47 protein-coding genes and 1 other RNA gene (1 of these 48 running past the window's edge) are annotated in these 57671 nt (G+C 31.7%); 15 read left to right on the plus strand and 33 right to left on the minus strand.

Translation table 11 applies throughout. The features are described 5' to 3' along the window. The first annotated feature begins 209 nt into the window (after positions 1-209). Positions 210-611: a transfer-messenger RNA gene (gene ssrA / locus OEW74_RS10955) on the plus strand. Positions 612-787: 176 nt separating this feature from the next. Here the strand turns inward: ssrA and OEW74_RS10960 are convergent. Continuing rightward, a complete protein-coding gene (locus OEW74_RS10960; RefSeq protein WP_265428530.1) occupies positions 788-1318 on the minus strand; it encodes an antirestriction protein ArdA in 531 nt (176 codons plus the stop codon). Positions 1319-2224: 906 nt separating this feature from the next. Here OEW74_RS10960 and OEW74_RS10965 point away from each other — a divergent pair. After that, the gene (locus OEW74_RS10965) at positions 2225-4141 is read left to right on the plus strand and encodes a hypothetical protein (RefSeq protein ID WP_265428531.1); all 1917 of its coding nucleotides are present in this window, start codon (positions 2225-2227) and stop codon (positions 4139-4141) included. A 1-nt stretch (position 4142) separates the two neighbouring features. After that, positions 4143-4718, plus strand: a complete 576-nt coding sequence (locus OEW74_RS10970) for a hypothetical protein (protein WP_265428532.1) — start codon at positions 4143-4145, stop codon at positions 4716-4718. 274 nt (positions 4719-4992) lie between these two features. On the opposite strand, the gene OEW74_RS10975 is transcribed toward OEW74_RS10970, so the two are convergent. The 14 genes from OEW74_RS10975 to OEW74_RS11040 form a co-directional block, all read right to left on the minus strand. Then, positions 4993-5217 (minus strand): hypothetical protein, encoded by a 225-nt coding sequence (locus OEW74_RS10975; RefSeq protein ID WP_265428533.1) that lies wholly within the window; start codon positions 5215-5217, stop codon positions 4993-4995. 6 nt (positions 5218-5223) lie between these two features. Beyond that, positions 5224-5658, minus strand: a complete 435-nt coding sequence (locus OEW74_RS10980) for a hypothetical protein (RefSeq protein WP_265428534.1) — start codon at positions 5656-5658, stop codon at positions 5224-5226. Between the two features lie 7 nt (positions 5659-5665). After that, positions 5666-6022, minus strand: coding sequence for a hypothetical protein (locus OEW74_RS10985; protein ID WP_265428535.1), 357 nt, complete (start codon positions 6020-6022; stop codon positions 5666-5668). 279 nt (positions 6023-6301) lie between these two features. Next, complete coding sequence (locus OEW74_RS10990; RefSeq protein WP_265428536.1) at positions 6302-8251, minus strand: UvrD-helicase domain-containing protein; 1950 nt, start codon at positions 8249-8251, stop codon at positions 6302-6304. After that, complete coding sequence (locus OEW74_RS10995) at positions 8233-10389, minus strand: ATP-dependent nuclease (RefSeq protein WP_265428537.1); 2157 nt, start codon at positions 10387-10389, stop codon at positions 8233-8235. The genes OEW74_RS10990 and OEW74_RS10995 overlap by 19 nt, the downstream gene beginning before the upstream one ends. Positions 10390-10415: 26 nt before the next feature. After that, entirely contained in the window at positions 10416-10763 is a 348-nt protein-coding gene (locus tag OEW74_RS11000) for a hypothetical protein (RefSeq protein WP_265428538.1), read from the minus strand. A gap of 116 nt (positions 10764-10879) precedes the next feature. Further along, a complete protein-coding gene (locus OEW74_RS11005) occupies positions 10880-12298 on the minus strand; it encodes a caspase family protein (RefSeq protein ID WP_265428539.1) in 1419 nt (472 codons plus the stop codon). 21 nt (positions 12299-12319) lie between these two features. Further along, positions 12320-13573, minus strand: coding sequence for an AbiH family protein (locus OEW74_RS11010; RefSeq protein WP_265428540.1), 1254 nt, complete (start codon positions 13571-13573; stop codon positions 12320-12322). A 34-nt stretch (positions 13574-13607) separates the two neighbouring features. After that, on the minus strand, positions 13608-15023 hold the full coding sequence (locus OEW74_RS11015) for a hypothetical protein (RefSeq protein WP_265428541.1): 1416 nt from the start codon (positions 15021-15023) through the stop codon (positions 13608-13610). Between the two features lie 216 nt (positions 15024-15239). Then, positions 15240-16133 (minus strand): hypothetical protein, encoded by an 894-nt coding sequence (locus tag OEW74_RS11020; RefSeq protein WP_265428542.1) that lies wholly within the window; start codon positions 16131-16133, stop codon positions 15240-15242. A gap of 157 nt (positions 16134-16290) precedes the next feature. Continuing rightward, complete coding sequence (locus tag OEW74_RS11025) at positions 16291-16545, minus strand: helix-turn-helix domain-containing protein (RefSeq protein WP_265428543.1); 255 nt, start codon at positions 16543-16545, stop codon at positions 16291-16293. Between the two features lie 143 nt (positions 16546-16688). Further along, a complete protein-coding gene (locus tag OEW74_RS11030; protein WP_265428544.1) occupies positions 16689-18221 on the minus strand; it encodes a hypothetical protein in 1533 nt (510 codons plus the stop codon). Then, the gene (locus OEW74_RS11035; RefSeq protein WP_265428545.1) at positions 18172-19464 is read right to left on the minus strand and encodes a phage integrase SAM-like domain-containing protein; all 1293 of its coding nucleotides are present in this window, start codon (positions 19462-19464) and stop codon (positions 18172-18174) included. Before OEW74_RS11035 ends, OEW74_RS11030 begins: the two co-directional genes overlap by 50 nt. A 241-nt stretch (positions 19465-19705) precedes the next feature. Beyond that, positions 19706-20200, minus strand: a complete 495-nt coding sequence (locus tag OEW74_RS11040) for a hypothetical protein (RefSeq protein ID WP_265428546.1) — start codon at positions 20198-20200, stop codon at positions 19706-19708. Positions 20201-20507: 307 nt separating this feature from the next. Between OEW74_RS11040 and OEW74_RS11045 the strand changes: the two genes are divergently transcribed. The 5 genes from OEW74_RS11045 to pyk are packed head-to-tail and all read left to right on the plus strand — an operon-like array spanning position 20508 to position 24687. After that, positions 20508-20747, plus strand: coding sequence for an acyl carrier protein (locus OEW74_RS11045; protein ID WP_002976354.1), 240 nt, complete (start codon positions 20508-20510; stop codon positions 20745-20747). A 31-nt stretch (positions 20748-20778) separates the two neighbouring features. Beyond that, positions 20779-22023 carry a beta-ketoacyl-ACP synthase II gene (fabF, locus tag OEW74_RS11050; RefSeq protein ID WP_265428547.1) on the plus strand — a complete coding sequence of 415 codons (1245 nt, stop codon included), beginning with the start codon at positions 20779-20781 and terminating at the stop codon, positions 22021-22023. 10 nt (positions 22024-22033) lie between these two features. After that, complete coding sequence (gene rnc, locus OEW74_RS11055) at positions 22034-22798, plus strand: ribonuclease III (RefSeq protein WP_265428548.1); 765 nt, start codon at positions 22034-22036, stop codon at positions 22796-22798. Continuing rightward, a complete protein-coding gene (locus tag OEW74_RS11060) occupies positions 22776-23249 on the plus strand; it encodes an IPExxxVDY family protein (RefSeq protein ID WP_265428549.1) in 474 nt (157 codons plus the stop codon). Before rnc ends, OEW74_RS11060 begins: the two co-directional genes overlap by 23 nt. Next, entirely contained in the window at positions 23242-24687 is a 1446-nt protein-coding gene (pyk, locus tag OEW74_RS11065) for a pyruvate kinase (RefSeq protein ID WP_265428550.1), read from the plus strand. The genes OEW74_RS11060 and pyk overlap by 8 nt, the downstream gene beginning before the upstream one ends. A 51-nt stretch (positions 24688-24738) precedes the next feature. Here pyk and OEW74_RS11070 read toward each other — a convergent pair whose 3' ends face one another. The 6 genes from OEW74_RS11070 to OEW74_RS11095 form a co-directional block, all read right to left on the minus strand. Next, on the minus strand, positions 24739-25305 hold the full coding sequence (locus OEW74_RS11070) for a hypothetical protein (protein WP_265428551.1): 567 nt from the start codon (positions 25303-25305) through the stop codon (positions 24739-24741). A gap of 65 nt (positions 25306-25370) precedes the next feature. Further along, the gene (locus tag OEW74_RS11075; protein ID WP_265428552.1) at positions 25371-26663 is read right to left on the minus strand and encodes an aldehyde dehydrogenase family protein; all 1293 of its coding nucleotides are present in this window, start codon (positions 26661-26663) and stop codon (positions 25371-25373) included. Positions 26664-26868: 205 nt separating this feature from the next. Next, positions 26869-27783, minus strand: a complete 915-nt coding sequence (gene hutG, locus OEW74_RS11080) for a formimidoylglutamase (RefSeq protein ID WP_265428553.1) — start codon at positions 27781-27783, stop codon at positions 26869-26871. Between the two features lie 9 nt (positions 27784-27792). Further along, positions 27793-28899: a DUF695 domain-containing protein gene (locus OEW74_RS11085; RefSeq protein ID WP_265428554.1), complete on the minus strand. Its 1107-nt coding sequence runs from the start codon at positions 28897-28899 to the stop codon at positions 27793-27795. Position 28900: 1 nt separating this feature from the next. After that, positions 28901-30127: an imidazolonepropionase gene (gene hutI / locus OEW74_RS11090; protein WP_265428555.1), complete on the minus strand. Its 1227-nt coding sequence runs from the start codon at positions 30125-30127 to the stop codon at positions 28901-28903. A gap of 28 nt (positions 30128-30155) precedes the next feature. Then, the gene (locus OEW74_RS11095) at positions 30156-30521 is read right to left on the minus strand and encodes a four helix bundle protein (RefSeq protein WP_265428556.1); all 366 of its coding nucleotides are present in this window, start codon (positions 30519-30521) and stop codon (positions 30156-30158) included. A 164-nt stretch (positions 30522-30685) separates the two neighbouring features. Here OEW74_RS11095 and ruvB point away from each other — a divergent pair, with 164 nt between their 5' ends. The 4 genes from ruvB (at position 30686) to coaE (ending at position 34225) form a co-directional block, all read left to right on the plus strand. Further along, positions 30686-31708, plus strand: coding sequence for a Holliday junction branch migration DNA helicase RuvB (gene ruvB, locus OEW74_RS11100; protein WP_265428557.1), 1023 nt, complete (start codon positions 30686-30688; stop codon positions 31706-31708). A gap of 145 nt (positions 31709-31853) precedes the next feature. Further along, entirely contained in the window at positions 31854-32465 is a 612-nt protein-coding gene (locus OEW74_RS11105; protein WP_265428558.1) for an FMN-binding negative transcriptional regulator, read from the plus strand. A 249-nt stretch (positions 32466-32714) separates the two neighbouring features. Next, positions 32715-33581, plus strand: a complete 867-nt coding sequence (locus OEW74_RS11110; protein WP_265428559.1) for an MBL fold metallo-hydrolase — start codon at positions 32715-32717, stop codon at positions 33579-33581. An 8-nt stretch (positions 33582-33589) separates the two neighbouring features. Continuing rightward, a complete protein-coding gene (coaE, locus tag OEW74_RS11115) occupies positions 33590-34225 on the plus strand; it encodes a dephospho-CoA kinase (RefSeq protein ID WP_265428560.1) in 636 nt (211 codons plus the stop codon). Positions 34226-34611: 386 nt separating this feature from the next. Here coaE and OEW74_RS11120 read toward each other — a convergent pair whose 3' ends face one another. From OEW74_RS11120 to lpxB, 12 genes are all read right to left on the minus strand, one after another. After that, positions 34612-38361 (minus strand): fibronectin type III domain-containing protein, encoded by a 3750-nt coding sequence (locus OEW74_RS11120; RefSeq protein WP_265428561.1) that lies wholly within the window; start codon positions 38359-38361, stop codon positions 34612-34614. A 384-nt stretch (positions 38362-38745) separates the two neighbouring features. Next, positions 38746-40785: a T9SS type A sorting domain-containing protein gene (locus OEW74_RS11125; RefSeq protein ID WP_265428562.1), complete on the minus strand. Its 2040-nt coding sequence runs from the start codon at positions 40783-40785 to the stop codon at positions 38746-38748. Positions 40786-41063: 278 nt separating this feature from the next. Continuing rightward, positions 41064-41726, minus strand: coding sequence for a DUF6048 family protein (locus OEW74_RS11130; protein ID WP_265428563.1), 663 nt, complete (start codon positions 41724-41726; stop codon positions 41064-41066). Next, entirely contained in the window at positions 41692-42162 is a 471-nt protein-coding gene (locus OEW74_RS11135) for a DUF6452 family protein (protein WP_265428564.1), read from the minus strand. Before OEW74_RS11135 ends, OEW74_RS11130 begins: the two co-directional genes overlap by 35 nt. A gap of 10 nt (positions 42163-42172) precedes the next feature. Beyond that, complete coding sequence (locus tag OEW74_RS11140; protein ID WP_265428565.1) at positions 42173-44653, minus strand: zinc-dependent metalloprotease; 2481 nt, start codon at positions 44651-44653, stop codon at positions 42173-42175. A 35-nt stretch (positions 44654-44688) separates the two neighbouring features. Continuing rightward, entirely contained in the window at positions 44689-46095 is a 1407-nt protein-coding gene (rlmD, locus tag OEW74_RS11145; protein WP_265428566.1) for a 23S rRNA (uracil(1939)-C(5))-methyltransferase RlmD, read from the minus strand. Positions 46096-46259: 164 nt separating this feature from the next. After that, a complete protein-coding gene (locus tag OEW74_RS11150; RefSeq protein WP_265428567.1) occupies positions 46260-47792 on the minus strand; it encodes a TlpA family protein disulfide reductase in 1533 nt (510 codons plus the stop codon). Between the two features lie 140 nt (positions 47793-47932). After that, the gene (locus tag OEW74_RS11155; RefSeq protein ID WP_074232040.1) at positions 47933-48700 is read right to left on the minus strand and encodes a succinate dehydrogenase/fumarate reductase iron-sulfur subunit; all 768 of its coding nucleotides are present in this window, start codon (positions 48698-48700) and stop codon (positions 47933-47935) included. 24 nt (positions 48701-48724) lie between these two features. After that, positions 48725-50737 carry a fumarate reductase/succinate dehydrogenase flavoprotein subunit gene (locus OEW74_RS11160; protein ID WP_265428568.1) on the minus strand — a complete coding sequence of 671 codons (2013 nt, stop codon included), beginning with the start codon at positions 50735-50737 and terminating at the stop codon, positions 48725-48727. A 16-nt stretch (positions 50738-50753) separates the two neighbouring features. Beyond that, positions 50754-51416, minus strand: coding sequence for a succinate dehydrogenase cytochrome b subunit (locus OEW74_RS11165; RefSeq protein WP_265428569.1), 663 nt, complete (start codon positions 51414-51416; stop codon positions 50754-50756). Positions 51417-51561: 145 nt separating this feature from the next. Then, positions 51562-53337, minus strand: a complete 1776-nt coding sequence (locus tag OEW74_RS11170; protein ID WP_265428570.1) for a ComEC/Rec2 family competence protein — start codon at positions 53335-53337, stop codon at positions 51562-51564. 55 nt (positions 53338-53392) lie between these two features. Continuing rightward, positions 53393-54502, minus strand: coding sequence for a lipid-A-disaccharide synthase (gene lpxB, locus OEW74_RS11175; RefSeq protein WP_265428571.1), 1110 nt, complete (start codon positions 54500-54502; stop codon positions 53393-53395). Between the two features lie 105 nt (positions 54503-54607). Between lpxB and OEW74_RS11180 the strand changes: the two genes are divergently transcribed. The 3 genes from OEW74_RS11180 to OEW74_RS11190 form a co-directional block, all read left to right on the plus strand. Beyond that, complete coding sequence (locus OEW74_RS11180) at positions 54608-55117, plus strand: DUF2480 family protein (RefSeq protein ID WP_265428572.1); 510 nt, start codon at positions 54608-54610, stop codon at positions 55115-55117. Positions 55118-55226: 109 nt separating this feature from the next. Beyond that, positions 55227-55886, plus strand: coding sequence for a DUF937 domain-containing protein (locus OEW74_RS11185; protein ID WP_265428573.1), 660 nt, complete (start codon positions 55227-55229; stop codon positions 55884-55886). A gap of 231 nt (positions 55887-56117) precedes the next feature. Next, a protein-coding gene (locus OEW74_RS11190; protein WP_265428574.1) for a S41 family peptidase crosses the window boundary here: on the plus strand, positions 56118-57671 show its 5' portion. 627 nt of this gene lie beyond the right edge of the window; the window shows 1554 of its 2181 coding nt (coding positions 1-1554); it begins with the start codon at positions 56118-56120; its stop codon lies off the right edge, out of view.

The following is a 57671-nucleotide window of genomic DNA, read 5'->3' on the forward strand; positions in this document are numbered from 1 at the left end:
CTAATTTATAAATCTGTCTTTCTTAATACAAACTTACCATTGCAATGAAAATCCCGCAATGGAGTGGCGGAACGAAGTGGAGCCGCGTAATGAGGAATTGTAATGAAAAGCGGGATAAAGCTCCAAATAAAAAATATAATTGAAAAAAGCTTTCATCAATATTAACGGTATTTAAACAAAAACAGTATCTTTGCATTCACTTTAAACATGGGGTTGACTGGTTTCGACAGCAAGACCAATGGGTAAGTAAGCATGCAGAGAACCGTAGCGCGATCTCTTTAATCCCTTGCTACAAAATTTTAACTGGCAACGAAGAGTTCGCTCTTGCAGCTTAATATCGAAGTATAGTAGATCAAGCGTTTTCCCGAAGATTTCAGTAGGGAAGCAAGATATTCCACAAATGCTCTGTTCTGCGGCGTTTGATTCTGGGATATAGTAATGCGGAAATAAGGTTTTAGACGCTTCGGCTAAAACTCGAAAATTTTAGAAGATAAGCTGGAAGTTGGGCGTCTGCTCTCTGCCTCCAGTCGAAAACCAATAGCAGAATAAGCATGTAGAAATCTTATGTATTGCTTGTTTGGACGAGGGTTCGAATCCCTCCAACTCCACTTTTTAAGCTAAAGAGAATTTGTAAATTATTGAATTTTAAATAATTACATTTTCTCTTTTTTGTTTTTGTACCCAAAATTGTACCCGAGTTTTTGAAATTTACTTTTTTAAATCTGTTTGAATTCAATTAAACCTATTTGAACTTTAATATTTACAATCGGGTTATAATACAAATATACTAAGATTTAAAATAGTGTCCGTTACTTTCAAAATAATCAAACACCAGATTCCGTGCTGTACTTTCCCAATCAATATAAATATAATTTGGTAGGCTGTCAGGAATACTCTCTTCTAATATGTACTGAGCAAATGTTTCATCGTCCGAATATTCACCAATATAATAATTTATTATTCCATCATAAACACTTTGAAAATCCATTTTTCCAATACAATCAACATAAGCTTCAAAGATTTCAAGACTATAACCAGAATCATTTACTTGTTCGGCAATCTCGTAAATTTCGGGAGATAAAAAACTTTCTCCCACTAATCCTAATTTTTCAAAGAAAGAACAGTTTTCATAATCTTGCATCATAAATTCAGAATCATGTTCGTCTTTATGAAACTCTTTCATCGCCTCTAATAGTTCGTTATAATCTGAATAATCAGCTAAATTGAGCCTTTTTCCGTAAAGGCTTCCGTTGTTGTACTTTGCATACGTCCCTACATAGACACTGCAAGAATCAAGACAATTTTGTAAATTTGTCATGTTGATAAGTTTTAGATGCGTTAAAATTTATTGATGTTGCCTATCGTGTTCGTAGCACTTTAGGCATTTTTTATATATTATTGTGAGAATCTATATAGAAAAAAGAACTTGAAACAGTTCTTTGACATATTAATAAAGTCAATATTCATGCCAATTGACAGAGATTTTAACTTTAAAATTAAAGTTTTTAAAATATTTTTAAGCAGAGACCGCTACAGACAAAAACTGTCAAAAAAACATCAATAAAACATATCTTTTGAAGAGTATAGCCAGTAGAAAATGTAAGTGGAAAATAAAAACAGATCCACAAAAAACAAATAAAACAAAACCTACTTTTGAGAAAATGTTTGACAGTTGGTGGGGGGCAGCAAAGAAAACAACTCTCATACCCTCTAGCTTATCTATAGAGACTACTGTCCTTACACTCATTATATATTTTTTGGTGTTAAATTGTTGTAAATTCTACTATAAAGACTGTTTGAATTTTTGAGAGAGATTAGATGGGGGTACTTTTGTATGTGGAGATTTACTATTGTCTTTTTGCACAGAAAATTTCATAAAATATATTTTTAATAGTTCATTATTGGAAAATTTGGGTGGGGTAATTATAGTAAAATGGTATAAATGATAATTTTATAATAATATTTAATTCCTAAATTCTAAATTTATGAAATTTACTTACCCTACCTACTTGTTTTATATTTCTGAGATCTAAATAATAAATTAAAACACTGTTTAAATACTACAATACACAAAGTCATCAATCCCAACCATATAAAACTGTCAAATAAAACTTCATTAATAAAATCTAAAAAAATATAACACGTCAAGTTTTGTCGCTTCAGAGAGATAGTTTTGCTTCAGAAACGTTTTGAAAAAAAATTATTAATTATTAAAACAAAACTTATGGAAAATTTTGATGATGAATTTGGAGATTTATCACAATTCAAAATTATCTCCTTTGAAGAATTAAGCAGAGGGATATTAGGTAAAGGAAAAGATCCTTTTGAAGGCATAAGAACCAACAAAACATTTGACGAAATCTCGAATGAATACGCATTAAGCACTCCTTTTGGAAAGAAAAGTGCTTTTTACAAACCTACTACTGAAGATTATGATGCATTATCCGAAGATTTTTATACTGGTGGAATTAATTATGAACTTCTTGCAAAGGATTTAAAAGAAAAGCTAGGATTGATAGAAGCATTTTTATTTGATCCAGAAATTTACTTTTTAGGAGACAAAACTATTTATTCAGGTTCGTCTTCAATGGGTATTCCTGTATTTAGTACTATTAAAGATAACAGACCTTTTGCATATAAAAAAGGAGAGCAAGAAGTTCTGGCAACTTTTGATTTAGCTAAATTGAATACCCGAAAGAATTTATTAAGCAATTCTTATACGTTTGGGATTTATTTTGATAATGATAAGGTAACTTATAATCTTAATTTTATCTATAAAGACGGAGAAGATAAGAAATTTCAAGATGCAGAAACTAAGCAAACATCTAGTCCTACGGACTTTAAGCTAAACGATGAATATATAGCCATTAAACTCTTTACATCAAATGTCGACACATTTATAGAGTTTTTACGAATTGTTAAGGGAAATTCTGATGCGGAATACATGAAAAAATCGGTTATCCGTTATTATCAAGGTTTTTTTGCCACTGCCGAAGGCAATCCTAATATTGTTGATGGTTTATATGAAAATATTCCTGACTTTGTCTTGGAAATCCTTACAGATGAAATGCTTTGGAAAGATTTTGTTTCACTTTCTGAAAAAGCTATCAATGCATCTGGTACTAATGAAAACCTTTCGGTTATTAACTTATTGAAAGGAGTGAAAAATCCAAACTGGTGGTATAATCAAATCAATACAAATCCTGATTCTGTTCGTAAAATATTTGAAAAACTTAGCAATAAATATATTGAAGAATTAATTACATCTTTTTCAAGAATTGGGTTAAAGAACTGGACAAATAAGGAACTTGAACAGGCCTGGAAATTTGATATTGATTACGAAGACTATAAGCCTTCTGATGATATTAATGATCCTTATATAAGATATACTGGCTTTGCTTATTATTTGGAAAAGGACAAGAAATATAGAATAGGGACAGCATTATTTGCATATGATAACACTTCTATTGTAATGCCATATAATGAAAAGGAAATTGGAAATAAAATTAAATTGCCTTTTAGTCCTATGAAAATAGTAGTTGAAGAAGGTAAAGAATTATATATACCTTGTTTTGTTGCTGAATATTTTACTAATAAAAAAATAGATGAAGAATTTTGGATAATTCTTAATAATATTGCTTCGGGATTATTACCAGAAATTGAAGCAAAATTAATTGGAAACTTTCTTAAAAATTTAAAACAAGAAAGCGAACTTTTAAAGAAACTGCGTAAGTTTACAAAAATAAAAAACACAGTTCCAAATGAGGCTATGCCAATAGATGGTAAATTATATGGGATTGCAGAAGTGGAAGATGGATTACTTAAAATAGATGGACAAATAATTCCAAAGTATGGATCCGTTGATTTTGTAATTACAACCGAAGGAAAATTGCTTTTAGGAAAAAAACATCATTTTTTAGGCAATGCACAGGATGTCCTAGCAGCAGGAACTTTAAAAATAGTTAAAGGAAAAGTCTTAAACATAAGCAATTTTTCAGGACATTATGCACCATCAATTGATGAAGCTACACAGTTTCCTGAAATTTTTAAAACTTTAGGTATAGATTTAGAGAAAGCATACCTTGAAACAATGGAGTTAATAAATAATAAACCTGTATTTAAAACAACAAAAATAAAATAATATGCAAACAATAAATTATATAAAATCAATAATTGAAAATCCTAAAATTGACTATACCGAAACCCTGAAAGATTATTTTAAAAACGAAACCAAGAGTATTAAAATAGAAACTTTCATAAATGCAACAAAAGAAGGAATTATCACATCTATTTTTCAATCAAATCAAGAATTATGGATAGACTTTGACAAGTCAGATTGGATAGCAGTTTTAAAAAGTGTTGACAGAATAGACATGCCTGAAACTTTTGATATTAAATTAATAAATACTAATTGTTTTGATGATTTAAAACTACTTAACAAATATTTAAAAATCAATCCCTTTGAATTGTTATTTGAAGCAAAAGATACAATTGCAAAAGAACATATAATAGATTGCTTTAAATTTGGAATGCAATTTTCTGGTTTATTTTTTGAAGATGAAGCTTTTTTTAAGGAAACATATGATGATTTTTGGAATATTTCCTATAGCGAACTTAAAGAATATTCTCAAAATCTAATTACGGATGGGTGCAAAAAACGATTAGATACACCAGAGGAATTATCTTCTTGGTTAGAAGAGAAAATAAAAACAATCTAAATTTTTTCGATTTTTACTATAAGGAAAATTTCAAATGAGGAGTACTAAAATTGGTAAATGTAATATTTGGTGTATCAACCCCAAAACAATTACAAATAAATCTTTTTCTAATTTTACTACCCAAAAAATAAGGGATGAAATTTTAGAAGATTTAGAAAAAGTATAAAATTCAAATTTAGAAAACCGTCCAAAAATGAGCGGTTTTGTTTAATTTTGTAGGCAATATCCAATAAAGTGTGTAAGTTAAAGTCAGGTTTGAATTTTATAATCTATATCATTCTTCTAATAATTGTTTTTTCAATAGTTCCTCTAGAGGATTTTGGGGTTTGCTAGTAATGACTGTTTTTAAATCCCTTTCGGATAATTTGGCAAACTCAATAGTCTTTAATATGGAGTAAGCAACATCTTTTAAACCTAACTTTCGGAGTGATATTCTGATTTCTTTGTCGGTGGGAAACTGACTGTCATTTTGCTTTAAATAAATTTTGTGATTTTTCATATTGTTTTACTTTTTCTTATTCATTTTTTTGTAATCATAGAAAACATAACCTGTTCCGTGAATATCCAATAGTATTGCCCTATCTGGACACAGTTTTAGTAAATAATAATTTTCATCGTCTGCTATTTTGTAATCATAAAATTTTATTGGATATTTTGGAAATTTTATTTTTTGTGAATTATCAAACAAATCATCATCAATATTGATAAATGTTTTGCTATTGTTAAATAATTCGTTTGTACAAACTACTTTTGATTTATTACTTCTAGTATTAAAAGTACATACAGTAGTCATATTGATATATTTAACGTGTTTTCCGTACTCAATAATTTCAATTACATCATATCCGTAGGAAAATGTAATTTTATTTTTATCATGGTACACCTGTGCTGATAGGAAAAAGCTGTAAAATAGTCCTGTGAATAAAAATAACCGTTTCATGCTATCCTTATTTACCAGAATTGGCTGTATCAAAGGGATTTTCATTTGCTCCCATAAAAACTGTCCCCATTCGTTTATACTTCATTGGTTTTCCTGCAACACAAACCGAATACATTCCATTTCCTTTCTGTTCTGAAATTCTTAAAAAGATTACATCTTTCTCGGTACAGTCATTTTCAACAGCAATATGCTTTCTTAAATCTTCAATTGTAGCATCACCACGTTTTAACCATGATTGGATTTTTTTGTCAGGTTGAGGTTCTTGATAATTTTTAGGAAGATCACACTTATTGTCCTTTTCTGTCTGTTGGGCAAATGCAATTGCTGAAACTGTTATCAATAATGCTGATAAAAACTTTTTCATATAATTTAATTTTTGAATTTATGATTAGCTTCTCGGTAAACAGCTTTTCTGAAAAATAGAAAAGCAAGTGGTTCTCACTTGCTCTAGTTCTGAAGGCTCGGCAAAGCCTATGTTACATAGAAACAGGATAAGCCACTTGCCATATGACAAGTGTGCTGAACTGTTTGCATTTTGTAACATTTTAGAATTTTGCCGATTCACAGAACAAAAGCAAAAGTTTTTACACTTTTATTTTCCGATAAAATTTGAATTACAAATATATAAATTTTGATTCAATATTTAGAAGTCATCAATATTTATGGTATTTTCTTCACCAAACCAAGCTATTGCAGTGTTTATAACAGATGGTTGCGGATTATGATAGAAAACAGCTAATTTTTCTTTAGAACGAGTACAGCATACATAAAATATTTTTTCCGTTCTTTCTTTTATTTTAGGATAACTTGACAATTTAGATTTTGTTTTTGATTTTCCTTCAACTAAAGATTTATATACTGTACCATCATCAAAAACATATTCAAAATTATAATTATTCCAACCTCCTCTATCTAATATAACAAGGACTTTTTCAAATTCTCTTCCTTTTGTTTTATGTTGGGTTGAAAACGGAGTAAACCCTTCTAAATAATTATATAAATTAATAAATTCAGAATATTTAACCTTAGAAATTCTATTATAAACATATTGCTTATTTTGTATAAACTCATAGAGTTTATCGTCAATATAAACCAATTTATATTCATCTGCTTTTTCAATTACATCACCAATCGTTTTTTCATCAGTTTTTGAAAGAGCTTCTATATGATCTTGTAATATTTTTTTGTCTTCAATTGAATTAATCTTATAATCTGTAATTTTCAAAAATTCATTATATCTCTTTTCATTGTATAGCCTTATACAATTTTGGATTTTAAATAAATGTTTTAATAAATTATCTCTTTTTGTTCCTTTCTTGATTAAATCTTTTTCATTTTGTTTTTTATCGTCCGTAAGAATATCACTATTTAGGTAAATTTTTCTAAATGAATTAAATTTATATGATTTAGCTTCGTTAAAGAGATCAGTATTTGAATTTATAAAATCCGACATTTTACCACCATTAGGAACTTGCCCAGATTTTTCTATTGCATCTCCAAAAGTATCATTTTCATCTATTTGAATTTGTGGATTATTTTTTAAGAAAACATCAACAATATATTTATATTCTAATATTTGGTCATTGTTATAAATGTCCATTAAGGATCCAAATTGAGATTCTTTTGCGATGAGATTATGAGTTAGATTTAACTCTTTACACTTTAAATTCCCGTCTTTATCTTTCTCATTAAAATCCCATTCTAAATATTTTCTAACTTTATCCAAATTATTTTCCGCAGAATATAAAAATCTAATTTCCCCTTCCTTAATTGTACCATCTTCATTCATATTTGGGGGAATAGGGTTTGTTTTTTCCAATTGCGGTAATTGCTCTAGACCATCATTTCTTACTTTATTAGCTAAATTAATTACATTCAGTGGACTTCTTCTGTTTTCTAGCTTCTTAACTTCTTGAACCAAACCACCCGCATTTTCTTTATACTTATTTAAATCTCCGATACCATCTTCATAAATAGATTGCATTGCATCTCCGAAAAAACCTATTATATTCTTTTTTGAACCCTTTCTGAAATGATCTAGAAAAATCCTTATCACTAATTCACTAGTATCCTGATATTCATCAATCAATATAAAATTAAATTTATCTTTGATTATATCACATAATTTTTCATAGTTTTCAAATAAATATTCAGCAATTACTAATAATTCATCATGTGAAATTATCCCTTTAGATAAATTTAGATTTTCCATATATCTAATACCTTCGGAAAACATTTCTACACTAGGATTTTCTATATTTATTTTTTTCTGCAAAGGATTATTAGCTTGGGTAACTATTGCATATTTTAATTCGTTTTGAAAATTTTTTATACAATCCCATAAGAAGTCATGAATGGTTAAAACCTGTAGGTTTTCATGATCTATACGCTCTTCAATTTCTTTAACAGCAGAATTTGTATATGTAATACAGGCAATTTTATGATTTGGAAACTTATCAATTATTCCAATTATACACTGCACTAATGTATACGTTTTTCCACTTCCTGCTCCCCCGCTTAATAAAAAATTATCTCCTTTTTCTATATGATCAAAAATTTGATCTATTTCACTTTTTAATTCTCTTTCAACCATAACAGACCTTCTTTTATATATTCAGGAATTTCCCAATTAGAGTAATCATCATTACTATGATATAAGATATCTAAAGCAAAATGGGTTTTCTTATTAATACATTCATTTGCTAGATCATAAGAATCTTTATTTTCATCATCAAAATGTCTAGGATTTTTAACTCCTTTGAAACTATCTATTTTACTAATAACTAAATTCTTATTTTGTGGTATAACTAAAAAAGAGTCTTCAAAGCTTCTTGCGGTATATCCATCATAATCAGTTTGATAAGTAATACATAAAGTTCCATTTTCATTTTGAATCCATTTATCATCTGTTTTAATTAAACATTTATCTTTTAATGTGAGAGATTTTAATTCTTCGAGAGTTTTATTATTTAAGAAAAATCTAAGTGCTGGGTTTGAGTAATCTTCGCCTATTGCAACTCTACAAGCTTCATTAACTATTATTTCTTCATTCTTTTTATTTAGTTTTTTGACCTTATGTGTACTGTCTAAATCTGTAAGAATAAGAGTTTTTACACCTATAAAGTCTATAAAAAGTTCAAATATCTCAGAATAAGCTCCAACCTCGATAATTGAAATATTTTGAGATAGTAATGGGATTTTTTTCTCTTCTTTATCAGAGTGAGATAACTGAATATCTATTTTCTTCATTATTGTTGGTAGAAGTATACGCTCCGTATCTCCCTCTATTAAAATAGCCTTGTCAGCAAAAAAAATTTCTGCCCTACTTATAGTAAGATATTGTTTAAGAAATTGATATTGCTTTCCCGTTTCATCATATAGATTTTTTAAATCCTTTAAATTTTTAGAAGTTATAGTATCTGTCTTTTTTAAATATTTAATTTCATCAAAATCACTATCTGCAACAATATGAGAAGAATGTGTAGAAATTATTGTCTGTAAGCTACGGCAAATCTCAAATTCTGTATTATCAACATTTTTAATTGTTTTTGATATTTTATCTCCCACGATTGTTCTAATATTTTTTATAAAAACATATTGCATTTGTGGGTGAGTATGTGCTTCTGGTTCTTCTATAAACAATAAATTAATATCTGCGGGAGCTTCTAATAAAGACCTTTGAAACTCATATTTTTTTATTTCAATTTCAAAGATCATGCTTATAAGATTTAGGTATCCCAAACCATTATAGTGTTCTGGTAAATCCGACAGTTCATGTTTATAGTAAACAGTTGTATTACCTTTTAAAAGTTCTCTAGACTGTAATGTGGAAAGTACGCTTAATACTGATTCATTTTCACGTATTCCACCTAGACTTTTTATTTTTTCAATTATGTCTTCAAAAAAAACTTTGTAAATTTTTGATAATTCTTCATCAGTATTAATTATAGTATCATGAAAATCATCTATTTTCTTAGCTTCATTTTCATCATTTTCTTTTCTTTCGTATATCTTTGAAGTTTGTAATGATAATGTCTTATCTGTTTCTTTGTTCGTAACATCTCTTCTAGCTGAAATGTATTTAAAACTAATGAAATCAGATATTTTCAAGTCTTCAATTAATATATAGTTATCCTCAATTATTTTTTGTGAAGTCTTGTCATAGAAAATTGATTTTTTCCTAGTTTCAAAATATTTTTGATAATGTAATTTGAAAAATTCCGAAAATCCTTTTACATTATATTTTTTAGGTAGCTCACAGGCTTCTGCCTCAGCTTTTTTAACATTTTCACGATGTCTATATTGTGCTAAATCTTTCCTGATTCCTAAATAATTTTTATAACTTAAATAATAATCAAATCCTAATACAATATGGTTATTTTCGGGATCAAGATCTAACATTAATTTTTGAATATTGATGAAACTATCAGTATTATTATACAATACTAATATTCTTAATGAAATACCATTGTAGCATTTCAGATACTCTTCTTCAGAAAGCTCTGTAGGATCTTCAATAAGAATTTGCAATTGTTGTTTAAAGGACAAATTAAAGTCTTCAATTGAAAAATTATTCTTATCACTTTGATTTAAAAATTTATCCAGAACTGTAAGAATAGAAGTTTTACCTGAGTTATTTTTTCCTATAACCAACGAAATTTCATCTTCTAAGTCAATTTGAAAATCAGAAAGTATTCTAAAGTTTTTAATAAAAAGTTTTTTTATGTTCATGGTTACTGTTTTTTGTTTATTAATGATTATAAATTAATAGAATAAAAAACAATTTGTTCAAATTCAAAACTTTCAGATTCTCTATCAAACCCTCGACTTACAGCATATGTTTTTCCTTGAATCTTACGAAAATCTTCGTAATACTTTATCATGTAATCAAAAAAAACTTTAACTTGATTTTCTGAAACATTTATTTTTGCTTTTCCATACAATTCAACCCATTCTTGTATAGATAGATTATTGGCATACTGCTTCATTGCATTTGGATATATATTATCCTTACAGTGCAATATTAATTTATTAAATAAATCAATTCCAATTTCTTCCTCTAATACTTTTTTAAAATCTCCAATTTGTTCTTTAATGTGTTCCATAATTATTTATCTAGTAACACAAATTTATAAAATGACATTTAATATTTTTTTTAATTGTCACAATTTTTAACACGAATAAGATTATAATCAGATTTCCTAATAGTATCTTTTATCAGTTATTTTAATACTCTATTTATTTCAGTTCCAATTAAAATATTAATTTCATTATTAATTAATCCAAAATTATTAATCAAATCATTTTTATTTATAAACTCATCTTCAAAAATATTCCATTTAAAACGTTTTTCAATTTCAGTATTGTCCCATCCTTTTTTTATATATTTAGTTAAGCACCAATAGACACGAATTTTTCTATCTGTGGTAATAAAAAAAATTGAGCAAAGAAATGAGTTAAGGTTAGGATAGTTACTTTTAATATCAATAGTTATTTGTTCATATGGGTAAGTAGTTGTTAAATTATATCCGCTTAATTCTTTTTTCGTTCTTGTTACCGTATATGGTTTATTAAACCTTCCGAACATATCAAGACGATTAGGCGTTTCAACAGTTTCATATGATGTATCTTCATAAGTTGGCTCAGCGTAAAACTCCTTGTATTGAGAAACATATTGTCCAATTTGAGTTAAATTCAAATCATAATTTAAATTACTAAGGAATTTGTGCTTATATTCATAAAGGTTTTGAAATTCTTCCTTAGGCTTAAATTTCTCAACACAACTCTTAACATCTTCAAAAAAATATATTATTTCTTCTTGATTTAAATGTTTACCAGCGTCTTCCTTAATTAGATCTTCCAAAGATTTTGTAGGAAGCGAATCATTTTCAGAAGAATCTTTAATGTTATTAAGTGTATTAGGGATTGTCTCCAAAAATGCATTTAATTCGTCATTTTTTTTACAAAAATTTTCTGTGAAATCAGCTTGAATAACAAAAAAAGGTGTTTGTTCAGAAATCTTTGTAAACTCATCAGAAATATAATCTATAATATCTTTGTATCTGATATTATTATCAGAATATTTTTTTATTGCATTAAAAAAGCTAAGAGTAAAAAAACTAAACTCTTGATCTTGATATGAACTTTGAATATTAAGAGATGAAAATAAAAAATAACAGTTATTAAACTGAGATTGTGTAGATTTTATATATGTATCAACTTTATTAATATCTTTTATATAATTATATCCAGACTCACAAGCATCAACAATCTTGGTTACTAATTTAGGATTTAAAGATTTTAATAAACTATCCAGTTCTGAGTTTTGTAAACTTGTTTGTTGTTTTTTATCTTGCTCAAAATCACTTAAAATATAATAAAATTCATTTTCGGAATATAGTCCATGCCCTGTAAAATAAAAAAGTACTTCATTTATTTGGCTGAATTTATTTTGACTAATAAAATTTACTAATTCGTTTTTAATAAATGTACTATCTGTATTATTGTTAATGAATAATATATTATCATACTTTTTTGTATGTTTTATTAATTCATTAAAAAAAACAACATCATTTTTACACCCTGGTAAATTTTGTACATTTTTATATGAGGAAACTCCAATAAGTATTGCTAAATTCACTTTTTAATTATCAATTTTTAGTTATAGTTTTTCTAACATATTTTCTAATTCCAAATTATTACTATCAATTTTTAATAAATCTTTTGTTTCAAATGGAATAAGTTTTTTTCTTAAATCAGCTTTGTTTTTGAATAGCCTTCCAATCTGATATGTCTTTTCAATATAATCGGTCGTATCAATTGTCAAATCTTTACTTCCAAATGATTTGTCATAAGTAAGAGCCTTAATTTTCTTACAATTAGGATTATTAAAAATTGAGCTTAACATTGTCTTATCAGACATTCCGCATGAATGCCCCATAATATAAACCTCAAACTCATCAGAATCAATAAATTTTAAAAAAGTCTCATAATTAGGAGTTCTCAAATACCAATAGGTTTTAACATATTTAAGGCATTCATCGTATTTTTCCAATACTTCAAAATTGGTTTCTTCCTCATCCCCATATCCAAAAATCATAGGATTATCTTTATCATTTAACTTTCCATGAATATAAATAACATCAGTATTTGGAACTGTTTTTTGAATTTCTTTTACATAACTTTCAATAGTAGAGGTATAATTAAAATTCAAAAACAAAATACTATTTGGTTTAGGTTTCTTCGGTTCTTTATTTGTTGTAATAGTTTTGGGCGTACTATTATTTGCACTAATTTTATAACTCACTGCTGACTTTGGTGCAGCATTATGTTCTATTGGTTCTAGTAATTGAGGAATCAAACTGCTCTTTGAAACATTATATTTGTTAGATAAATATTCTTCCTCAATTTTAATCAGATAAGCGTATAGTAAACTTTGGAGAAATTGAAAACCATTATTAAGTTCTAAAATTTCTTTTTCCTTATTTTCAGATGATAATTCACAAAGAATTTTATAATATTCATTTTCAATATCAACCCAATTATATTCCTTGCAAGACGAGAGAAGTTTAGATATTAAATTGCTTTTTATCTCTAAAGTATATTCACGCTCTTGAATTCTTCCCCTATAAGTGTTAGTTGGAGTACCTCCAACATAAACACTCATGCCACTTTCCTGCTCAATATATGCGTAGAAATTGTTTAAGTCCCATTTATCTACATCATCATTTCCATTATTTAACCAATTTTTATAATAGCCACTTCGCATTACTGATAATAGTTGATCGGTGTACTTATTATAATTATTAGCATATTTAAATGCATTCCTTAAATAATCAAGTATAAAATCTTTATAGGAGGTTTTAATTTTATGAGCTAGATCGAAACCATTGCCTATTAATATAAGTCTATTCATAATTTGGATTTACACAAAGATAATTTAAATCTTATCAGCCCCATACTTCTTTAGTCAAATTTGGAGCATACCCAATTTCACGAATAAAAATATCTTCAATCATTTTGTAAACAATATCTAAGTGTTGTTTTTTAACCACAATACAATCATGTAGAGTAAATAGGGGGATTTTTCTTTTGAAAACATTATTGATTTCTCTTGCAATTATATTTACCATAAAATGAGATTCTAATTGAAAAGTCAGGTAAGACAGTTTTTTATGCCAGTCAGACTTTTTAAAATCTCTGAATTTCTTTCGTTTATACCTTAAAAGTAAATTATTTATTGTAGGGAAATACTTTGCAAAGACAGTTTGCTCATTTTTGTAGGCTATAGGTTTGGCAAACAACATAGATAAAAATCTTTTTTTACTGTATTTTCTTAAATCATCCTCATCACCATCAAAGGCTCTATTGAACTGTCTTTGAAAGTTTTCTTCAAAGTATGGAAGCTTTGTAAAATCATTCATAAAGTAATTGTATAACTTATTATTTAGTATCAAATCCTTGAAATGCTGTATCTCCTTATCAGAAGGCTTTACAGAGTTTTTTACTAAGATATAATGATATAAGAGATCTTTACTATTAATCTTAGTGGTAAGATCTGTAGGTTGTAGGGTATTGTAGTTATACAATATGTATGATAAAATAAATGGTACTGAAGAAGACAGATCTATTTCAGAGAGCCTTTCATTATCATATTTTAGGTGCTTTCTACAAATTTTAGGAAATTGTGTCAAGACTGTATGTAGTCTTCCATCAGTTTCAGGATTATGATGAAATGTGTAATGCCCATTTTTTAAATTCATCACCCGAACTGCATTTAAAAGATATTTTTGATAATTTCCTGTTTTTTGATATTCTGTATAAAGGTCTTTTAAAGCCGATTTCTCATCTAATTCAAATCTTTTGGTATCAAAATAGTTAATAGTAAAGCCAAACTTCTTTCTTACTTTATTTTCAACAAATGGAGGATTCTCCTTTTTTATTTTATTTACAAAAGACTGTCCCGAAAGTAATATCAATTCCAATTCCCCATTCCCCCAATAATATTCAGGAAGTCTATAAGAAAAACATTTGCCTTCTTCATAATTGTTTCTCCAAAAGAATCTGCCTTCATTGGGTAAATTAAGATATAAATAATCCAGATGTAATTTTGAAGCTCTGAAAAAACTTTGATTAATATTGGCACACATAGGTGTATAATGCTTTATCATGAAATCCATATCATTTTTATTATTATCAGGGCAATTGTCATAGGTTTTATCCATATTTTGATAGGCTATGTCTTCAACAAGTTTTGAGATAAAATAATAGATATATTCTTTATTAAATTCGAAAGAAGGTGGAAACTTGGCAAGTCTTTGATCTAAATTTAAATTTTTAGGGACTAATATATAATGTTCATTCATTGTTTTACAGATTTATTTAAAAAAGGGCATAGCGATAGCTCATACAGCTTATTTGCTATACTTTTTGAGGATTTATGTTGTCTTAAAATTTTAGTTGATTTTTAGGCTGTTATTTGAGATCCAAGCCCAACTGTATGGAAGAGTCTTATGATATGACAGAAGGTTAATCTTTAATGAACGTTTGTCATAAAATATATACATGACATTTGTACAATTTTAATGATTGATGAGTAATTGAAACTTTTGAATTAAAGCCATTTCGATTTCTTGTTTGATGGTAAACAAATTATATTTTTCCAAAGTATTTATAAATTCTAATCGTTTGTCATAATAATGGGTTTTTGACTTGGAAAGCTTTAATTCTTTCCAGTAAACAGAACTTTTTCCCATATTAATAATATGCTGTTCTTTGGCATTTATATTTAATGCTTCAGGAATAGCATCTATAATAATCATATCATTAAATCTTTCCATAAGTAAATCAAAAAGGATTTTCAAAGCTTCCTTATTCCCACAATGAGAAAGATTGTAGATTCCCAATTTATTGAGCATTCTACTTTTCATAATTTTGATTTCAAATCGAAGTAATTTTTTTGAAAGGTTGTACTGTAACCCTTTGTCGTAACATTTTATATAATAGTCTGAACTGTTATATTGTTTATAAGTTCCTTTTCCATGAAAAGTATCATATTGGTTAAATTCTTCAAAATTGTACATCAATAAATGATTGTCAATAATGGTTTTGGGAGATTTGGAAAGAGTAATGTTCAATCCAAACTCTAAATTAGTCATTCCACATTCAGCACTATTAATCTTAAAATCGGCTTCTAACATAGAAATTGCTTCACAAAGATTACAATAAGTGAAATCTGAATGATTCTGAGGTTTTAATCCCTTTTTATCATTGTGATACTTATGTAAGGAGTTTCGTATATATCCTGTTCTATTTGTTATTCGAGCCTCCATTGTATTTTGATAGGATCTGCAAGGGTAACATATTTGACCTGTTCTATAATCTAGTACGTAAGTAGTTTCCAAATCATCATTTTGCTTGATGTTTTGTTCTAGAATATCTTTGTCTTTTGTAAAAACTTTTATAAAATCTATCATGTTTTTTGAATTTTGATTAAATTTTGACATAGTTGTAGTATTCCATAAGTTGGAAAACCATGGTTAAGTCAAAGGTTGATAATTAAGTTTGTGGGAATAGAAAGACAGTTTTTTAATTTTATAAGAACTATATTAAAAACAACTGTCAAAAGAAGTTTTATGATTTAAGGTGTGCTTGTACATCAGATTTACAATAATACACACGTTTTCCAATTTTCTTGGCTTTTAAAATACCCTGATTATTCCAATGAAACAATGTTGTCAAACTGACATCAAGGAGTTTTGCAGTTTCTTCACGAGTATAAAACTGTTTCTCGTTTTCCAGATTGTGGTTTCCTTTGTTAAATTTTTCTAATTCTTCACGAACTAATTTCTGTATGAATTGACCGAAAGAATCTAAATCGATTTGCATTAATTGAATGGCTTTGTTACCTATATTTTAATTTTATTTAAAATATAGGTAACAAAGCCAATACCAGGGAAAATAGGGATTTTATAGGGAAAATATTTTCTATCGATTTTTATTTAACATGTTGATTTTTAGCGATAAATATTTTAATTTATTTTTATTTCGGGGATTAGTTTCAATTTTTCCCTACGAATTCCTAAAGTTGTTTCAATTTCTGACAGGAATATATTCGTCCTTTTTGTAGCAAATGGATAATCTTTGCTATTTGGATTATTAATATTGATATAGTTTTTATGATATTGCTGTTTATTTTCACGCTTGTTATTTCTATTGAAGTTTACAATATCTTCAAAGGATATGATTGTATTCAATTCGTTTCCTTCTATTTCTTCAAAATAATCAAAAACATAAAAAAAGTAGCAAAAACGGAAAAAGTAAATATCTCTGCTTAAACTTAGATGTTTAATACCAATTTCATTATATCTATTTTCTGATAAAGCATTAAGTATTATTCTGATTTCATCAACATTGAAGTTTTTTCTTTTCAAAAAAATGGCAAAATTACTTTTTACATCAGCAAACCGATTAAATTCATCGTCTAAATCGTCTTCATTATTGGTTTCTTTTTCACCATATAGTAAGTGATTTAAATACCTTAATTTCATTCCATATAACGAATGTTCAGAATCAAATTCTTTGTAGACGTAAGGATTAATTCCATTTAAATAAAAATATGTTAGTAATTCCGTATGGGAATGAATATGTAAATAATCCCATAATGATTCATAAATTGTCAGAATTGGCATTACATTTTCAAAAAAACCGCCTAACTGTGGTACTTCAAATGAATGCTGAAAGAGTAATTTTTCGTTATCACGAATTAAACTTTCTAGATATTTTACTTTACTTGAGACATTATTTATAAGAGGGGAATTAATATTTGCTTCGACTTCTTTAACGAATTTATGTAGTTTATATAATTCTTTAGTCGATAGAAAATTTACTAATGATGCATAATAGCTGATGAAAATGTTTGGAAGTAACAATCTCAGGCTAATATACTCTTCAAAATACTCATTTAAATTGGATAAAGTGAGTTTCTTGGCATTTGCATTTAATCTCTCTAATTCTTCGGTATTTTTATTATATTCATCATATTCCGAAAGGAAAAAATTGACATTATCTAAAATTTCTTCTATTTCTTTCTTACTATATATTTCTTCTATAAATTCAATTGAAGAAAAATCAATACTATCATCTGTAGTAATATATTTTTTGATGTCAATACATGAATCAATGTATTCAAAATAATTGTCTGTAAAATGTGTATTTTCTATTTTTTCAAAAACTAATTCATTTGCATAATAGATTAACCTATCAAGACTGACACGGTTTAAAATTTTACTTTTATCATCATTCGTAATATTATATCCTAAATAATATTGATGGATATTATTTTGTATTTTATCATTAGCAATAAAAAAGGGAGTATGAACTCTTTTACTCCATTTTTGAAAGAAAAATCCATGTATTGTATCATCTGTTTGTGGCGTATCTGATGCTACTACATAAATGATGAAATCTAATGCTGTTCCTTGTTTGAAATTTATATCTTTATAATCTATCATATTAATAACCCAATCTGTTAAAGATTTTTGCAGTTGACTTTGCTTTTTCAACCTCCGTCTTGTTAATGTACGCTAACAACTGTTTCTCAGTTGTGTGACCCGTAAAATTAAGCAAATAAGTAGTAGGAATTTTCTCATAAAAGTTAGAAGCAAAACTTTTTCTTCCTATATGAGACGTAACAAGTTTATGTTTCGGAAAATTACCAAAAACTTTACGAGTAATATTTTTTCCATCTTTAGTTATTGTCTCGGTTCTACCGTTATATACAATCTCATCTATTTCAGCTATCTCACATACTTCTTTGATATAAAGATTTAGGTTTACATCCGATATTTTTCGGGGGAATTCTCCGTTTCGTTTTGCTAAAATATTTTGGACTTTTTTTAATAAAGGAATTTGCATCTTAGCATTAGTCTTTTGCTGTGTAAATTCAATGTATTTCTGTCCCTCACTATCCTCCACAATCATAGAAGAATTAAACCGCATATAATCACTCACACGTTGTCCTGTATAACAGGAGATAAGTAGCCAATCTCTTGCATTATCTAAATAATCATGTGGCATTTCTTTATGCTCTATTTTATCCAACTCATCAAAAGTTAAGTAAATTGATTTTGGGATATGCTTTGTCGCTTTTTCAACTTCAAATTTCCATAATTCCGAATGCTTGTGAACTTCAATATCAAAAGAACCTGCAACTTTACAAATCATTTTTAAGAATTTAAGGTTGCGATATGTAGTTGAAATCTTATAACTCTCCTTATTACAATAATCTTCAAAATCAATTCTAAAAGAATTATCTAAATCTTTAAACTTTAATCCTCTAAATGTTTTCTTTCTGATTTTTCTATCCGCTATATATCTTATCATTAATTGCTTAACAACATTAGCTTTCTTAATAGTCGATTCAGTAACACTATCTTTTTTTAAAGATATATAAGTATCAATAAAAGTAACAACATCATCCGAATAATTATTATCTTCGGCTTTTAAAGCTGTAGGTTCTACAATTGATTTCAGCCATTCTTTTAAATCGATTTCTGGATTATCTTCCGTATAACTTGAAATAATATTAGCTTCTAATTGTGAAAGACGAGTGTTTATAGTTTCCACATCATCTTTATGCATTTTTTTAGATGGCATTTTGCATTTTCCATCTTTCCAATCTTTCGGTTTACAGTTCAAGTATGGAACAGGAACACGTATATCAATATCCCTGTCTCTAAATTTTACCCAAATTGTACTTTCTTTATCCGCTACTTTTCCTCTGATAAAAAAACTTACTGATGCCATAATTAAAAATGATTAAAATTTAAAGTTGTACCCAAAGTTGTACCCAAAAAATTCAAATATAGTTTAATTTCAATAAATTCAACTTAATTAAATAACTTTAAAAAGCCTTTGTACAAAGCATTTATAAATTAATCAAGATTTTAACAGATTTAAAAATATAGTCCCTCCAACTCCACCAAAAATAAAAAACAGAAACATTTTAAAATGCTTCTGTTTTTTTATTTATTTCAATAATTTAAATTTAAGTCTTTAAACCTATCTTTTTTAATGCTTTTTTCGAAAGAAATACGGCATCAAAATTAAGAAGAGATTCTATAGTAGTATATTGTTGAAATTTACCTTCAACCTTATTGAAGGACAATTCAATATCTTTATTATAAGTAGCTACAATTCTCACAACAGAAAAACCATTGTATGCAACTTCAAAACCATCAAACAAACGCTTACTTTCTGCTTTATTATAAAATTTATATTCATCAAGCATTGAAGGAGATTCGTTTTCGTCTAACTCATTATTATGAGACAGAGATTTCCAATCTGAATAATTCTTAGGTTCTTTCAAGATATTACCAAGCTGATCTGTTGGCACAAACATTTCCAGCGACAAAAGCATCTTGAGAAAATTAGCATAATTATTCATTACTTTAAGGGTATGAAGATCTGCATATCCTTCATGCGAATAGTATTCAATTACAAAATCCGTCATCGGAACCAGCATATGAGAAGCAGTTGACATTGGGTATTAATTTTAAAACGCAAATATAAAATATAGAATCAATGCTTTTTAGTAGTAAAGCTATTTTAAAATCAATCAAAATAACCATAATGAATAATTTGATTATCATATAATGTACAAGAACCAAGTTAAAAAATATTTTAAAACTCAATAAAAAACACAAAAACTATAAAACACTGATTACGAAAACACTACCGCAAAATATAATAAATTATCATCACTCTACCGACAAAAAAGCTTAAAAAAATGTTTTATCGTAAAGAATTTTATATATTTGCACCATCTAACAATAAAAAAATAATTTACTATGTCAGACATTGCATCAAGAGTAAAAGCTATCATCGCTGATAAGCTTGACGTTGAAGAAACAGAAGTAACTCCTGAGGCTAGCTTCACAAATGATTTAGGAGCAGACTCACTAGATACAGTTGAGTTAATCATGGAATTTGAAAAAGAATTTAACATTCAAATCCCTGATGACCAAGCTGAAAAAATTACTACTGTAGGGCACGCTATCGCTTATATAGAAGAAGTAGTAAATAAATAATATTCTTCAACAAAGAAAATTTACAAAGTTTATGGAATTAAAAAGAGTAGTTGTAACTGGTTTTGGCGCAATAACACCCGTCGGTAATAATGCGAATGAATACTGGGAAAGTCTTGTAAAAGGCAAGAGCGGTGCCGCTCCTATTACTCTTTTTGATGCCACAAACTTTAAAACCAAGTTCGCTTGCGAGGTGAAAAACTTCAATCCATTAGACCATTTCGATAAGAAAGAGGCTAAAAAAATGGATAGAAACACTCAGCTTGGGCTGGTTGCTGCAAGAGAAGCAGTAAGCCATTCAAGAATCATGGAAGACAATGTTGATAAAAACAGAGTCGGAGTGATTTGGGGATCAGGAATTGGTGGTTTAGAAACTTTCGAAACCGAAGTTTTGGGTTGGGCAAATACAGACATCCCAAGATTTAACCCTTTCTTTATTCCTAAAATGATTGCGGACATTACACCGGGGCATATCTCTATTGAATATGGTTTCCATGGTCCCAATTATACTACAGTTTCTGCTTGTGCATCATCAGCAAATGCATTAATTGATTCTAAAATGCTTATTCAGCTTGGCAAAGCAGACGTTATCGTTTGCGGAGGCTCTGAAGCTGCCGTTACGGCAAGTGGTGTTGGAGGATTTAATGCAATGATGGCACTATCTACAAGAAATGACGATCCTACAACAGCATCAAGACCTTTCGACAAAGACAGAGATGGTTTTGTTTTGGGTGAAGGTGCAGGTTCTATTATTCTTGAAGAATATGAACACGCTGTGAAGCGTGGTGCAACAATTTATGCAGAATTATTAGGTGGCGGTATGAGTGCAGATGCACATCACATGACGGCACCACATCCTGAAGGTTTAGGAGCTTATTTAGTAATGAAAAATTGCTTGGAAGACGCAGGTTTAACTGCTGATGAAGTAGATCACATCAATATGCATGGTACATCTACTCCATTAGGAGATATTGCAGAATCAAACGCAATTTCAAGATTATTGGGTGAGCATGCTTACGACATTCAGATTAATTCTACAAAATCAATGACGGGTCACCTTTTGGGTGCAGCCGGAGTTATTGAAGCAATTGCTGCTTTAGGAACTATTATTCATGGTGTTGTACCTCCTACAATCAACCATTTTACTGATGATGAGAACATCGACAGCAGACTTAATTTCACATTTAATGACGCTGTAAAAAAAGATGTAAAAGTTGCCATGAGTAATACTTTTGGATTTGGTGGGCACAATGCTTGCGTTCTGTTTAAGAAAATCTAATTATTACTGAATGGAGTTACAGAAATACTTTTCTAAATTCCTTATCAAAAAAAGAAAAAGACAACTTACGGAAAGAGACTATTTCCTGAGCACAGAACTAAATAAAATTTTAGGGATTGAGGTTCAAAATGTCAGCTTTTATCGTGAGGCTTTTTCAATTAAAACTTCTTCTAAAAATCAGGAAAGCAATTACGAAAGGCTTGAATTTTTAGGAGACTCTGTTTTGGGTACAATCGTTTCGTGCCATTTGTTTCAAACTTATCCTAAAGCGAATGAAGGATACATGACGCAAATGAAATCTAAAATTGTAAACAGAAAGAATCTCAATAAATTAGGAGAAGATTTAAAGCTTACTGATCTTTTACAAAAAAACAATCATGCTGTCGCTTTGGGAGATAATATTTCAGGAAATCTCTTTGAAGCGCTAATTGGTGCTGTTTATTTAGACTTCCAATACGATATTTGTAAAAAAATCGTTTTGGATAGACTCCTTACGCCAACAGAAATCAATAAGCTTGAAAATAAAATTGTAAGTTACAAAGGTCTTTTGCTGGAATGGAGCCAGAAAAAGAAACTTAATATAAAGTACGAAACCTGTGAAGAAATTCAGGTAAACAAATCGATCGTCTTCCGATGTCATGTTTGGCTGGGGAATGAAAAGATTTCGAATGCCACAGAAACTTCAAAGAAAAAAGCAGAAGAAAAGGCTGCACAAAGAGCATTTTATATTTTAAATAAAAAAGAAAATATACTTGGAAATCCAAAAACTTTATGATCTTGACGATATAGAATTTGAAGATATTACCATCGCTTTGGTAAGATTAGTCAAACATATACCAGATCATGAGTTTTTTTTCAAAATCAATCAAAACAACGATTTAAAGTTTTCAAGAATAAAAGACCTTGTTTTTCACGGGTCTCATTATGATTTTTATTTTCCCAGGTTTGAAGCTTATCACAAGTATACGAAGACCTGTTTTACTTTTATCTCCAACAAATCTTCAGAAAGTAATCAAAAAAAATTACAAACTGAACTCTTCGCAGAAGAAGAAAACATTAAATTTTTATTAAATAATCATCCAGAAGTAGAATATATTCTGCACAGTTCGGAACAGTTTCCTGATTTTTCCGTAATTTTGCTGGCTGAAAATCTTGCTTTTCCTATTCAAGATTACAATTTGAGTTCTGAAGAAGAGCTCTATCAAATAATACAGTATTATGAATAAGTATTTAAAGAAGACAAAAATTATTGCAACACTAGGACCGGCTTCCTCTTCAAAGGAAGTTATGTTGGGATTGATGAGAGCGGGTGTTGACGTTTTTAGAATAAACTTTTCTCACGCCGATTACGATTTAGTTCGTTCCAATATAGAAATCATCAGAGATCTTAATAAAGAATACGGTTATTCCGTAAGTATTTTAGGGGATTTACAGGGTCCAAAACTTAGAGTAGGTGTTGTAAAAGAAGGTTCATACCTTAATCCGGGTGATATCCTTACGTTTACCAACGAAAAAATTGAAGGTGACTCTACGAAAGTTTACATGACTTATCAACAATTTCCTCAAGATGTAAATGTTGGTGAAAGAATTTTGATTGATGATGGTAAATTGGTTTTAGAAGTTCTTGAAACCAATAAAATTGATACTGTAAAAGCAAAAACTATTCAAGGGGGACCATTGAGTTCTAAAAAAGGGGTAAACCTTCCGAATACGAATGTTTCGCTTCCGGCACTTACTGAAAAAGATATTCAGGATGCTAATTTCATGATGGATATGGAAGTAGACTGGATCGCACTTTCATTCGTTCGTCACGCACAGGATATTATCGATTTGAAAGAATTGATTGCTAAACATCCAAACGGTAAATTTAAGACTCCGATTATCGCTAAAATCGAAAAGCCTGAAGGAGTAAAAAATATCGATCAGATTCTATTGGAATGTGACGGATTGATGGTGGCACGTGGAGATCTTGGTGTAGAAGTTCCTATGGAAGAAGTTCCTGCAATTCAGAAAAATTTGGTTGAAAGAGCCAGATTTTACTCAAAACCTGTAATTATCGCAACTCAGATGATGGAAACGATGATTAACAGTTTAACACCTACAAGAGCTGAAGTAAATGACGTTGCCAATTCTGTATTAGACGGAGCTGATGCGGTAATGCTTTCAGGTGAAACATCTGTAGGTAGATATCCTGTTCAGGTGGTAGAAAATATGGCGAAAATTGTGAAGAACATTGAAATGACCAATTTCTACCAGCACAAAAACGAGCCTATCGAAAAAGATTATAACTGTATCGATGAGCGTTTCATTACAAACAGAATCTGTCTTGCTTCGGTAAGAATTGCAAAAAGTACAAACGTTGCGGCAATCGTAACTTTAACAAGTTCTGGATATACAGCGTTCCAATTATCGGCGCACAGACCAAACTCTCACATTATTGTTTATAGTGGAAATAAGAGAGTAATTACGATGCTTAATCTACTTTGGGGAGTTCGTGCTTATTATTACGATATGAACAAACCAACTGATGAAACCATCATTCAGGTAAATATGTTAACGCACAATCACGGATATATTGAAACCGGTGATTTCGTAATCAACATCAATGCAACACCGTCTTACGAAGGTGGAAAAACAAATACATTGAGATTAACAACAATTTAATTATTGTTTTTGATATAAATGAAACCTCCCGAAATTTTTCGGGAGGTTTTTTTATTTCTTTTCTAATAATGGTAAAACAATTCTTTTTATCGTAGAAGTGTCATCTTTCCATTGAGGGTATTCTTTATTATCTTTCCAATTGGTTACCAATTGTACTTCGCCAGAATTATTCAAAACAATGTACTTAGACATATCAGAAATAGCTTCAAATTGACTTGGAGTAATTTCTTTTACAAAATCTTTATATTTTCTGCCATTCTTTTTCTCCCTGTCTTTTAAAATAACAATTTTTGCATCCGGATAGTCTTCTAATACATAGTCGATGGCTAATCTTGTCATTTTACTTCCTTCAGCATCCATTAACATTACATAAGAATCAACATTGTAATCTTTTTCTATCTTTTTAAAATTTGGAAGATGGTAAAGACAAGGTTCGCACCAGCGGGCAAATGTAAAAAATATAGTATTCTTTTTCTCTGAGTTTTTTGCCAAACATTTTAGATCTTCAGTATTGACTTTATAAATATTAGATTCAAGCTTTTGTAAATTGCAATTTTCTTGTTGGGCAAATACATTTTGTAAGAGTAATATTCCTGTAAGAATACCTAGTTTTTTCATGAGTTATTGCTTTTATTAAAGGCAAAACTAATTAAAAAATAACAACCTAAAACTGTTTTCTTAATTTATTTACCCAATATTGTTTTCGCCGTCACAAACTCTTTTAAAGCTAATAAAGAAAGCTCAGTTCCATATCCTGAAGATTTGGTTCCGCCGAATGGAAAACGGGGATCAGAACTTGTCATTCTGTTGATATTTACCGTTCCGGATTCTAAATTATCAATAAAAAACTGTTGGCGTTCTTCATTTTTCGTCCATACCGCATTAGATAAACCAAAAGGAATATTGTTTGCAATTTCTAAAGCTTCTTGATCGTTATGAGCAATCATCACCATTCCTAAAGGACCGAATAATTCTTCCTGCAAAACAGGATTTCCCTCTTCCACTCTTATTAATCCCGGAATAAATTCGTTATCAGAAATTCTTTCAAGAGGAATAATAACTTCTGCACCATGATCTAAAGCTTTCTGATATTGCTTTTCAAGATCATCTGCAAGATCCGGTCTTGCCATTCCGGCTAATTTTGTTTCTTTTAATTTAGGATCAGCAGGAACATATTTTTTGTATTCTTCAATAAACTTCGGAAGAAAATCAAACTCTACATCTCTTTGAATAATAAATCTTTTTGCAGCAACACAAGTTTGTCCGCAATTTTGTAGTCTTGCCAAAGCTCCCACTTTTGCTGCTTCATCCAAATCGGCATCATCTAAAACAATGAAAGCATCACTTCCTCCTAATTCCAGCAAAGATTTTTTGATATTTTTTCCCGCAGTGGCAGCAACCTCAGCTCCGGCTTTTTCACTTCCGGTAAGGCTTACTCCTTTAATGGTTTTATGTTCTAAAATTTCTTTTACTTCACCATGCCCTACTTCAAGATTTTGGAAAACGCCTTCAGGAAAACCGGCTTCAATAAAAACTTTCTCAATAGCATTTCCGCTTCCGAAACAAATGGATGCATGTTTTAAAACGACAGTATTTCCTGCCAAAATTGCAGGCGTTGCAAATCTTAAAACCTGCCAAAAAGGAAAATTCCAGGGCATTACTCCTAAAATTACCCCTTTCGGAACATAATGAATTTCTGAAATTTTATATTCAGATTCTATTTTTTCCGGGCTTAAGATATTTTCAGCATCCGCATAATAATTCATCATTAAAGCAGATTTCTCAACCTCAGAAATGGCTTGAGAAATGGGCTTATTCATCTCCTCAGTAATTAATTCACCAAAAACCTCAGCTTTATTTTTAAAAATTTCTGCAGCTTTTGCAATAAGTTTCTGCTTTTCTTCAAACGGAACTTTTTTCCATTCCTGAAAAGTTTGGTCAGCTTTTAACAGCTTGTTTTCTATTAAATTTTCCATGTTAAAAATTCCATTTTTAAAGATTCAAGAATTGCGAATCTTCTGCTTTTGGATTAAGCATTTTTAAGGCAACAAATATTGTTCCTTATATCGTATTTAATTAATGATAAATTCTATGAATTGTATTTATTACAGCTAAGAGAATTTCAAATTTAATTCAGTAAAACTAAATTGATAATGACTAAAAATATTTCTCTCAAAGATTCTAAATCATAAACCATTCATTCGCCAGACTCGCAGCCAATCTTGCGGTATGATCCTGAATATCAAGACCAGGATTTACTTCTGCAATATCCAAGGCAATTAATTTTTCATTTCTAAGAATATGTCTGTACAAATGCATAAATGCAGCATCTGCAAAAATCCCGTTGTAAGCCGAAGCAGAAACTCCCGGCGCAATTGAAGCATTGAAGACATCCATACAAATCGTCATATAAAGAAAGTCTACCGCTTCTGCCAATTCGTTAACTCTTTCATAGACTGAAGGAAGGTTTTCAAAAAACAATTCATCCGCCAGAATATATTTCATTCCCAACTGATGAGCTGTATCAAAAAGCTTCAAAGTATTTGAGTTTCTTTGAATTCCGATATGCAAAGAATTGATTTGACCTTCCTGAGCAATTTGCCAAAAACCTGTTCCGGAGCTTGCTCCTACTCCATTTTCAGGTTGTCTGTTATCAAAATGTGCATCAAAATTAATAATTCCAATTTTCTGTTCCTGAAAAGCAGTTTTCACACCGCGGTAATGACCAAAAGTAACTTCATGACCACCGCCAAGAACCAAAGACTTTCCCCCTTTTAGCAAAACTTTAGAAACATTTTTAGCCAATTCATTTTGGATATTTTCAAGATTTCCGTCTTCACAGGTAATATTTCCAAAATCAAGAAGTGAAAAATCCGGACGAATCACAGGAAAATTAGACATATTTTTTCGAATAACATCAGGAGCGTCTTTTGCGCCCTGTCTTCCTTTATTTCTGCGAACGCCTTCGTCAACGGCAAATCCGTGTAAAACGAAATCGTTAGTTGAAATCAAATCGTAATTATTCTCTGCTTTTACTCTCTGAAATATTCTGTGATAAAGTAGTTCTTCACCGTCTAATCTTCCTTGCCAAATCATGATTTTAATTTAATTTTGATTTACATTATAGCGTTCAAAACTCTGCCAATATTTGTCTTTATAAATTTCGAGTGTCATTTTATATTCAGGGTGATCATCTATTACTTTTTTCAAAATTTTTGAAGGTTTCCTGAAATCTTTACTTGCAAAATAACTTTCTTTCAGGTTATCTGCATTTTCTCTTCCGATGTATAAATGACCGTCTTCGATTTTCAATTCTTCAATAATCTGCTCTTCGATATTGCTTAATTTTTCGTAATCTTCTTTTTCGGGAAGTCCGTTATTATTTTCTCCGTTATACTGAACTTTCAAAATAGAAATCCACGGATAAGAAGCCTTTGAATCGTAAGTTAACAAAGAAGTATTGATCGTCGCAATAAGAGGACATCCGTTTTGCAGAGTTGCCTCAAAAACAGAAAATTTATCTTCTTCGCTGAAGTCTTTCACATTTTTATACTTTTCTGTAAACTCTCTTTCGCGCCAAGATAAAAAATCTTTCAGTTTCGTAACCGGCACCAATTCTTTTTGAGCATTATCTTTTCCAACCACATTAAAAGTATCGATTTGAGTGGCAAAATTAAGTTCGCCTAAAAAGTTATCCAGAAAAACGCATACTCCGGTTACAATAGCATTTTTATTTTCTTCGTTTAAGTTTTCATAAACAAATGTGATGTCGATTTCGTCGGGATAACCTTCGACTTCATTCTCATAAAAGAAAATATTATCAGCTGAAAATTTCCTGCCATCCATTTCAATTCCGCTTGTGAGATTCATTTCCGGTTTTAGAGCGGTAAATTTCCAGCGATCAAGTTTGGGAGCCATCTCAATAATCTCTTCAGCAAAAACTATATTTTTAATATCACCTTCTACGGTTAAAATCAATTCTGCAGTAGAATCATCACTCATTCCCGCAAGAAAATAATATCCTCCGTTCAACTCTTTAAGTTTTGGAGCAATAACATCAAAAAAGTTATTTTCTATATTATCGTGGTTTTTTACGACATCAAAAAAATCTTTTTCTTTAGTAAGAAACCAGTCCCAAAAATTTTTATAATTTTTAATTTCGCCAGCTTCTTTCTCTTCATTTTTACTGAAAAATTTATCGAAAATTCCCATATTATTTTACTTTAATCCCATCGATATAAACATTCTCTGCCTTCAAGCTTCCTTGGTTATAAAGAACATTTTGGAAATTGTTGGTTTTATAGGTTACAAAATCTGCTTTTAAACCATCTTTTAAACTTCCTCTATCTTCTAAACCTAAAGCAAAAGCCGAACGGAAAGTCATTCCAGCTAAAACTTCTGCGGTTGTTAACTTTTCAAATGTTGCTAAAATAGAAGCTTGTGTAATTAAATTTCCCATCGGTGCAGAACCCGGATTCCAGTCACTTGCAATGGCAACGATTGCTCCTGCATCCAATAATTTTCTTGCTGGAGTAAATTTTTCTCCCAATCCTAAACTTGCCCCTGGTAAAGCAGTTGCCACGGTTTCAGACTGTGCTAAAAACTCAATATCTTCATCGATTGTAGCTTCTAAATGATCTGCAGATTTCGCGCCAACTTCAACGGCAATTCGAGAACTTCCCGGTGTAAACTGGTCTGCATGAACCGTAATCTCGAAACCTAAGTCTTTAGTTCTAAGTAAGAAATCTTTACTTTCTTCCGGTTGGAATGCAGATTTCTCAATAAAAATATCAACTCGTTTTGCGAGGTTTTCTTCTTTTACTTTTGGTAAAATTTCGGTTAAAATATAATTTAAATACTCCTCGTTACTTCCTTCAAAATCTCGTGGCTTTAAATGTGCCGAAAGACAGGTCGGAACTAAAGTTGCCTGAGTTTTTTCCTGAGCTTTTTTAATCATTCGAAGCATTTTAAGTTCGTTTTCAACATCCAAACCATATCCGCTTTTTACTTCAATCGTTGTAATTCCTAGAGAAATTAAAAAATTAATTCTTTCTAATAAAGTTTTCAGCAATTCTTCTTCTGAAGCATTTCTGGTATGCTGTACCGAACTCCAGATTCCACCACCACTTTCGGCAATTTCAAGATACGTTTTCCCTGCATTTCGCATCGCAAAATCGTTGGCACGATTTCCACCAAAGCAAATATGAGTGTGAGAATCTACAAATGCGGGAAGTACGATTTTCTCGCCTTCAATTGTTTCTATTTCTATATTTTGATTTTCAGATTTTAAAGTTTCAAAATTTCCGATTGCATGAATTTTATTTTCATTAACTAAAATTCCGCCATCAACAATAATTTCGATTTGTTCGTCAGAAAGTTTTCCTCTTAACGGAAGATTCGCAAGTGTTACGACTTGCTTGAAAGGACCTATTAATTTCATTATATTAAGGTTAAGGTTGAGGCTTAGATTAAGGCTGTATGTTATTTAAACGATTTGTAATTTTATTTAAATCATGTATCACTTCACCAATCATATTCTGTATTTCTAAGCACTCGTTTTCTGAAAAATATTTTACTCTGTTTCCGTATATCAAATGGCTTTTTGTTTCAAATGCAGAACCTCTGGAAATATCATAAAATCTGCTTTTATCTTTTGATGTTCTTCTTCCGAAACCTTCAGCAATATTAGCTGAAATACTTTCTGCAGATCTTCTTAATTGTGAAGTAAGAGCATAGTCTTCTTTTTTAGGTAAGCTTGCAGATATATTGAAACATTTTTCAGCAATATCCATTGCCTTTTGCCAAACAGGCATCTCAGTAAAATCTTTTATCATTTGTTATTAATAATTCTCCTTTCAAAAATACTTAAAATATATCAATCTTGTAAAACGATAAAAAGGTCGAGCGTACAATCTTAACCTAAACCTTAATCTCAGCCTGAAATTAATCTAAATCTTAACCTAATTTTCCTATCTTTACGGTAAATGAAACTGAATTAATGCCCGATTTTTTACATCCAGATAAAGACAATTATTCGCACGAAGAACTCATGCAGGAAGAGCAGATTCGTCCGCAGAGTTTTAAGGATTTCGCCGGACAGCGAAAAACCTTAGAAAATCTTGAAGTTTTCGTTACCGCTGCCAAAAGACGTGGTGGTGCGCTCGATCATGTTTTGCTTCACGGTCCTCCCGGATTGGGAAAAACAACTTTGGCCAATATTATCGCAAATGAATTGGGGGTCAATTGTAAAATTACATCTGGCCCTGTTTTAGATAAACCCGGAAGTTTGGCTGGTTTATTAACCAATCTGGAAGAAAATGATGTGCTTTTCATTGATGAAATTCACCGTCTTTCGCCTGTTGTAGAAGAATATCTGTATTCTGCAATGGAAGATTACAAAATCGATATTATGCTGGAAACAGGTCCGAATGCAAGAAGTGTTCAGATCGGATTAAATCCTTTTACATTGGTGGGAGCAACAACCAGAAGTGGAATGCTGACCAAACCGATGTTGGCAAGATTTGGTATTCAAAGCAGATTGGAATATTACACTATTGAACTTTTGTCTATGATTATCATCCGAAGTGCGAGAGTTTTGGGCGTGAAAATCTATGAAGATGCAGCGATTGAAATAGCAAGAAGAAGCCGTGGAACTCCAAGAATTGCCAATGCACTTTTAAGAAGAGTCCGTGATTTTGCAGAAATTAAAGGGGATGGTGAAATTGAAATTGAAATTACCAAATATGCTTTAAATTCTTTAAATGTTGATGAATTTGGATTGGATGAGATGGATAACAAAATCATGCGCGTGATGATTGAAAATTTCAAAGGAAAACCTGTAGGAATCTCAGCTTTGGCAACATCGATTGCTGAAAATCCTGAAACATTGGAAGAAGTTTATGAACCCTTTTTAATTCAGGAAGGGTTTATTATCAGAACTCCACGAGGAAGAGAGGTTACTGAGAAGGCTTATAAACATTTGAATATTGCTGTTCCGAAAAATCCGGGAGAACTATTTTAGTTTAGTATTTTGAGTTTAATGTTCAAAGTTTTTAATCACAAAAGATTTCAACACTTTAGTTCTTTAAGCTAAATTAAATATAAGAACATTTAAGTTTTTAAAAATCTTTTCCATTTTTGTGAACTTGTTAATTTTTAATTATAAAATGTTTATACCTAAATTATATAAAAGTGAAGATTACAATGTGATGAGAGAAATCATCAGAGAAAATTCTTTTGCTTTATTAATTTCTTCGGTAGATAAAATTCGAGCGACTCATTCTATGATGATGCTGAATGAAGATGATCCGGAAAATATTTATATTGAAACTCACATTTCAAGGGCAAATCCACAAGCGAAAACCCTGACGAACGGAAATGAAGTTCTTTGTGATTTTTTGGGAGCACATACTTATATTTCGAGCAGTTGGTATGACCACATCAATGTTTCAACATGGAATTATGAAGCGGTGCAGATTTATGGAAAAGTTGAGCTAATGAATCATAATGAATTATATCAACACTTGGACAAATTAACTTCAAAATATGAAAGTTTTCAGCAATGTCCGATGATGGTGAAAGATATGGGAAAAGATTTTATAGAAAAGGAAATGAAAGGTGCTTTTGGTTTAAAAATCATTCCGACAGAGATTTTTATTAAACAAAAATTGTCTCAAAACAGAAAGGAAAACGATTTCCAAAATATCATTTCAAATCTTGAAAAAGGCGATGAAAACGGAAAGCAAATTGCTGAAAAAATGAAACTATTGAAAAAATAATTTTATTTTTCACCACAAAAGACGCAAAAGATATTAGTTTTGAAAAATCAGGAATTCAAAAGTTCATAAAAACTAACTTTTAGCTTAAAATACTTTTCATTTTTTTGTATCTTAAACATTAAGAAATTAAGATTTAATGAAATCTATTATTAAAAAACTTATGAAAATTAACATTATAGTTTTAAGCTATATATTAACTTTTGCATTAAAAATTAAAGTAAATAATACATTAAAAAAAATAAATATTATATGAAATTATATCCTATCCAATGCGGAAAATTTAAACTGGACGGAGGCGCCATGTTTGGGGTCGTCCCAAAGAGTTTGTGGGAAAAAACAAATCCTGCAGACGAAAGAAATTTGATAGAACTTGGAACCCGCTCTCTTCTTGTGGAAGATGGGAAAAAATTAATTTTAATTGACTGCGGTCTCGGAAATAAGCAAGATGATAAGTTTTTTGGTCATTATTCGCTTTGGGGTGATGATAATTTAGATAATAATTTAAAAAAATACGGTTTTGTAAAAGAAGATATCACTGATGTTTTCTTAACTCACCTTCATTTTGACCATTGTGGTGGCGCTATTGAATGGAACGATGATAAATCGGGATACAGACCGGCTTTTAAAAATGCACAATTCTGGACTAATGAAAATCATTGGCAATGGGCAACTGAGCCTAATGCGAGAGAAAAAGCAAGTTTTTTAAAAGAAAACATCCTTCCTATCCAAGAAAGTGGACAACTGAACTTTTTGCCACTTCCTGCAACCGGAAATTATGGCTTTGCACCAGACTTAAAAATGGATGTCATTTTTGTAGATGGTCATACAGAAAAGCAAATGTTACCCGTAATTCAGTATCAGGAAAAAACAATTGTCTTTGCAGCCGATCTTATTCCTACAGCAGGACATATTCCTCAGGTTTATGTGATGGGTTATGATACAAGACCATTATTGACGATAGAAGAAAAAGCAAAGTTTCTAAAACAATGTGTAGACAATGATTATCTATTGTTTTTTGAGCACGATGCGCACCACGAATTGGCAAGTTTAAAAATGACTGAAAAGGGAGTTCGTCTTGATGAGACTTTCAGTTTTAATGATGTTTTTGGATATTAATATTGATTATGGAAGAATTGTATTCAGAAAATCAAAAAAGTGAGCCTGATCCGAAACCTGCGCCCAAAATCATTGGTTTAACAGGAGGAATTGGTTCTGGGAAAACAACCGTTGCAAAATTTATAGAAGACTTCGGATTTCCCGTTTATTATTCAGACGACCGAGCGAAAGATATTGTGAATGATAACGATGATTTAAAGGCAAAAATAAAAGAACTTTTAGGTGATGAGTCTTATGATGAAAATGGTCTTTACAACAGGAAATTTGTAGCTGAAAAGGTTTTTAACAATAAAGATTTACTGCAAAGTTTAAATGAGATCATCCATCCTGCTGTTCGCTTAGATTTTGAGGATTGGGTAAAGAAGCAGACCAAGTATTTGATATTTAAAGAAACTGCTTTGCTGTTTGAATTAAAACTCAATAAACAATGCTATCAATCTGTTTTGGTAACTGCAGAAGACAATATCAGAATAAAAAGAGTGATGGATCGGGACGGAAAAACCTACCGTGAAGTACAATCTGTAATGGAAAAGCAAATGCCTGAAAAGGAAAAAATAAAATTAGCCGATTGCATCATCTATAACAATACCAATCTTGATGATCTGAAAGAACAAACCGAAAAGATTATTTTTGAGATTGAATAAATAACAATCCCGCTGAAGAAATTTCCAGCGGGATTTTTTATGTTTAAGAGCCTTTTAAATTTTTAGTAAATGTTTTTCTATTGCTTTTCTCTTAATTTTGACTACGTTGAAATAGCATTATCGACTGAAAGGAGATAATCTTCGATTTCTAAATTAAAATAAAATTGTCTATTCTTATTTTAACATTAAGGTATTTTAGTTATTTAAGCCGGAAATGATTAAGAAATCAACATGTTGATTTTGTATTAAGTTTTTTAAGTCAATAATCTTAATTTCTTAATGTTAAAAATAAATATCAAATTTAAACAGCCTCTAAGTTTTCAAAGAAATATTTGATAAAAAAATAAGCTCCCATTTCTGAGAGCTTATTCTATTTAATTAATTGACTATTCTTTAATGAATTTTCTTTGAGCTGTGCCCTGAACATCATCAATGTCAATCACATATACTCCGTTGATCAATCTGCTTACATCAATCTTATTATTTAAGATGATTCCGCTTGAGATTACCTGACCAGCAGCGCTGTAAATCTTGTACTTAGCTTTTTTGCTAACGTTTTTAACATTCAGAATTGATTTAACTGGGTTTGGATAAATCAAGATATCTGTCTGATTAAGGGTATTAACTGCCGGTAGTTTAGAGATTCTTACAGTGTAATCTTCTACTTCACCATCCGTAAAGCTGATACAGTTTACAGGGATCGCATCTTTAGCCATTGCAACTCTCATTACAACATATTTATCAGTAGATCCTATGAAAGCATCAGATGGTACATTGAATGTAGCACTTGCTGTAAGATTCGTATTCGGACCATCTGCTAAAATTCTTTCATCAAGATCGAAAGTTCCGTTTCTGTTGAAGTCAATCCAAACTGCTACTCCAGCTTTAGCTCCCGAACTAAGTGTTTTATCTACTATAATCTGGTTACCAACAGAACCTTGAACCATATCAATATACTTTAAAGGAACAGCAGTAAAGTCTGAATAAGCTGAACCTGTAGTAATATTAATCATCTCTGGTTTACCCGCTGGTTTCGCAGTTACTTTTGAAATAAATTCAGAAGCAAAGTTAGTTGAATGCATTGGGCAGTAAACTACTGTTGGTGTTGTAAAGTAGTATTCAGGTGTAAAGTTACCTGGTGTACCAGTACAAACATTTGCTACCTGCATTTCATATTTCGTAAGTTCTAATAATCCAGTTATTGTATAGGTAGTATTACTTACGTTAATAGTCGTCCAGCTTGGTATTCCTACCTTTCTGTATCTTAAGATATAATTATTTGTAGCTCCAGTACCTGTATAAGCATCCCAAACTACTTCTGCTGATGTAGGGTTCAACTGAGTGATTGTTAATCCCGGAGGCGGAATTTCACAAACTCTAACCGTAGTAAACACTTGAGATGTAGACCAAGGGTTGAAAGTTGTAGATCCAATACATTTATTTCTTACCTGTACTTCATACGTTTTGTAAGAGCTTAAACCTGTAAGAAGATAAGTATTTGCAGGAGGTTGAGGAGTCGTAGGCGTTGCAGCTATCCATGGTGTTGTACCAACTTCTCTCCATTGCAATTCATAATTAGCACCAGCTGCAAGCGGGCTCCAAGTTACTAAAGCAGATGTAGAAGTAATGTTAGTTACTGTTACGTTTGGAGGTGTTGGATCACATTTCGTCATAAATTCATTATGAGAGAACGCACCTACGTTGGTCACATTACAAACCGCAGCAACTTCCACTTCATACTGTGTATATGGAGACAAGTTTTGTGGGAAAGTATAGGTATTTGTAGCTCCAGGTACAGCAGCTACAGTAATAGGACCTGTTGTAGGTAACCATTGAGTAGAACCTACTGGTCTGTATCTTATTTGATAAGATGCTCCGCCTATATCTTGTGGCCAAGTAATAGTTGCCGCATTATGTGTAATAGAAGCTGGTGTTACTGTAACAACCGGAGTAGCTGTACTACAAACTCTCAATACAATATTATCAATTGCAACCGAAGGCTGAGTACCACCTCCACCGTCATTTCTCCATTGGAATACTAAACGCATTACACTATTGGCGAAATTTGTAAGATTTAAATTGGTGTTAGAGTAAGATTGCCAAGTACCCTGAAGGTTATATTGTCCTAAAGAAACTCTTCCTGCTCCTGCAGTAATTAAGGTTCCTGCAGCTGGTAAATATGTAGATGGTACTAACCAAACTTCCAAATAATCATACTTGAACGTGGTTCCTTCACCTTGTCCTTTCCAATCAAAAGAGAATGATGCAAGAGAAGTTCCTGCCGGAATTTGAATATCTCTAAATGCATGTACAGTACTTGTTGTATGTACATACCCATTTGTTACACCATTGTCATTAGATATATATAATGATTGAGCAGGATTTCCTGTTGCAGTACCACGTACCCATTTATTAGCCTGTGTACCGTTTAACAATCCTAAATCATTACCTCCAGTAAAGTTTTGAGTATAAGGAAGCTGCGCAGGAATTTGCGTTGTCATAATAGATACAGGATCTGATAAATCACTCTGATCTGTTGCGCTACATATTGCTCTCACCCAAATATAATATGTTGTACTTGGGGTTAATCCCGGAATTGTATAGTTAACTGCTGTACCAGGAATACCCGTTACTTGTGGTGTAGGAGGAGGAGTAGTTGTTGTACTATAATATATTTGGTATCCATTTGCAGGTTGTGTTGTTGGCGGATTCCAAGATATAGTAGCTGTATTTCCTGTAGCGCCAACTGCTACAACACCTAGAGGTTCTATACAAGTAGGAGCAATTCTCAATTTGAAATCATCAACACCTAAATACCAAGGAGTACCATTAGATGATACATTTACAGCAAAATTATATGTTCCTGTAACTGTAGGTGTATAATATACTTTATACTGAGTATAGTTAGCAGTACCTTGTGTTGCAGTGATGAATGCTCCTAAGTTTGTAGCACCTGTAGAAGATTGCGAAGAATTTACCAAAACGTTACCCGTGAATCCCATATTACCAGTATCTGCTCCACCAGTATGATAATAGAATGAAAATTCATAAGTCGATCCAGCTGTCAATGTAAACCCTGGTGTCCATAGCTGACTTGCTGTTGTATTCCCCCATTGAACTCTAACATAATTTGGTGTAGATCTTGGTCCTGGAGATGTAGTAGTCGCTGCAGCACTTGAAGATGTCCACGCATTGGTTCCAGTAATTTGCTTCCAACAAGAAGGAACAATTCCTGATCCTAAAGTTGTCATAGCATCAAAGTTTTCTGTCCAAGGAAGCACAGAAACCGGTACACACAAAGTCGTAAATGACTGCATCGGAGTCCATGAGCTTTTGTCTGTTGCACTACAGATAGATCTTACCCAAACATAATATGTTGTAATCGGTGCTAATGGTTGAATATTAGCAGTTGTAGTAGCAGTTTGTACAGAATTTGTTGCATTTAACGGAGTAGTACCTGTCGGAGCTACACCTGTTGTATTATAATATACATCATAACCATTTGCTGGTGGCGTAGCCGGAGCTGTCCAAGAAATATTTGCATTCGTAGCAGTTGTATTTACCAAGGTAATAGCTGAAGGTGCCAAACAAGTAGGAGCTGCGCCTTGAGTCATTGTTACATTATCAAAGTAATAATAATTATCTCCAGATGCTGCTGATGTTACATAAAATCTTACATATAAATTACCCGCAGAAGGATTGAATGTTACCGTTTTCGTAGCACATGTATTCGCAACTACGTGGTTCGTAGAGTTAATTGTGTAAGCTGTAGCCCAAGGTCCTCCAGTACTGCTTGCATATTGTACTGCAATGGTACCAAGATTTGCAGCAGTCGTAGCAACTGTTCCTGCTGACCAATTAGTAACTTTATAATCAAAAGACATCGTTACAAGCCCTTGATTATTACCTGGAATATTAGGGGATGTAAAATCTCCGGCATTTCCATTATATCTATTTCCTCTTATTGTACCTCCGGTAGTACCGCAAATTTGGTTTGCAGTGGTAGTACTAGAAAATACAAAATCTGTGGTCGTCCAGTTATTAAGTCCCGTGGTCGTCCAGTTCTGCGTATAATTAACCTGGGCCATGAGAAATGCACCAAAAAGCAATTGGCACATAAGTAGAAGTTTCTTCATAAATTAAATATTAAAATGAAAATGAATACCAATGTAATTTGAATCTATCATTAGGTTTTTCTGTATATCTACTTATATAATTTTTCATTAAAAAAACTATATTTTCTTTAGAAAACAGATAAGATAATCTATCGGTTTTTGTTAAAATTGGCTTTTTTAAAATACCAAAATTAATTGAACTTCGTAGATTTGAGAAAAATGTAAAGAATTTAGTCATAGGCAGTATTTTTTTATATTAAATACAAATCTAATCATTTTCTATAATTAAAATATAGATTAAACCATTTTTTTTACAATTACTTCATCAAAAACGAACTTATGATTTCAAAACAAAAAAATCCCCAGGGTTTTCCTGAGGATTTATTTAGTATTAAAAAGAATTTATTATTTCTTGATAAATTTAGAATTGAAACTTTCTTTTCCTTTATCTTCAATAGATATTACATAAGTTCCTTTTACTAATGATGAAACATTAATTTTTCCATTGTTAATATTTCCATTACCAACTAATTGACCAGCTGCACTATAAATTTTATAAGTAGCTTTTTTATCAGAAACTTTAGTTACGTTTAAGAAATCTGAAACTGGATTAGGATAAATCCCTATTTTTTCTAATTGTGCTTCAGACGTAGATAATGTAGTAATATTTACAGCTCTTGTTTGAGTAGTAGTATAACCTGTACCTTGGAAGATTACATTACCTGCTGCATCTTTTAAGTTATAATAACCTCCTGTATCATAAATTCCATCACCATAAGAATCGTTGATGGTAAATGTATAACAACCAGGTGTTAAATTCCAAGTCTCAGTAGTAAGTGCTGGTAATGAAGTTGTATCCGTATAAGGACCACCACTGTAAACAGTAACACCCGCACTATTTTTCATTGTCCAAGAAATCTCACTACCATAGTTATCTCTTTGTAGGTTAAATGTATAAGCTCCTGTAGTAGCATTTACAGCTCCTGAACCTACAAAATATGTTGTAAAAGAGTTATTCGTTGATCTTTGATCGGCAACACCGTTTACAGTAGTTACTGATACAGTCATTGTTCCTGTAGGCATTGTTGCAGGTGCAAATATATCTACCACAGCATAACGACTTGGTGCAATGTTACCATTCCAAGTATAAGTTTGAGTATTTGATCCTACAGTATATGTAATAATTGCAGAAGTCATGTTACTAGTACCTCTATTATATAATGCAACTGCAAAAGAGTTTCCATTGCCTCCATCGCAGATTGAATTGTAAGTTAAGCAATTATTTTCTAATTTCACTTCTGCGTCATTAGCAAACAAAGGAATTGCAATATCTGCAACAGATGTTTTTAGCTCTGCTCTTCTAATAGAGTTATTCATTACAGCAGTAATTCTCGCTTTCTGATCATTTGTAAAAATATTCATACATGTATCAGTTGTATAATCCATGTAATTTTGAATCATATCATTTCCTGGATCTGAAGGACAAGAATCTATCGTTACACAATTATAATTTGCAGCTGCCGCAGCTGGAGTATCTAAACAGTAATCATTATTACTATCCGTAGCATTTACAACACATGAAGATGTATCTCCCCAAATATGTCTCAGACCTAAAAAGTGTCCTACTTCATGAGTCATTGTTCTTCCTTTATCATAAGGTGCATCCAAATGGAATGTGCCATCATCATAATCAGAACTTCCAAATGTTGCATAGTTTGCAACTACACCATCTGTTGTTGCAAGACCTCCACTTGTATTTAGTCCTCCTAAACCAGAATTTGAAGGAAATTGAGCATATCCAAGAAGCGTTGAACTACTACCTCCAAATTTTACGCTCCACATATTCATATATTTAGTAGGATCCCAAATTGTTCTTGGTTTTACATATGAATTAACACCTGCCTGAGTCCAGCTAGTATAACAGAAATTTACTCTATTAATACCACTAGTTGGATTTCCGTTAGGATCCACTTTTGCAAGAGCAAACTGAATCATAACATCAGCACCCACAGGATTTGTATTATACCCAGGAGTACCTGCCAATTTTCTGTAATCATTGTTCATCACCGTAATTTGCGATTGTACCTGAGCATCAGTAATATTGGGTGCTACACCATAAGCTTCTCCAGCATGAATTACATGTACAACAACAGGAATTGTAATTATTCCTCCATTTTGAGACTTGTTTGCCTTTGCATTTTGTACTAATGGAGCCAGCCAAGCTTCAAACTGTGCATCCGTCATTCTATCTGGATATTTAGCTTGTAATTCACGCTCTTCTTCTACCGTCGCACATTTAATAACACCATTTACGGCTTTCAATTCACTCACGGTATAGGTTTTACCTACAACTAATTTGCTATCTCCTATTCTTTGACCGTAAGCTATAACTGATAGTACGGAAACGAAGAGAAGTGCAATTTTAGAAAAAATAGAAATCTTCATTGTTAACAATATTTAATCCAGCAAATATAATATTAATTACTAATATTTTATCGTTTTATTTTATAGTTAATACAAATTCTTTAAAAATGTTTTCATATCCATTTATAAATATTAAAATCAATATAAAAAGTCACAAAAAAAAGAACTGCCAATTTAAGCGTCTTGTATTTTCCTTTTGCAAGAATTTATTAACAATAAAAAAACTCCAGAAAAATCAGGAGTTTTTTAGTATTCAATAAGTAAAAATTTTAGAGAATCAGATTTTAAACTGTTTTATATTAAAACTTATATGCAATATTCCAGGCAAAGCCCATATTAAATTTATTAGAGCTTTTTCCAAAACCGGGAACAATCATTGGAACAACATCATCCTGCTTTGAAGTAACCATTAAATAACGTGGTTGCATACTGACATCGATGTAAAAATTAGATTCAAACAGCTGTACTCTTCCGCCTAAATTTCCTTCCAACCAAAAAGATGATTGCGAAGAAGAAGGCATTGAAACTGATGAGCTGTTTCCGGCAAAACCACGAACCGGAATCTTCATATATTCCTGATTATAAAATGATCCACCGATTTTTCCTCCTCCATAAAAGCCGTTGAAATCATTTTCGCGGTCTCTTGCCAACATATAAAAGGCTCCGATTTTTACAAAAGGTCCGCTTGTTTTAGCATCGTAGCCATTATTTTGGTAAATATTTTTATCAAAACCGGCTTCTATAATTCCGTGGAGATTATCTTTTACTTTGGAAGAAATAAATCCCTGAAACATTTGTCGGTCTGAGAAAAATGAAACTCCTGCATTCAAGACATCAACACCCACAATAAAATTGGGTTCGTATTTCCATTTTGGTTTTTCAGCCTCCACTTTTTCCTGTGCAGAAAAAATCAGCAAACCGAAAACACTAAAAATTAAAGAATAAATTAGTCTTGTCTTCATTTTCTATAAAATTTTGCCCTTGTTCTACACTTTTCAAAGAATTCGGTGTTGATAATACTGAATTTACATTTTCATAATTTCTCTTCACACCACATCCCGGTGAAACGTAAATAGATTTTGTCGTATAATTTACTCTTACTCTCGTAGAATCTTCCTGTGTAGTAGTTTTTACATAAATATCCGTAAAAGGAGAATCATCTACACGTAACGGTACAAATACAGAATCAACTTTTAGCTTCCAACCCAAATCTACTATTCCTGTACCAAGATCAGCATAAATTTTAATGGAATCGAGCACACTGATTTGACTACCTTTTCTAAATGAAATTTTCATTCGAGGTGTACCCTCACCGCTTTCGCAGATATCATCATCACTTCCGCAAGAAATAACCGATGAGAGTGCAAGAATGAATATGATGAATTTAAAATATTTCATACTTAAATCGTTATTTTGGATCTAAAGCTTTCTCAATACGGAAAACCAAATCTTCATTATGATATTTGCTGACCAAATCGTTAGAAGTATTTTTTGCTAAAAGATCTTTTTTAATGGTATTTAAATTTCCTCTTACAATAGCAGAAACATCAGATTTATCAGAATTTTTGTTATCAATTAATCTTATTAAAGTATCTACATAATTTCTCTGAAGATTTCTTCCGTAAATATCTGCGTTATCTTTTATAATAATTGAATTGTTTAAATCTGAGAAAAACTCAACCAAAGGATATGAATTTTGATCAACCGCTTCAGATTGATAAAGACTCTGAAGCACCATCGGGCTTAAAATTCTTCCCAAAACAACATTCTGAATTTCTTCAACTGTTTTTACCGGAGTTTTACCAGTCTTCTCAAAAATATCTTTTTTAAGCAACCATTGCGGAGTAGTGAAAACATTTTCACTTAAAAATTTCATCGCCTCTTTTTGGTCTTTTTTGGCAACAACTTCATAAACGGCACCTGTTTGCTCTACAGTTTTCGGAGTTTCCATTTGTCCACCGATATATTTTGAAACGTGACCTAAATATCTTTTAAATTGAGTCGTCACCTGATCGTACATCATGTCGAGATTTTTATAATCTTCGTTTGGTGTTTTCGTCCATTTATCTAAGTTATCAACAATTCTTTGTAAGTTTTTGATTCCGTAAGTACTTGCAATCATGGCATTGTCACCAACTTGCTCACTTTGAGATCTTGGATCTAAAGGATTGGTTTCTGTACCAAACCAAAGTCTCTCGTTTTTAAGATTTTTAATTACCCACTGGTTCAGATATTGTTTTTCTGCATCAGGAGTTTTAAACTGATTAAATCTTTTATATCCCCACTCGATTGCCCAATCGTCATAATCACCAATTCTTGGGAAAATTCCGGCATCACCGATTTTATCTTCGGGTTGTGCAACATAATTAAATCTTGCATAATCCATAATCGAAGGAGTGTGGCCGTTTTTCTCCAGCCATTTTTTATCTCTTAATTTTTCAACAGGAACGGTAGAGCTTGATCCGTAGTTATGTCTTAAACCTAAAGTGTGACCAACTTCGTGAGAAGACACAAAACGAATAAGTTCACCCATTAGCTTTTCATCAAACTCCATTTTTCTTGCTCTTTCATCATTGGGTGAAGCCTGTACAAAATACCAGTTTCTTAGCAACAACATTACATTGTGATACCAATTGATGTGGCTTTCTAAAATCTCTCCCGTTCTAGGATCAGCGATTGAAGGTCCTGAAGCATTCGGTACATCCGAAGGTTTATAAACGATTGCAGAAAATCTTGCATCTTCCAAACTCCATTCTGTATCTACTTTCGGATCCGGAATTTTTGCAACAATTGCATTTTTAAATCCTGCTTTTTCAAAAGCTTTTTGCCAATCATTAACTCCTTGCATTAAATAAGGAACCCATTTTTTAGGAGTCGCAGGATCGATGTAAAATACAATCGGCTTTGCAGGTTCTACCAATTCACCTTTATTATATTTTTCTAAATCTTGTGGTTTTGGCTCAAGACGCCATCTTTTAACCAAAGAAATCCTTTTTACACCTTGAGGATCTAAATCGAAATCGGTATACCCCACTGTAAAATATCCAACTCTCGGATCAAAATATCTTGCCTGCATTTTGTTTTCAGGAAGAAGTACGAAAGAAGAGTTAATTTCCACTGTATAATTTCCACTGATTTTTGGTGCGGGTCTTCCCGGAATTGCAGGTGTTGCAGGCGTTCCTAAAGTTCTTGCAAAAGTTTTAGTGGTATTAATTTCAATATTTGTAGGGAAAGATTTCACAAAATTGACGAATGACATATCTTTCTGAAAAGTCCCGACTCTGTAAGAATCTTTAGACCAAACCGAAAAAGAAGTCAGCTCGTTATCAGAATTCAGAACATCTGTAACTTCAATTACAGAAGAATTGTTCTTTACTCCGTAAGCTTTTACATCAAAAGATTTAATGATAGACTGCACATTATTTCTCGTCACCGAATTATACATTTGCGAAGTAGAATCTTTCGCATAATCTACGTGAGAAATCGAGCGCAACAATATTTTATCTTTGGGACCTTTTTCAAAAGCAATAACTTGCTGCCCGATTTGATCTCCTGCATAACCAGAAGTCCCTGAACGCATTCCTGCAGCTGCTTTTGTTAATCTTGTTACCAAAAGAAACTCCTTTTTCAGCATCGCATCCGGAATTTCAAAATAATATTTGTCGTCTACTTTATGAACCGTAAAAACTCCCTGATCTGAAACCGCTTTATCGGTAATGATTTCTTTAAATGGTTTGATCAGACTTTTCTTTTTATCATCTTTCTTTACTACGGCAGTATCTTTTTTTACAGCCACTGTAGAATCTTTCTCTTTTTCCTGAGAAAATAAATTCTGCTGAGTAAAAAATAATGCACCAACTAAGAAAACAGCTTTACAGTTCTTTATCATATTCATTAAATTTTTTGATTTTCAAATTTAAGTAATTATTTCTTGATAAGCAGAGCAATATTCTCCACATGGTGGGTTTGCGGGAACATATCTACCGGTAAAATCTTCACCAAAGTATAATGATCTTTCATTAAAGCTAAATCTCTAGCCTGCGTTGCAGAATTACAGCTTACATACACTACTTTTTCCGGAGCCAGTTTCAAAATCTGCTCAACAACTTTCTGGTGCATACCGTCTCTTGGTGGATCGGTAATCAACACATCAGCTTTTGGATGATTTTCTAAAAACTCGTCATTGAAAACGTTTTTCATATCACCACAATAGAATGTTGTATTGGTTAAACCATTCAATTCAGCGTGTTCGATTGCTGCATCAATTGCTTCCTGTACAGACTCGATTCCAATTACTTGTTTTGCGTTTCTTGCAACATATTGAGCAATCGTTCCGGTTCCTGTATATAAATCGTAAACCACTTCATCGCCTTTTAAATCAGCAAATTCAAGTGTTTTTCTATATAACTCTAAAGCCTGTTTGTAATTAGTCTGGAAGAAAGATTTCGGACCGATTTTAAATTTCAAACCGTCCATTTCTTCCATTAAAAATCCTTCTCCGAAATATACTTTGATATTTTGATCGTAGATTGAATCGTTTTGCTTAGGATTAATGGCATAAACCAACGTTTTTATTTGTGGGAATTGTTCCAGCAAGAAATCAAAAAGCTGCGTACGGTTTTCTTTTTCTTCTCTGTAAAGCTGGAATAAAACCATCCATTCTCCTTTAGAATTTTGTCTCATCATCAAAGTTCTTAAGAAACCTTCCTGGTTTTTAACATCAAAAAAATCTAAGCCTTTATTCTCAGCGAATTTTTTCACCGCCAAACGTATTGCATTTGACGGATCTTCCTGAAGAAAGCATTCTTTTAGATCTAAAATTTTGCTCCACATTCCCGGAATATGGAAACCTAAAGCATCTCTGCTTCCAAAGTTTTCTTCAGAACTTATTTCGTAATGACTCAACCATCTTGCATTCGAGAAAGAAAATTCCATTTTATTTCTGTAGAAATACTGCTCTTCAGCACCCAAAATAGGAACGGTTTCAAAATCATCGATTCCGCCAATTCTCTTGATATTGTTATAAACTTCTTCTTGTTTAACATCAAGCTGCTTTTCGTAGCTCATATTTTGCCACTTGCAACCACCACAAGTTCCGAAATGAATACACTTCGGCTCAACTCTGAACGGTGATTTTTCGACAATTTCTTTTACTTCAGCCTCAAAATATTTTGATTTTGATTTTTTTACTCTTGCATTCACCACATCTCCAGGAATAGCTCCGGAAACCAAAACAGTTTTCCCTTCTTCAGTTTTCCCTATCGCAACACCTTTTGCACCTGCTGCAAAAAGTTTTATATTCTCAAGAATTACGTCTTTCTTCTTTCTCATATCAATTTCAGTATAATGAAGATAACTTTCTACCCTACCTTCACCTATTTTCTATTTTTCTAATAATTTTCTCTGAAACCTTTCAGTTTCAATTTTGTCTGCAAAAATACAATAAAAAAAACCTTATCCGAAGACAAGGTTTTTTTATATTTTGTTTAAGCTAATTATTTTGCTTCAACCGGAACTTTCTCAACCTGTGGAGCCGCTTGTTGCTGTAAAGCTGAAGGGTCAATCTGCAATTGAGCTGCAGGATCTACCTTTGGAGCTGAAAGACCTGTTTGCTTGTCTAAGATTGTAATCAAATCCTGATCACCTAGATTTACAAAAGATCTGCTTGCTACTTTACCGTTTTTATCAACTACGATGAAGCTTGGTAATTTGAAACCATATACTCCATATTTTTTAGCAATATCAGAGTTTAAACCTCCGTCACCGTAAACATTAGTTCCAGGAATTCCTTTTAATAAAGCATTGCTTGTTTTTGTAAACTGATCTTTAGTATCATCTAAATTTACAAATACGAAATTCATTTTAGATTTGTAGAAATTCACAACTTCTTTCAAAACAGGCATTGTACCTTCAGCAATGTAAGGATTCCAAGATGCATAGAATACCATCATGTAAGGTTTTCCTTTGTTCTCGCTTAATTTATAAGCTGAACCGTCTTGTTTTACCAAAGCTGCTTCCGGAGCATCGTCACCAATTTTGAATCCGTTGATTACGAAAAGCATCTTTTTTAAATCTGCTTTAATCGTGGCATCTTTAATATCTTCTTCAATAATTTTTTTGATTTTATCAGTCGTAGCAGCTGGAGTTTGTGGATGTACATCAGACTGAGCCATTACAAAAGCCAATAAATAATCTTTTTCTGTTTGAGAAACTTCTTTTTTACCCTTCAAGAATTCATTGAATAATTCTGAAGTTGTAACATCTGTTTTCCCTTGTGCTTTTGCCTGAGCAAATGTTTGGAAATCCGGACTCATTTTTGTTAAAAGATACTGTCTGTAAAACGGACTTGTTTTAATCATGGTTTCTTTATTCTCCTGAAGTTTAGCTTCGTAATCTGTGAATACTTTAGCTAGTTTGAATGAAGGATTACCCAACATCTGTTTTTTAGTCATTTCATAATTTACCAATAAATTAAGAATTGCTACTCTAGCATCAGTTCTTTTCCATTCAACCACTTCTTTTCCAGGATTAAATTTCTTTACATATTCGTCAATGTTTTTATTCACATCGGCTTCAATTTTTTGCATTGCCTTTACATAAGTTGCCTCATCACCTGAAGCCAACTGCTGAATATTCAAAGTCTGACCGTAAGTTGTTAGGAATTTCTGACAAGCCTGAAAGAAGTCGTTATCACTTTTTGCATCACCAGTCACTACATATTCGTTCGGAAAAGAAGCAGAATTACCTGAAATGTTAAGTTTCTGACCTCCTTTAAGGAAAATAAGGTTTTGCTTTCCTGCATAGTTAATCACGTACATTCCATTTTTTGGAGCTTCAAAAGTTCCTGTAAAGTTTCCGTCTTTATCGATACCAAAGTTAGCCAATGGCAAGGTAGCAACACCGGAAGCTTCTACAAACTCAATTCTCTCTAATGGAGAACTGCCTGCAATTTTTCCTTTTACTTCAACTTTTTTTGAACAAGACATTGCGAATATTGCAATGACAAACAACAAAAGATATTTTTTCATTTTTGATTTTAAATAATTTAGCAAAAATAAGTTTTTCAAATATACTAAATGCAATATTTGAAGGTAATTTATGAAAGATTTAACTAAAAAAATCGTCTCCGCAACGGAAGACGATTTTTTATAATTTATTTTAAAACAGATTATCCTCTGTCTGCATAAGCAGCCATGTATTCTCTGTTCATTCTTGCGATATTCTCAAGAGAAATTCCTTTAGGACATTCTACTTCACAAGCTCCTGTATTTGAACAGTTACCGAACCCTTCTTCGTCCATAGCTTTCACCATGTTTAGAACTCTACGTTTCGCCTCTACTCTACCTTGAGGTAAAAGTGCGTATTGAGAAACTTTAGCTCCAACGAATAGCATTGCAGAACCGTTTTTACAAGTCGCTACACAAGCTCCACAACCGATACAAGCTGCAGCATCCATTGCTTTATCTGCATCTTCTTTAGGAACTGGAATTGCGTTTGCATCTAATGTATTTCCTGAAGTGTTTACCGAGATAAATCCACCTGCAGCCATTACTCTGTCGAATGCGCTTCTGTCTACCATTAAGTCTTTGATAACAGGGAACGCAGCACTTCTCCATGGTTCAATAACGATAGTTTCACCATCTTTGAACATTCTCATGTGAAGCTGACACGTTGTAATCCCAGTATCAGGACCGTGAGCTCTACCATTGATGTAAAGAGAACACATTCCGCAGATTCCTTCACGACAGTCGTGGTCAAAAGCGATAGGTTCTTTTCCTTCGTTGATTAAGTTTTCGTTCAGGATATCTAACATTTCCAAGAATGAAGAATCTGTAGAAACATCTGATATTTTATAGGTCTCAAACTGACCTTTAGTTTTTGTATTTTTTTGTCTCCAAATTTTCAGCGTAAGATGAAGGCCTTTTTTTGCACTCATAATTATTTATTTATAGGTTGGAGATTATTTGTAACTTCTCGCTTTAACTTCGATGTTCTCATAGATAAGGTCTTCTTTGTGCAGAACTTCTTGTTTGATATCATCACCCTGATATTCCCAAGCTCCTACATATTTAAAGTTAACATCATCTCTTTCTGCCTCACCTTCAGGAGTAGAATGGTCTTCTCTGAAATGCCCACCACAAGATTCGTTTCTGTGTAAAGCATCGATAGCCATTAACTGTCCTAATTCGATAAAGTCTGCAACTCTGAATGCTTTTTCAAGCTCGGTGTTCATTCCTTCAGCTTCACCCATTACTTTTACGTCTTTCCAGAAATCTTTTTTCACTTGATCGATTTCTTCAATAGCTTCTCTTAAACCTTCAGGAGTTCTTCCCATTCCCACTTTATTCCACATAATGTGTCCTAATTTTTTGTGGAAATAATCTACAGAATGTGTTCCTTTATTATTAACAAAGAAGTTTACTTTGTCTTTAATTTCTTTTTCAGCTGCATCAAACTCAGCAGAATTTGTAGGAATTTCTCCTGTTCTGATGTCTGCAGAAAGATAATCTGCAATCGTGTAAGGAAGAACGAAGTATCCGTCTGCCAAACCTTGCATTAATGCAGAAGCTCCCAATCTGTTTGCTCCGTGATCTGAGAAGTTTGCTTCACCAATTACGAAACATCCAGGAATTGTAGATTGTAAGTTGTAATCAACCCAAACACCACCCATTGTATAGTGTACTGCAGGATAAATCTTCATTGGAGTTTTGTAAGGATCATCCGCAGTAATTTTTTCATACATAACGAATAAGTTACCATACTTTTCTTCAATCCAAGCTTTTCCTAAGTCGTAGATCTGCTGATCTGTAGGATTGTGAATATGTTTTTCGATAGCGGCTTCTTTACCTTTCTTAGTAATTTCTGTAGAGAAATCAAGGTAAACACCTTCTTTAGTATCATTATTTTCGATTCCGAAACCAGCATCACATCTTTCTTTACCAGCTCTAGACGCAACGTCACGAGGCACTAAGTTTCCGAATGCAGGATATCTTCTTTCTAAATAGTAATCTCTATCTTCTTCTTTAATGTTTTCAGGTCTCAATTTACCTTCTCTGATGGCAACTGAATCTTCAATTTTCTTAGGAACCCAGATTCTTCCAGAGTTTCTAAGAGATTCAGACATCAAAGTCAGTTTAGACTGCTGTGTTCCGTGAACCGGAATACAAGTCGGGTGAATCTGTACATAACAAGGGTTTGCGAAGTATGCTCCTTTTTTGTGGATTTTCCAGGCTGCAGAAACGTTTGAACCCATTGCGTTGGTAGAAAGGAAATATACGTTTCCGTAACCTCCTGAAGCAATTACCACTGCGTGAGCTGAGTGTCTTTCGATTTCACCTGTCACTAGGTTTCTTGCGATAATTCCTCTTGCTTTTCCGTCTACGATTACCAATTCAAGCATTTCGTGACGGTTGTACATTTTTACTCTTCCTTTTCCGATTTGACGGCTTAATGAAGAATATGCACCTAATAATAACTGTTGACCAGTTTGTCCTTTTGCGTAGAAAGTTCTTTTTACCTGAACTCCACCAAATGAACGGTTATCTAATTGTCCGCCGTAATCTCTACCAAATGGAACTCCTTGAGAAACACACTGGTCAATAATATTTGCAGAAACTTCAGCTAATCTGTAAACGTTTGCCTCTCTTGCTCTATAGTCACCACCTTTGATGGTATCGTAGAACAATCTGTAAGTAGAGTCACCATCACCTTGATAGTTTTTAGCAGCATTGATACCACCTTGTGCAGCAATAGAGTGTGCTCTTCTTGGTGAATCTTGGTAGCAGAATGCTTTTACATTATATCCTTGCTCAGCTAAAGTAGCTGCAGCAGAACCACCTGCCAAACCTGTACCTACAACAATAATATCAATCTTATCTCTGTTGTTTGGTGCAACAAGGTTCATATGGTCTTTATGATTTTTCCACTTATCCTTTAAAGGACCTCCTGGAATTTTCGAATCTAATTTACTCATAATTAGTATATTGATATTATTGAGTTACGTAATGAAAAATTGCAATAAAAATAAAACCTGCAGGAATCAAGATTGAATACCAGTTTCCGAAAGCTTTAATAACAGGAGTGTATTTAGGGTGTCTTGCTCCAATCGACTGGAAAGAAGACTGGAAACCGTGTGACAAATGCAGACCTAATAATCCGAAAGCCACAACATAAAGTGCAACTCTCCAAAGATCGTGAAACTTGTGGTGAAGCTCAGCGAAGTATCTTGTTTCATCTGGAGTATTTCCCTGAATGTATTTGTAATTCATTTCAGGAAAATAAAAATCGTAGAAATGCAATACCAAGAAAGCTAAGATCACAGCTCCGGAAATAATCATATTTCTAGACATCCATGTAGAATTAGCTGCTCCGTTGTTGTTCGCATATTTAATCGGACGAGCCTTGTTGTTCTTAATCTCAAGAACGAACCCCATTGCAAAATGGAAAATCACTGCAAACATCAAAATCGGCTGCATCAGATACTGCACCGCCGGATTGTATCCCATAAAATGAGAAGCCTCATTAAAAACATCTTCGCTGAAAACGGATGTCATGTTGGTAGATAGATGCATCACTAAGAATATCAGCAAAAACATTGCTGAAAGTGCCATAGCATATTTTCTACCTATTGTAGAACTTGTTAAACCTGCCATATTAAGTTTAAATTTGAATTTCCACAAAATTATGAAATGTTAACAATACTAAAAAGTGAGAAATCTCACTATTAGACAGTTTGTAATCTTTCTAAATAAGATTCATAAGTATATTAAATACAAGAAAAAGCATTAAAATTTGAGATTACTTTAATTGATAAATTTCACCTTCAAACTTTACCATTTTAGTCGAAGCCGGAAAGTTTTTGATTTCTATTTTTTTTATTCTGCGTGAAGAAACATACGGATTGATAATATATTGTTGAATTTTATCTTTATCCTCGGAAGAATTTATCCAAAAGATGACCTTGTTTCCTTTTTTCACGGAAATAACATTTTCTTTTTTATAATGATGAACTAAAAACTCATCTTTCTGATTTTCAAATAGGTTAAAAGAAATTCTCACGATAAAAAATACTGTAATCGCTAAAATTACATTTGAAATATTTCTAAAACTGAGTTTATCAAGCATAAATTTCAGAAAATAAATAATTCCAAACAGGAGAAAAACCTCAGCCAAATTCAAAGGAATATTTTCAAAGAAAACGGCATCGAAATCAGCAAACCAATGAATCACTTTCAGCAAAATCTTAATAATAAAATCGTAACACCCACTAATTATTTCAAAATCTAAATTAAAACCCATCAAAGCTGTCATTAAAAAAGAAAATATAATAATCAACTCAGAAAACGGAACGATTATAAAATTGGCGAGAATGGAAATCAATGAGAACTGATGAAAATAATATAAAACCAGAGGCAAAGTTGCCAATTGCGCCGCAACAGAGATTGAAATTGTATTATAGATAAGTTTTTTGAAAAAATTATCCTGTCTCGGAAGATATTTTAGAATGGGTTGATTGAGCCAATAAATACCTAAAACCGCCAGAAAACTCAACTGAAAACCTACATCAAAAATCTGTTGCGTATCAATAATCAAAATAATAAACGCCGAAAGTGCCATTGAATGGAGCAAATCTGGTTTCCGTTGAAGTAAAACATAAATAAAATATACCGAAATCATGATGCAAGACCTTACAACAGAATTTCCAAATCCAATGAAAAATGCAAAAATCCAGATGAATAGCAAACTGATAACGATGGCATATTTTTTCATACGAACAGACGAAAACCTCATCATCAGAAAATAAAACATTCCGAAAATTACAACGATATGCGTTCCTGAAATAGCAAGAAAATGCACCAATCCGGAACGGTTAAAATCCTGAACAGTTTCAGCATCAATTTCAGTGCGGTCTGCAAGAATAATTCCTTTTAAAAATTCACGACTGCGGAAAGACATTTCAGAATTATTGATTTTCTGTAAAGTTTCCAGACGTTTTTGCTTTATCTTTTCTGTAAAACTCAAATCGCTTCTTGCAGCAGAAGAAATTTCTCCGTTAATATAACATTGATAGAAAATATTTTTCCGCTTTAAATATTTTGAATAGTCAAACTGAAAATCGTGTTCCGGTGATTTGGGCTGAACAAGATAGGCTTTCGCTTTGTAATAATGATTAAAATCTAATTCTTTCTGAGATTTTTCAATATTAACAATGGCATCAAATATTTTACCATCAACTTCAATTGAGGTTTCATACTTCTTATATTTTTCGTTTGAATTTAATTTTTTAGAAACTTTAAAAATGATGGTTTCATTGGTTTTTAAATCAACCTTTTGAGTAGTAGAATTATTATAAAAATGAAAAGTAATTCCCAATCCGAAAAAGAAAATCATCAAAAGCAGGCTTCTGATTTTAAATAAAATATGAGTTTTCAGAAAAAACAATCCGAAAACAAAAATCAAAAAAGCGACAATTAAAAAGATTGAGTTTTGCTTTAAAGAAAACTCATCCTGAAAGAAAATCCCAAGAATAAAACAGAGTACAACAATCAAAAGAGGCTGCTTGTTCAAAATCATTTGTGTTTGAACAAACTAAGTTAGAAAATTTTAGAATACCGAAATAGATTTATTTCTATTTTTTGAGATTTAAAATTACATCAGCCGCATTTTCACTTGCCCCTTTTCCGCCCAATTTTTCTCTGAGTAATTTAAAATTTTGAAGCATTTCACTTCTTTTTTCACCATCAATAATGAAATTTAATTCTTTGACTAGATTTTTAGTATTAAGCTCGCTTTGAATTAATTCTTTCACCACTTCCCTATCCATAATCAGATTTACCAAAGAAATATATTTGATGTTTTTGACTAATCTTTTGGCGATGGCGTAAGAAATTTTGCTTCCGCGATAGCAAACTACTTCCGGAATATTCAACAGAGCAGTTTCTAAAGTTGCAGTTCCCGAAGTCACCAAAGCTGCTTTTGAACACCTCAGCAAATCATAGGTTTTATTGGAAACGAAATGCACATTTTCATCAACATATTTTTGATAAAATTCTTTTTCAAGACTTGGTGCACCCGCAATCACAAACTGATAATTTTCAAAATGCGGACGAACAGAAAGCATCATTTCCAACATTTTTTCTACTTCCTGTTTTCTGGAACCCGGTAAAAGTGCAATGATTTCTTTTTCATTTAAACCGTTTTCAGTTTTAAAATCATCAACAGAAATATTCTGAAGCGTAGAAATCGCATCCAATAAAGGATGACCTACAAAATGAGATTTCACACCATGTTTGTGATAAAAATCTTCCTCGAAAGGTAAAATCACCATCATTTCATCAACATATTTTTTGATGATTTCAACACGACCTTCTTTCCAAGCCCAAAGTTGAGGAGAAATATAGTAGACTACTTTTATGCCCAATTCTTTTGCAAACTTGGCAATTCGCAAATTAAAACCGGGATAATCAACCAAGATTAAAACATCAGGTTGGTTGTTTTTAATATCTTCTTTACAAATTTTAATATTATTTAAAATCGTTCGTAGATTCATCGCAACTTCCAAAAAGCCCATAAAAGCCAAGTCACGGTAATGTTTTACCAAAGTACCGCCTTGTTTCTGCATCAAATCTCCGCCCCAAAATCTGAATTCTGCGTTGGAGTCTTTTTCTTTTAAAGCTTTCATTAAATTGCTGCCGTGCAAATCTCCGGAAGCTTCACCTGCGATGATATAATATTTCATAAGCAACGAATGATGAGTGATAATTGATTTTCTGAATCTCAAATATCAAACCTCAAATTTCAAAATAGAAATGAGTAAATTTGCTTCAAAGATAATGATAAAAAAATGTCAGAAGAATTTGAAATAAAAAATAAAGTAGCAGCAAGCGGATTGATCAACTTTGACCTTACTGATTTGGTTCCCAAAGGCGCAAGAAAAGGGATTGATTTAAAAGATTTCCTTTTCATGGAAATGATTTTAAAAGAGAAAGATTTTCGTGAAAAAGTAGCAGCTATCAATACTGAAGAATACAAAGATGCTTTCGTTTACGTTTACAACTCTGTAGATGCAATTGTTCCGCTTTGGGCGTATTTTTTAATCACTGCTAAATTAACAGACATTACAAAGAAAATTGTTTTCGGAAATTTAGAAAATTTAGAAATAATCTTAATGCATGATGCGATCAACAGCCATGACTTTTCTGTAATGGAAGGAAAAAGAGTTTTGGTAAAAGGCTGTTCTGACAAGCTAATTCCAGAAAATGCATATGTAGAATTGGTAGAAAAAATTCAGCCGATTGTAAAATCTCTTATGTTTGGTGAGGCTTGTTCGAATGTTCCTATTTTGAAAAACTAAACTTACCATTCCATATTTCCGTCATACAAGTTTGTTATAAATTAAATCAGACATTGTCAATATTTTTGATAACTTTGAGTTTATTAACACATAAAAAACAAACACAAAAATGAGTTTAATTGATTTACTTACAGGAAATACGGGAAATCAGGTTGCAGAAAAGGCTGAAAACAAATTCGGAATCAGTAAAAACCAAATCCTTGCACTTTTGGCGGTGGCAACACCTCTTGTAATTTCTTATCTGAGAAACAAATCTCAGGACAATAAAGAAGCTGAAGCATTAAATAATGCATTAGATAAAGATCACGACGGAAGTATTCTTGATGACACTTCACAGTTGGAAGCAAGACAAAGCGAGGGCGGATCAATCCTTTCTCACGTTTTCGGAAGCGAAAAAGGGAATGTTGAAAATCAATTGTCACAAAATACGGGAATTTCTATTAATAAAATCGGACCTATCTTGGCAATGCTTGCTCCGGTAATCATGGGTTATATCGGTAAAGAAAAACAACAAAATAATGTGGGAGCAGGAGGTCTTGGTGATCTTTTAGGAGGAATTTTAGGCGGTGCACAAACTCAGGCTCAACAGCAACCATCTAGCCCATTAAACGATATTCTCGGAAGTGTTTTAGGTGGCGGACAATCGCAGTCTTCTGGAAATCCTTTGAATGATATTTTAGGAAGCGTTCTTGGCGGAGGCGGACAACAAAAGCAGCAACAAGGCGGAGGTTTAGGAGATATTCTTGGCGGACTTTTTGGAGGAAAGTAATATCTTATAAATTATAAATATTGAAAAATACCGGAGTTTGTTCTTCGGTATTTTTTAGTATTGAGTTAAAAATTCCACTTCTAAATATGTAAAAAGATTAAGATTTCTTAAGGTTTTTATTTCTAAGATTCTGTTAAAATCAATAATCATTTTAACAAACTTTCTTAAAGTTAGCAGCAATCTCACTTTCAAACAAACCAACTCACTAATTTTAGAAAAATTTAATAATTCATGAAAAAATATTTAATTTCGACCTTATTGATACTGGGTTTAAATTCTTTTGCTCAACAAAAAATCGAAAATCTCAACTTTGAAAGTTTTGATAAAGAGCTTCCTTCTCTATGGACAACATTTGGTGACAGTACAGCAAAAATATCTGCAGACTCAAAAGAAAAACAAGAAGGCAAGACTTCGGCTTTATTTCATGCTACAGAAAATTCAGGATTTAAAGCATTGATGTACACACTTCCGGAAAATTATGCCGGGAAAAAAATTACGCTTTCCGGTTACATCAAAACAGAAAATATCACTGACGGTTTTGCAGGTCTTTGGCTAAGAATCGATCCTGAAATTGCTTTTGACAATATGAAAAAAGTAGATTTAAAAGGAACAAACGACTGGAAAAAATATGAGGTAACCCTAAATATGTCACCAGAAAATACTCAAAAAATAGTTTTTGGTGCTTTGCTTTCCGGAAAAGGCAAAATGTGGGTTGATAATCTAAAAATTTCTATCGATGGAAAAGATATTAAAAATGCAAAAGTTTTTCAGAAAAAGCTGACCAAAGTCAATTTAGACAAAGAATTTGATCTAGGCTCAAAAATTTCAAATATAAATCTTGAGAAAGAAAATCTGGATTATCTTACAAAACTTGGGCTAATTTGGGGGTATCTTAAATACTATCATCCAAGTGTAGCAGAAGGAAATTACAATTGGGATTATGAGCTTTTCAGAATATATGAAAAGACAAGAGGAGTTCCATCTAATCAGAGAGATGAAATTTTTGTAAAGTGGATTAAAAATTTAGGTAAATATCAAACAGAAAAAAAATCTGAGGCAGAAAATGTGAAATTTAAACCTGATTTGGATTGGATCACAAATTCAGGCTTCTCAAAAGAACTTTCTGATGAACTTTTAAAAATAAAAAATGCGAAAAGACCCAGAGGAAACTATTATGTAGAATTCTTTAGCAATGCCGGAAATCCTGATTTTAAAAATGAAAACCCTTATCTAAAGATGACATATCCTGATGAAGGTTTCCGTTTGCTTTCATTGTACAGATATTGGAACATGATTCAGTATTATTTCCCATATAAAAATCTTATTGAAGAAGACTGGAAAGATGTTTTAAAAGAATTTATCCCGAAATTTATCAATACAAAAGATGAAACCGAATACGCTTTGGTGTCTCTTGAAATAATCACAAGAATACGAGATACACATGCGGATATCATAAATTATAATAAAAGAATTCATCATTTTTTTGGAACAAGATATACAGCTCTTCAGTTAATTTTTGCAGAAAACAAGGCGGTCGTTAATGATTTTTACAATGAAGGTTTTGCCAAAGAAGCCGGAATTCAGAAAGGTGATGTTATCACAGAAATTAATGGTGTGAAAACAGAAGATTTTGTAAATAATTTACTCAAATATATTCCGGGTTCAAATTATACTACCCAATTGAGAGATGTAGCACCCAATCTAATGAGAAGCAACAATGAAACAATCAAAATAAAATTGACAAGAAATGGAAAGACTGAAGAAAAAACAATTAAAACATACACT

The organism is Chryseobacterium sp. YIM B08800, from assembly GCF_026163565.1.
Lineage (GTDB): Bacteria > Bacteroidota > Bacteroidia > Flavobacteriales > Weeksellaceae > Chryseobacterium.

Coding starts and splice junctions, on each gene's coding strand:
- OEW74_RS10960 (WP_265428530.1), bottom strand. CDS start 1,318: ATGACAAATTTACAAAATTGTCTTGATTCTTGCAGTGTCTATGTAGGG.
- OEW74_RS10965 (WP_265428531.1), top strand. CDS start 2,225: ATGGAAAATTTTGATGATGAATTTGGAGATTTATCACAATTCAAAATT.
- OEW74_RS10970 (WP_265428532.1), top strand. CDS start 4,143: ATGCAAACAATAAATTATATAAAATCAATAATTGAAAATCCTAAAATT.
- OEW74_RS10975 (WP_265428533.1), bottom strand. CDS start 5,217: ATGAAAAATCACAAAATTTATTTAAAGCAAAATGACAGTCAGTTTCCC.
- OEW74_RS10980 (WP_265428534.1), bottom strand. CDS start 5,658: ATGAAACGGTTATTTTTATTCACAGGACTATTTTACAGCTTTTTCCTA.
- OEW74_RS10985 (WP_265428535.1), bottom strand. CDS start 6,022: ATGAAAAAGTTTTTATCAGCATTATTGATAACAGTTTCAGCAATTGCA.
- OEW74_RS10990 (WP_265428536.1), bottom strand. CDS start 8,251: ATGGTTGAAAGAGAATTAAAAAGTGAAATAGATCAAATTTTTGATCAT.
- OEW74_RS10995 (WP_265428537.1), bottom strand. CDS start 10,389: ATGAACATAAAAAAACTTTTTATTAAAAACTTTAGAATACTTTCTGAT.
- OEW74_RS11000 (WP_265428538.1), bottom strand. CDS start 10,763: ATGGAACACATTAAAGAACAAATTGGAGATTTTAAAAAAGTATTAGAG.
- OEW74_RS11010 (WP_265428540.1), bottom strand. CDS start 13,573: ATGAATAGACTTATATTAATAGGCAATGGTTTCGATCTAGCTCATAAA.
- OEW74_RS11015 (WP_265428541.1), bottom strand. CDS start 15,023: ATGAATGAACATTATATATTAGTCCCTAAAAATTTAAATTTAGATCAA.
- OEW74_RS11020 (WP_265428542.1), bottom strand. CDS start 16,133: ATGATAGATTTTATAAAAGTTTTTACAAAAGACAAAGATATTCTAGAA.
- OEW74_RS11025 (WP_265428543.1), bottom strand. CDS start 16,545: ATGCAAATCGATTTAGATTCTTTCGGTCAATTCATACAGAAATTAGTT.
- OEW74_RS11035 (WP_265428545.1), bottom strand. CDS start 19,464: ATGGCATCAGTAAGTTTTTTTATCAGAGGAAAAGTAGCGGATAAAGAA.
- OEW74_RS11040 (WP_265428546.1), bottom strand. CDS start 20,200: ATGTCAACTGCTTCTCATATGCTGGTTCCGATGACGGATTTTGTAATT.
- OEW74_RS11045 (WP_002976354.1), top strand. CDS start 20,508: ATGTCAGACATTGCATCAAGAGTAAAAGCTATCATCGCTGATAAGCTT.
- fabF (WP_265428547.1), top strand. CDS start 20,779: ATGGAATTAAAAAGAGTAGTTGTAACTGGTTTTGGCGCAATAACACCC.
- rnc (WP_265428548.1), top strand. CDS start 22,034: ATGGAGTTACAGAAATACTTTTCTAAATTCCTTATCAAAAAAAGAAAA.
- pyk (WP_265428550.1), top strand. CDS start 23,242: ATGAATAAGTATTTAAAGAAGACAAAAATTATTGCAACACTAGGACCG.
- OEW74_RS11070 (WP_265428551.1), bottom strand. CDS start 25,305: ATGAAAAAACTAGGTATTCTTACAGGAATATTACTCTTACAAAATGTA.
- OEW74_RS11075 (WP_265428552.1), bottom strand. CDS start 26,663: ATGGAAAATTTAATAGAAAACAAGCTGTTAAAAGCTGACCAAACTTTT.
- hutG (WP_265428553.1), bottom strand. CDS start 27,783: ATGATTTGGCAAGGAAGATTAGACGGTGAAGAACTACTTTATCACAGA.
- OEW74_RS11085 (WP_265428554.1), bottom strand. CDS start 28,899: ATGGGAATTTTCGATAAATTTTTCAGTAAAAATGAAGAGAAAGAAGCT.
- hutI (WP_265428555.1), bottom strand. CDS start 30,127: ATGAAATTAATAGGTCCTTTCAAGCAAGTCGTAACACTTGCGAATCTT.
- OEW74_RS11095 (WP_265428556.1), bottom strand. CDS start 30,521: ATGATAAAAGATTTTACTGAGATGCCTGTTTGGCAAAAGGCAATGGAT.
- ruvB (WP_265428557.1), top strand. CDS start 30,686: ATGCCCGATTTTTTACATCCAGATAAAGACAATTATTCGCACGAAGAA.
- OEW74_RS11105 (WP_265428558.1), top strand. CDS start 31,854: ATGTTTATACCTAAATTATATAAAAGTGAAGATTACAATGTGATGAGA.
- OEW74_RS11110 (WP_265428559.1), top strand. CDS start 32,715: ATGAAATTATATCCTATCCAATGCGGAAAATTTAAACTGGACGGAGGC.
- coaE (WP_265428560.1), top strand. CDS start 33,590: ATGGAAGAATTGTATTCAGAAAATCAAAAAAGTGAGCCTGATCCGAAA.
- OEW74_RS11120 (WP_265428561.1), bottom strand. CDS start 38,361: ATGAAGAAACTTCTACTTATGTGCCAATTGCTTTTTGGTGCATTTCTC.
- OEW74_RS11125 (WP_265428562.1), bottom strand. CDS start 40,785: ATGAAGATTTCTATTTTTTCTAAAATTGCACTTCTCTTCGTTTCCGTA.
- OEW74_RS11130 (WP_265428563.1), bottom strand. CDS start 41,726: ATGAAGACAAGACTAATTTATTCTTTAATTTTTAGTGTTTTCGGTTTG.
- OEW74_RS11135 (WP_265428564.1), bottom strand. CDS start 42,162: ATGAAATATTTTAAATTCATCATATTCATTCTTGCACTCTCATCGGTT.
- OEW74_RS11140 (WP_265428565.1), bottom strand. CDS start 44,653: ATGATAAAGAACTGTAAAGCTGTTTTCTTAGTTGGTGCATTATTTTTT.
- rlmD (WP_265428566.1), bottom strand. CDS start 46,095: ATGAGAAAGAAGAAAGACGTAATTCTTGAGAATATAAAACTTTTTGCA.
- OEW74_RS11150 (WP_265428567.1), bottom strand. CDS start 47,792: ATGAAAAAATATCTTTTGTTGTTTGTCATTGCAATATTCGCAATGTCT.
- OEW74_RS11155 (WP_074232040.1), bottom strand. CDS start 48,700: ATGAGTGCAAAAAAAGGCCTTCATCTTACGCTGAAAATTTGGAGACAA.
- OEW74_RS11160 (WP_265428568.1), bottom strand. CDS start 50,737: ATGAGTAAATTAGATTCGAAAATTCCAGGAGGTCCTTTAAAGGATAAG.
- OEW74_RS11165 (WP_265428569.1), bottom strand. CDS start 51,416: ATGGCAGGTTTAACAAGTTCTACAATAGGTAGAAAATATGCTATGGCA.
- OEW74_RS11170 (WP_265428570.1), bottom strand. CDS start 53,337: ATGATTTTGAACAAGCAGCCTCTTTTGATTGTTGTACTCTGTTTTATT.
- lpxB (WP_265428571.1), bottom strand. CDS start 54,502: ATGAAATATTATATCATCGCAGGTGAAGCTTCCGGAGATTTGCACGGC.
- OEW74_RS11180 (WP_265428572.1), top strand. CDS start 54,608: ATGTCAGAAGAATTTGAAATAAAAAATAAAGTAGCAGCAAGCGGATTG.
- OEW74_RS11185 (WP_265428573.1), top strand. CDS start 55,227: ATGAGTTTAATTGATTTACTTACAGGAAATACGGGAAATCAGGTTGCA.